Genomic DNA, 57,671 nt, shown 5'->3' with positions numbered 1-57,671 from the left:
TGGTTCCCAGCTCCACCCCCATACTTCTCGGGATATCCGTGGCACTGTCTGAAGGAATCAGATACCCCACCAGCGGAAAACGGGTGGGATCGTCAATTTCCGCACTGTCCGGTTTTTCCGGAATCCAGAAGGTCATGCGGTAGGTGCCGGAAACAAGACCCGCACAGAAGGAATACCGGAACTTGGCCTTGATCCGCATGTAGGTGGGGTTGGGGGTTCTGAACTGCATCTCAAGGGAGGCATAGGCCTCGATGATGGCATACCGCTCCCCGAAAGCTTTCACCCCGGCCTCAATGCCGATCCACACCCTTCCCTGAGCATCCACATAAAAGGGCCGGATGCTGGCCACAAAGTCCATGGCCACCCCCCCATAGAGTCTGCCGTAAAAGCAGGCCGCAGAGGCGGAAAGGTCAAAGCTCTGGCTGAAACCAAACTTCATGCCATTGCTGTCCATCATGAGATAGCCGTCTCCGGTGAAAAACCCGGCAATGGCCTTTACGGATACGGGATTTTCTTTCGTACCGATATAGATATGCCAGTCTCTGGATGTGGGGCCGAACTGTATGCTGCAATTGGCCCGTACATCGAGAATATCGAGACTCGCCTCATCGATGAGAAACTTGGCATTCCCCACAAGGGAAAAGTAGGGCTGGGACACACCGATGGTGATGGTGGCCCGCAGGTAGCGTTTTTCCGTGGCTCCCAGATTCTCTTTCAGAAAATAGGTGTCTCCGGAAAAAAGGATGGGGGCTCCGGGCTGAAGGGTGAGCATCATATCCCCGTGCCAGGTATAGCCCGTATCCCCCGATGTTCCCAGAGTGAGGCCAGCCTGACAGACAAAGGGGACACTGGCATCCGGTGTGAAGCTCACCTGTCCGCCGCTGCTCACGGCCTTCATGTGATAGGCCACCCCACCGTTAAAGGCATAGATGCTGAGCGGGATGGGGGAAAGGGGGATGGGCGCTCCCATGGAAGCGGCAAAGCCCACCCTCCACCAGGTATAGGCGGGAGAGGCCTGGGTATTACGACCCAGCTCCATCTCCGCCGCTCCGCTCATGACACCGGCAATGGAAAGATTGGCGTCCGCAGCAAAACTGCTGGCAGCCCCATCCCATTCCAGCCCGCCCCCAATGCGCACCCCATACTGGTTGTAGGTCAGGGCAATGCGGTTGATGGAAAAGCTACTGGGTGAGGCCGTGATGGTCACAGCCCCCCTGGCCAGATCCCCCAGCTCCGCACTGCCGCTGATGGTGGTGGAAATGCTTGTGGAAGAAAGGGTGAGGCCCAGATCCGTGATGGCGACCGTGAGGGGCCCCATGGGAAGCTTCATGTTGTCCGGCTGCTGCCGCAGGGTGAGGCCTGAAAAATCCACGGCATCTTTAGAGATACGCAGGGCATTGAGCCTTACGGCCTCCATATCCTTCAGCATGGTGTGGGTAAAATGCACTTCCGGATACATGGAAAGGGAAAGGCCCGCTTCCTTTGAATAGGACGCACTGAGATCCTGAATGTTGAGAATGGCCAGTTCCTGAAAACGGGTGATGGGCGGAATGCTGGCGTTGGTGGCAAGGCGGAGACTGTCCAGACCGGATGCGGACAGAATACCTTCCATGGCAAATTCCAGGTTGAAAAACCGCTCCAGATTCAGATCCAGACCAAGACTTCCCGCAGCAATCCGGTTCTGATCCAGACGCAGGCTGAAGGTATTGAGACGGCCCCCATAGCCCTGGGTGCTGAGTGTTAAGGGCGCGTTCAGGGAAAATTCTCCGGAAAGCCCCGTACTATCCACCCGCATTCCGCTTCCCCCAACCCGAACTTCCGTATCCAGCACGTTCATGGAAAGGGAAAGGGCATCGAGGGTCAGTTGTACCCCGCTGGCACCCAGAAGAATGCGACCCTGAATATCCTTAAGTCCCAGATCCGGCATACCGGGAAGGGAGGCTTCCGGCAGGGTGAAACGCAGAGCGCCTTCGGCAAAGAGCAGGGCCGGTCTCGCCGCTTCCTCCAGGGTGGCAAAGAGCCTGCCCGTATCGAGGCTGCCGGAAAGATCCGTCAAAGAAACCTTGGAAAGTCCGGGTCTGGACCAGTCAATGGAAAGGACGATGCCTGACAGCAGGATATCCACCCCGAGAGTTTCCAGAATGCCAATGCGGGCCGGGCTGTCCCAGTCTGCCCCAAGGCGGGTGACACCGGAAAATCCCTCCAGACCCATCTGAAGGTCTGCCACCTCCAGGGTGGGCAGTTCCAGCCCTCCGAAAAGGGGCGGCAGATCAACAGCACCACTCACCAGCATCCCCTGGGGAGAAAAGCCCAGCCGCCGCACGGCCATGACCATGGCCTGGGCTTCCGTAAGCGGAGCTGAAAGATCAAAGGCCGTATCCAGGGCAATGATACCGCCGGTGACCCGTTTTGCGGCCGCATCCACCACAAGATCCGCAAAATCCACGGCCACCTTCAGATAGCCCGCCTCATCCTTCAGAAGGGCGGGGAGCCTGGGCATGGGCTGATCCGACACCACCATACCGGAGCCGGTGAGTCTGCCCTCGCTGTACCGGGCATCGGTGAGCAGGCGGAAGGGGCCGATCTGAAATTCTCCGGCAAAATTCATGTCTAAAAGCCGGAAAGTGCCGTCACTGTAAAACTGGGCCGTGGCCTGGGCCTCAGTATCCGCACTCTGGGCCTGAAGGGCCATGGCCCCCTGAAAGCCTACCCAGAAACGGGAGCCCTCTGCGCCAAGGCCCCATTGTTTCAGAAGCAGCTCCACATCCTGGATCTTTGCCATGGCGGCAGGGCTTAAGGCATGCCAGCCTTCAAGACCTTTTCCAAAGGAAAGGGCATCCTTATAGATCTGAAGTCCCCGCAAGGCGATGGGACGGGCCGCAGCCGCAGCATCCTTCCCCGCCCCCTCAAGCGAATCCCGGCCTTCAGCGCCAAGGCCAGCGACGGTGGATGCGGCCGTATCCCCCAGATCCTCCCCGCTGACGGAGGTGAAGGACTGAAGCATGGGATGGGTGAGGGTAAGATCACAGTCCAGATCCACAAAAAAGCCTTTTTCGTTAAATCCTGTGGCAATGCGCTGCAAATCAATATCCGCAAAGCCTTCCAGGGAAACGCGGGGTTGCATCCGATCCAGATTCACCCTCAGGCTGTCTAAGCCAAAGCCGTTGAAATCCGCATCCACGGCAAGGGCAATGCCGCCGAATTTTTCAAGAATCAGGGAACCGGAAAGCCCCAGATCCAGCACATTGTCTGCCAGAGAAAGGGAAATGCGCTCCGGCAGCAGGGGAAAGCCTTCCAGGGGCAGCTGTTTCAGGCCTTCGCTGAGAAGAATCTCCGCCTGGGTGGAAATACCGGAACGGCTGATAACCAGAGGGGTTTCGTCGGGAATGGGAATCTCAAAGGGCTCGCTGAACCCCGGAATACGGAGCACACCGGAAAGGGTCAGACTGGGAGAAAGGCCCGGCCTCAGGGTGCCGCCGGGGTTTTCAAGGGTCACATCCGTTCCCGGTATCACAAAACGCCGGGCTTCAGCCTGAACTTGGCCCGTCCCTTCCCGTACCCGGCCCGCAGCCCCTTTAAGGGAGGCACTCCCTGAGGCTTCCGTGACCATCCCCGCAAGACTGCCCCAGCTGAAGGCCTCGTTCTGAAAGCCCAAAGGAAAGGAAAGGCCTCCATAGGCACTGCCCAGAGCCATCCCTGCGTCTAAATCGGAAAGGGAAAACTGTCCTGCTCCCGTATCCACATGAAAGGCAAAGGAGCGCAGGGTCAGAGTGATGTCCTGGGGACTGTCAAAGAGCGTCCACACCAAAGGCGTCTCCGGCGCCACATTGCCGCTGGCGCTGAAACCATTTTCTCCCAGGGAAAGCCCTTCCAGAGCAATGGCCTCCATACCGGGAAACCCCTTAAGCCGGACACGGGCATCGGCCAGGGCCGCATCCGGCGACACATGCAGGGCCTTCAGTTCAATGCTGGCAAGGGGCAGGGAAATCTCCAGTCCTTCGGGCAAAGGCAGATCAATGGCTCCGGAAAGGATTTTTCCGCCTGCGGCCTCCAGATTGGTGAACAGCACATCCAGTTGCAGACGGTCTTCGGCATTTCTCAAAAGATCGGGCAGGGAGGGAATGGGGGCTTTAGAAATCAGGGTTCCCCTGCCGCTGATGCGGCCCCCGGAAAGGGTGGCATCCGTATGCAGGATAAAAGCCCCCATTTCAAGGGAGGCGTTGGCGGCAAAGTCCATCACCTCAAAACGGCCATCCAGATAAAACTGGGCCGTAGCCTTTGCCTGGGAGGAAAAAGCGGGCTGCTGGACGGTGGCACTGCCCTTCAGTCCGGCCCAGAGCACACCCCCTGCCACACCCAGTCCCCAGGATTCCGCAGACAGGGAAAAACCATCCAGGCTGGCCTTCATGGGGGTGGAAAAACGCTGCCACCCCGCACTGGCTGTGGGAAGTTCCAGGCGATCCTTAAAAATTCTTAAATTGGAAAAGGCAAACTCCCGGCCTGCGGAAGCCAGCTGCCGTCCCTTTCCGGCCCCCTTCTGTCCCGCTTTGGCAAGACCTGTTCTGGCATCCTGCTTCAGATCTCCCCCATCCTTCCTTAGATCCGTGAGGCTCTGGCCCTGAAGCCCACCCCCAAGCCGGTCAAAATAGGCAGCCCCTTCTTTGGAAAAATCCCGGTCTGTATCCGCCACAAGCTGTTTCAGACCCGGATGGGTGACTTCCAGAAAACCATCCAGATCAATGGACACCCCATTGCGTCCACCAAGGGTCAGACGGGTTTTTTCCAGATGGAGAGTGGCAAAACCGGGAATGGGCAGCACAAAGGGGCCTGCCTGGGTCTCAAGATTGTGAAGCCCCGTATCCCGGATGTCTGCGCGGATATCGAGGCTGGCATTGCGCAGGGCCTCCAGAGTAAGACTCGCGGTGAGGGTTCCGGAAACCCGGTTGTTCCGGATGACAAGGGAAAGGCTTTTGGCCCTTGCGGCAAAGCCTCCCAGATCAAAGCCCGTATCCAGTTTGTCCAGCGAAATCCGGCCCTGGGTGGAAAGACCCGAGGCCGTAAGGCGCAGAGCCGAAGGCCCTTCCAGATTCAGCTCCAGGGCACTGTCCAGTACGGGAATCTGCATACGGCCTGAAAGCACAAGACCCTTCAGTCCTTTTTCAATGCTGCCGCCCAGATCGGAAATCTTCACAGCCGTACCGGGAAGGGTAAGGCGGCCTGCGGCCTCACCCGCCTCCTTGCCCCAGCGCCAGATCCCGTTTCCATAGACCACCTTCTGGTTCGAAAGATCGCCAAAGGCTTCGGAAAAAACCAAAGAAGCGTCCACATCGGAAAGGGCCAGGCGTTTTTTCCGGGTATCAAAGTCGAGAGCCAGGGCTTTCAGCATCAGGCTCGCCCCGTACTCTCCTGCAATAAGGGGGATCTTCTGGGGACGCCGGGCCTTGTAGGCAATGCGGCCTGCCATGCCCTGGGGGGTAAAGGCCAGATCCCGGAAAGGAAGGGTGGGGATGGAAACCCCGTCCAGACTCAAGCCCAGAGCCCCCGTCATACTGGCACCTTCCGGGGAAAACTGCATGGAACGGATACGGAAAACAGCCCCTTCCATGGGGGAGAGATCAAGATTCACCGAAGCGTCAATGCGGCCTGCCACAATGTGGCGCAGGGAAGGATCGGGCTTTAAGCCGGAAAAGCTGACCTCAAGACCCGGCTTCTCCCCGCTCCCGGAAGAAAGATCGGCATTGAAAACCCCCAGATCCAGAAAGCCCCTGCCCCGCAGCCCATCGGGGGTACTTTCTCCATTGGCCCTCAGGGTGAAAGGGCCGACGGCGATTTCAAAATCCTGCACACCTTCAAAGGACTCTTTGCCCTCCGTCGCCTTTCGCACCACCCGGATGCCGAAGGCATAGGTTCTTTCAAGCTCCGGCCGGAAGCGGAACTCCCACCGTCCCTGGCCTGTTGCCGCCTGCCAGCTTCTTCCGCCATCCAGGGTAATTTCCACACCGAGACTTTCCACAGGCGCTTTTGGGGTTTCGCTTTCCAGAAGTCCCCGGAAAATAACCTCTCCATCTCGCAAATCTTCCGGATAAAAAATGATCTCACTGCGATCCAGATCCTCAAAATGGGCATCATTGACCGTGACAGCATCAATATAGCCAAGCTCCATGCCCTCATAGGCCAGGGCGGCAAAGGGGAGGAAAAAGGCAGCAAGGAAAAGGGGAAAAAGACGGCGATACAGGGAAACCATGGTTCCTCCCTTGAAGGATAAGGAAGCGGAAAACAACGTGGCAGATTGTGAAAACACCGCTCCCGCAGGACAGGAGCGGTTCAGACCCTCAACAAAGCATCAGAAACCGAAAAGGTAGGAAAGCTTGGCCACATGCTCCCGTGTATCCTGCCCCTTCTCATTGTCATACTCCCGCCTGCCCGCAGAAATGCGAATGGCCCTGGAGCGATCCCCTCCGGGATGATAATTCCCCCGGATTTCATAGGCCCGGTATTCGTTGTCCTCGGAACGATCCCGGTAGGTGTTACGGGTGGCTGCGCTGAGATCCGCAGACCAGTGCGTTCCCGCATCATAGCCCAGATCCAGACCACCGCCGAGGGCATTCTGGTCTCCGGATTTTCTGTCAATCCGGTTGGCGTCCAGACGAATTGTGGCCCGCCAGGTATGGTCGTCTCCGATGCGCCTGTTCCAGCCAAAGGTCCCCCGCAGGGTATGAATCTGCTGATCTTCCGCACCTGCGGTCCTGTCCTCAATATCCGTAAAAATCCACCTCAGGCCATACCGCCAGCCGGAGGCCGTACGAAAATCCGCTCCCAGTTCACCGATGGACAGTTTCTGCTCCGTCCCCCGCCCCTTGCTGTCCTTCCGCTGGGTACGGAGATTCAGATCTCCCCTTTTTACCCATCGGGGTCGCCAGTTGAGATCCAGCACCCCTTCATTGGTTTCCAGGGTACCGGAAAGCTGCCTGTCCAGATTGTCATGACGGTTCTTCAGGGTGAGACGGGCCTTGAACTCCTGGGAAAGCATCCAGGTGGTGTCACTTTCCACCCGCTCCGTATCCCGTGGCGCACTGCCTGCCAGAGGGGCAAAACCGGGTTCCACCCTTTCATAAAGAAAGTTCATACGCAAAGACCGGGGCAGGGGGCTTGTCAGCAGCCGCAGCCGTACGGCCCCGGACTCACTGGGCCCGGACTCACTGCGGGTATTTTCTTCGGATCGGGTAAAGGCCCCTTCGCCACGGGTCTGAAGATAACGATTGAACCGCCAGTTCCACTGAAGCCCCGTTGTGACGGCTTCCCCAGGAGGGAGAGGATCAAAACCCGTCTGCCGGAAATCCCGGTTGACATGATCCCGGACTGCGGAAGCCGCAAAGGAGATTTCCTGGCCCGGCCCGAATTTTCCCGTGGTTTCCAGACCCGCCACATAGCGATCCACAGCCTCCCTGTCGTTGTCGCCATACAGCTCCTCCCAGCCTGCCTTCTGGATGCCGGTGATGGCACTGACATTCCAGCCCTCCTGACGGCTGCGGCCATATTCGACCTTGCTTCCCTTCAGGGCCGCAGACAGCACCATGGGGTTATAGGAGGCAGCCACATCCCCCAGCTCCGCCTGAATCTCTTCCCGTCTGAAAAAGGCATTGAGGTAGAGCAGTCGCGCATCCTGGGCATCCACCTGCCGGTCGTTGGTGCCCCGGCCCCGGAGACTCAGCCCCATGCTGCCACCTTCCAGCCTGCGGGTCGCAGACAGGGAAAGCTCCTGACGGAAGCTTGTGTCTTCGTTCAGGGTGGTGTTGGGATCATTGGATTCCTTCCACTCCAGACTGGTTTCGGACCGGCCCGATACGCGCCATAGGGAAACGGTTTCCTTTTCCGTGGCCGCCCAGAGGAGGGGAGAAAAAATCAGAATTGTCATAAAAAGTATCGTCAAAACAACCATTTTTTTACAGGACATGTACAACACTCCTCAGTCTAATAAGGCGGAATGCATGTATTGCTTTCCCAGAAGCCCCCATTCATTTCAACACAATCAAATTCGGTTGTGCAGGCAGACAAATTCGAAGGAGAGCATCCGCTATCCACAGGTTTCGGAGGAGCTGTGTTGCACTTACCATCATACCAAAACAGCTCTTTAGATCGGCATGACTCCTCCTGGGTAAGACACTGAAAGGACTCCCATACCTTTCCGTCCTGAAGACACTTCGCCTCTTCACTCACTGCATTGCATATCCCGCCATACCAATATCCAGGCCCCATGGTATTCTCGCATTGGGCCTGAGTGGTACACAGATACAGATGGTTAGCATCACAAACATCCGCTACCTGAGCCTGACTGTGACACTGGCCTTCATACCAGAATCCGTAGGCCATACAGGCTTCCGGACTCAGGCAGCCTGCAAGATTGTAAGGCGTACAGTCCTGGGGAGAATCCGGCTGCTGGGGGGATCCCGGTTCCTGCGGCGTTCCGGGCTGCGGTACCTGCACTCCGGCACGGATTTCCTCTCCGCTGATCCTCGGCACCTCCTGCTGCCATTCCCGCAGGCTGGCACCAAAAAGACTGTTGCCCGCCAGTTCCACAAGCAGATACTGACCGTTCACCTCATCAAAAAGAAAACGGGAATAGCCCTGCTGGGTCAGCACACGGCCCGAATCCAGGGATTCATAGCGTTTTTCCCAACGCACAAAGAGAAACTGACGGATATGATCCGACACCACCCGGTCAATCCAGTAATCCACCTGATGGATCTCGTAATTCCGGAAATCGCTGTACAGGGCATCGGTGAAGGTGATGTAGTCCTGACGAAAACGCTCGTCCGAAACAAGCTCCAGAAAACCATGGACATCCTCGTCTTCATAAGCCGCAAGAAGGTTCTTGAATACCGCCTCCACCTTCATGGCACGGCTCTGATCCTTCACCACAATATCCCGGTCAAACTGTGTTTCTGCGACTCCATTCACCACCATCCCCAGCCATAGGGCGCATAAAAGCACCAGCCGGATCCCCGCCCTGCCCATCATAGATGCCTCCTTAAAAAAGTCAGATCACCAGACCCGCATACAGCCCGGCCCAAAAACCCCGCCATCAGAAAACAAACGCCGTTCCAACAGCCATCATGAAAACCATTAAAAAGATGTACCTATCAAATATTCTTCCCAAAAGCATCCCCTAAAACGCGCATTCCCGGGAAGGCCGCCAGGTTCCAACAAAGCAAACTGCCCGGACAGCGCCGGAAAAAAATTCCAAACCGTCTGGGCAGTAAACCGCATATCGGGATCAACAATAAAAAATCAGTGTTTAAAACTTCGCTGGCCCGTAAAGACCATGGCCGCGTTGCATTCGTTGCAGGCTTCAATGGACTGGTAATCGTTCATGGAACCACCGGGTTGAATCACAGCAGCCACCCCTTCCTTCAGGCCCACGTCAATGCCGTCCCGGAAAGGGAAAAAGGCATCACTTACCATGGAAGAACCAATCAGACCGCCCTTTTCCGCAGCCACACGGGCATCAATTTCCGCCCGCTTGTCCGCATCCTCCATGAGGTTGTAGGCTTTGCCGTAGGTTTCAAAGCAGTAGCGGTCGGCAAGCTTTTTATACGCCTTGTCCCGCGCGATTTCCGCGACCCCCACGCGATCCTGCTCGCCGGTTCCGATGCCCACCGTGACCCCGTCCTTCACATAAATAACGGAGTTGGAGGTAATACCGGACTCCACCAGCCAGCCAAAAAGCAGATCCGCGTATTCCGCTTCCGTGGGTTCCCGCTTCACCCTGTAGGTCTGACCCTTGTAATCACAGACCGCAGGCAGGAGATCCTCCTTTTTTAGGGTGGTGGGCACAAAGCTCCACTGGGCGATGAGGCCTCCGTCCATGAGGCTTTTGAAATCCACCACAGGCTGCCCCACAAACTCATGAAGTCTTGCCATGTTGCCGATACGGATGACCCGGAGATTTTTCTTGGCTCCCAGGATCTCCATGACCCCTTCCTCAAAGTCCGGAGCCACCACCACTTCGGCATACTGGCTGGCCACCGCCTCTGCCGTGGCCCTGTCCATGGCCCGGTTCATGGCGATACAGCCCCCGAAGGCGGCAATCCGGTCGGCCATGTAGGCCTTGTGATAGGCTTTTTCCAGGCTCATATCCTTTGCCACACCACAGGGATTGTTGTGCTTCACAATCACCACCGTAGGCGTGTCCGCAAAATAGCGGAGGATGTTCAGGGCATTGTCCGCATCCGTGAGGTTGGTTTTGCCGGGGTGCTTGCCGCTCTGGAGCAGCTCGATGTCCGATACCAGGTATTTTCCCGGCTGAAGGGTCTGGGTATTTCCCAGAATAAGGTTGCCGTTCACAAGACGGTAGAGGGCCGCCTCCTGACCGGGATTTTCTCCATACCGCAGTCCCTTGCGCAGATCCTCGATAATCCAGGAGACCTTTTCATAAAAAAGGGTCTGGCGGGAGTTCCCGTCCACAAAGGAAATTTCCATGGCAGGTGTGAAGGCATCATCCATCACGGTCTTGTACATTGCTTTTAAGTCCTGGGCCATTGTTCACATGCTCCGGTAACAGGGGTTGACGTGGGTGCCAAAATCAAGGCCACCGAGATAGGCGGCGATGGCCGCATCATAGGCCGCCGTATGGCTGAAGGCCTTGGTGGCAAGGCGATAGCGCAGGGCAAGGGAGGTACAGCCCTTCTGCGTCTTCAGTTCTTCCAGCAGGGCTGCGTAGTCATCGGGATCCACCACAGGAGCCACACGGATGAAATTCTTGGCCGAGGCCCGGATCATGCAGGGGCCGCCGATATCAATGTTGGCCCGGGCATCTTCTGCCCTTACGCCCTCCTTTGCGACGGTCTCCCGGAAGGGATAGAGGTTCACCACCGTCATGTCAAAAGAAACGGCTCCGGTACGGGCCAGATCCGCCCTGTGGCTCTCATTGTAGGTTTCCGTGAGCAGGCCAAGATAAATTTTAAAGTCCAGGGTCTTTACCAGCCCGCCCTGGGTTTCGGGCTGCCCCGTATACTCCGAGACCTGCACCAGGGATTTTGCCGCCCTGTCCCCAAGAATCCCTGCAATATAATTGAAGGTGCCCCCCGTGGAATAGAACACCACGTCGGGATTGATTTCCAGAAGCCCCGGAACCAGCACATCCAGATTCCGCTTGTCCGACACACTGATCAGCACCCGTTTCACCTTGACCTGACCATCAATCTGATCCACTCTGTTCACTGTCATATACGATATACGCTCCCGGGCTCTTGTGGCCCTTTTTCAGATGAAACAAAAAAAATCTGACCTCAAAAAAATCCGATCTCTCCCATCCGGATACGCCAGGAGAAAATACCCTTCCGGACAACAGAAAACGGCCTTCGCAGCAGTATAGCATAAACTATCCGCAGAAAATCCTCTCCATAAAGCCAGAAAGCGTTTCCAGGGTAAAGGGTTTTTGGATAAAACCCACACAGCCCTTTGCCAGCATGGCCTCCACCTGGGCATTCTGACTGTACCCACTGGAAATCAACACCGGCACATCGGCACGTATTCTTTTCAGGGCTTCAAAGGTTTCCACCCCTCCCATGTCCGGCATCACCATGTCCAGAATCACAAGATCAAGGGTATCCCTTTCCCGCTCAAAACAGGCCAGCGCCTCCCGTCCCGAAGCCGCAGACAGAACCTCACACCCCATGGTTTCCAGCATGGCGGCGCTCACCTCAAGAACCATGGCCTCATCATCCACCAGAAGAATCCGCATGGAGCGTCCCAGACACGCCTCTCCCGCCGCAATTTCCCCGTCTTCCTTCCGATGAACACCTGAGGCGGGAAAAAAAAGACGGAAGGTACTGCCCGCACCGGGGCGGCTCTCGACATCAATATGGCCTCCATGCCCCTTGAGAATGCCAAAAGCCGAAGCCAGCCCCAGCCCCGTCCCCCGCCCCATCTCCTTGGTGGTGAAAAAGGGTTCGAAAATCCGGGAGCGGATACTCTCCTCCATCCCCTCACCCGTATCCTGAACGGAAATCATGACAAAGGCACCGGGCTTCATATCCCTGGCCAAAGCAGCATCCCCGTCCATATATCCGTTCACCGAGCGGATGGTCAGGGTTCCCCCATCGGGCATGGCCTGCCAGGCATTGACAAAAAGGTTCAGCAGCACCTGCTCGATCTGGGCAGCATCCCCTGTGACAGGATACAGCTTTTCCTCAAGATCGACCTTCCACTGGATCTCCCGGCGTGTACGGCCAAACATGCTGATGGTTGCATGGATCACCGGATTCAGATCCAGGGTTTCCAGCCGGTACTTCCCTCCCCTGGCAAAGCCAAGGAGCTGCTGAGTCAGGTTGGCACCGGAAGCCACACAATGCTCAATGCTCCTCAAGTGCTCATCCAGGCCCTTTCCAGCCGGATTCCGTGCCCGTATCAGGGAAACATTGCCCTGGATACCCATCAGAAGATTGTTAAAATCATGGGCAATTCCACCCGCAAGGGTGCCTATGGCCTCCAGACGCTGGGACTGCTGCAACTGCACCATCAGCTGGTTACGCTCCTCCATGGCCCGGACTTTTTCCGTCACATCCCGAAGCAGCCCCCGGAATCCTACGGCCTTCCCCAGTTCATTGCGTACCAGGGTCGCAGAAATTTCCAGCACCTTCTTCCGTCCATCCCGGAGAATCACCTCATAGTCCCGGATACGCACCGCCTTACCCGTATGGTAAAGACGGTTAAAAACCTGGTACATGCTGGCGGCGGTTTCCGGGCTGGTATATTCCCTGTTGTTCATGCCGAGAAGCTCTTCCCGGGAACACTCCGAAATGCGGCAGATGGCATCATTGAACATGAGGAGATTCCCCCCCAGATCAATCTCAAAAAACCCTTCCTCCATGCCTTCCAGAATGCTCTGGTATTTTTCTCCACGGGACTGCATACGTAAAAAAGCCGTCCGCCGATCCATATACTGGGAATAGAGCTGCCTCACCTTCCCCTGCATGGCATGAAAGCCAGGACGCGATTCTCCGTGTTCAAAGGCAAACATGAGAAAACCGCTGACAGCACCATGGACAAACTCTCCCCCGCTGAGGGCAAGCAGCAGAAAAGAATCCCCCCTCTTCCCTGCGGCCTCCCAGAAAGAAGACGGGAGCTCTCCGCAACTGCAAAGCCTTCCCTCCACCCCTTCCAGATAAGCAGCATCCAGATGAAGAGGAAAGGGAAAACGGATATCTTCCACAGAACCCCAGGACGCCACCAGCCCCTGTATCCAGATCCCGGATTCAAGGCTGTCCTTCACCTCCCAGAGACTCACCCCTTCGGCGCCGGAAAACCGTTTCAGACACTGAAGACTTTCGGCAAGATCCTTCTCCCTGCCGGACAAAAGGTGCAACCCGCAGACGCCAAAAACCTCCCAGGGACTCCCCTCCCCTTCCTGCATCACCTTTCCCCCTCCCCAATTCTGTCCATCATGCGCCCCCCCAAAGCCTCAGTAAACCTCCATAAGACTGTGCCAGCGTTTCAGGGGCGTTTCCACGGAAAGTCCCCGGCGGGCCAGCAGCGCGGTCATCACAGGGTCATTGTAACGCAGATACGGATTCACCCGGACTTCCTGCGCCAGGGTAGAAAAACCACAGGCAGGATTCCAGGCCTCCAGATAGGGCTGGATATGGGGATTTTCCGGCTCAATGCTACGGGCAAAGGCCATGGCTTCCCGAACATAATCATGGCCTGCATAAACCTTTGTCTCTTTCGGAAGGGTCAGAAGGTTTTCCACGCTCCTGAAAAAAGCATCCAGATCTCCGGAAAAACAGTTCCCCACGGTGCCGTTAAAAAGGGTATCACCGGAAAGCAAAAACCCTTCTCCGATAAAACATACGGAATCCAGGGTATGACCCGGCGTTCTCCATATCCGCAGCATTTCCCCGCCAAGCTGAAAACGCCCCTTCTCCGAAAGCTCCCCATGTCCCAGAACCGGTGCACCGGAACGGGTACTGAGGGCGGCATTGCCCTGCACATGATCCGGATGATCGTGGGTATGGGTCACCCCCAGAAGACGCAGCCCCTTCTCCGATACCTTTTTCAGAAGGGCATCCACAGCACCGCCATCCACGGCAAGTGCCTCTCCGCCGGCTTCCAGCAGATAGGCAAAATTATCCCCATTATACCGAAACTGATGCACCTGCATATGATCTCCTCCATCCCCATGCGTACACGCCGTAAAGCAAGACTGACCGCCCCCCTGCTTTTTAGATTTTCATCAACATACAGATTTTTCACCTTTATGGGAAGATTCTCTCCCCCCGTTCCAGAACCTTCATCTGAGTGCTGCCCTGACCGAGCCATGCAGTCTCAGGGGCTGTCTTTACCTCAGCCCCCGTGAGCGGTCAGAATTCTTACGCCTTTTTCAGCCCTTCCCTCCTGATCGGCCCCTGCATGGCCTTGCCACGTAAAAAGCAAAAGGTTCCCTTGACCTTTTTGTGGTTTATTGTACTCTAATGGCCCAAAGTGGCGGAAAGTGGGAGTTCGGAGAGGAAGAACAATGTTCCGTGGCAGTTCCACCCATAAGCTTGATCCCAAGGGACGTGTTTCCATCCCCGCCCGTTTCCGCTCCGTCATGGACAGTCAGGGATGTAAGGGTCTCATGCTTTCCCGTATGGACAATACCCTTGTGGCCTATACCTATGGCGGATGGGAAAAAATTGAGCAGCGCGTTCTGAGTCTTGCGGAAACCAATGACGCCATGCGCCGCTTCCGCAGGGTCTTCATCGGAGGTGCCCATGACTGCCCTCTGGACAGCCAGGGCCGCATTCTCATTCCGCCCTCCCTGCGGCAATATGCCGGACTGGATAAGGATATTGTTCTTGCAGGGGTTCTCGATCACTTTGAAGTTCTCTCCCAGATCCAGTGGGAAAAAGAAAATGCACAACTGGAAGAGGATATGCAGAACGAAGCAACACTGCGGGCGGAAATCGCCAGACTGGGACTGTAATCCATGAACTTCCAGCACATCTCCTGTATGCCGACCGAAGTTCTTTCCTTTCTTCTCGAAGGAAAGGGCGGCGTTTATGTGGACGCCACCCTGGGAGGCAGCGGCCACAGCCGCCGCATTCTGGAAGCCACGGATGCCGCCACCCGGATCATTGGCATTGATCAGGATCCCGACGCCATTGCCTGGGGCCAGAACATCCTTGCTCCCTTTGGTGACAGGGTCACCCTTGTCCGGGGCAATTTTTCCAGCATCGGTTCCATTCTGGAGGGACTGGGGCTGGACGCCGTGGATGGTATTCTTGCGGATCTGGGCCTTTCCCAGCACCAGCTGGAGGGCAGCGGCAGAGGGTTTTCCTTCAAGGGCGAAGAAGCCCTGGACATGCGCATGGATCCGGAAACGGTCACCCATGCCGGAAATATTGTCAATACGGAAAGCGAGGAAACCCTCAGGGAAATTTTCCGGAATTACGGGGAAGAACGTTTTGCAGGGGCCATTGCCCGCCGCATCGTGGCCGAAAGACAGAAAAAACCCATCACAAGCACCCTGGAACTGGCGGATATGGTGAGCCGGAGCATTCCCAGAAAGCACAGTGCCAAGCAGAAAATTCACCCGGCAACACGGGTATTCATGGCCCTGCGCATTGCCGTGAATCAGGAACTGACCCGTCTGGAACGCTTTCTTGAGGATGCCCCTCTGTACCTGAAACCGGGAGGCCGCATGGTAATCCTGAGCTTTCACTCCCTGGAGGATCGCAGGGTGAAGGAGCACTTCCGGGATCTTGCACATCCCTGCATCTGCCCTCCGGATTTCCCCATCTGTACCTGCGGTCGCAAGGCAGCCTTTCGCCTGCTGACATCCAAAGCAGTCAAACCGGGAGCAGCAGAAATTTCAACCAATCCCATGTCCCGCAGCACCCGTCTCCGGGCACTGCAACGTCTGCCATGAACCCTGAACGTCCAGATTTTCCAGGCTCCCTTGCCTGGATCCTGCTGTTCTGTGTTTTTTTCAGCATCCTGTTCACTGCCACCTGGATCCGAACCCAATGCACGGGGCTTCATTTCCGCATCAGCCGGATTCAGGAAGAAAAAAACAGGCTGATCTCCCAGAAGCAGCACCTTGAAATCGAACAGGCCCGGCTCAGGTCACCGGAACGCATCCGCAACCTGGGAGCAAACCGTCTGAAACTTGAAATGCCCAAGGCCGAAAACACCATTGATCTTACAGGATTCCTGTATGAAAAAACCCCCTGAATCCATACGGATCAAAAAACGCTTCTGGTTTCTCGCCTGCGTTTTTTCCTGCTTTTTTCTGGTAGTGGCCCTCCGCGCCTTCCAGATTCAGGTGCTGCAAAGGGATACCCTTGTGCAAAAGGCGGAACGTCATTACCGAAAATCCATGGTGTTTCATGGCAAGCGGGGCAGCATACTGGACATCAACGGTGCTCCGCTGGCCATCAGCATGGAAGCCGCCAGCGTGGCCATAAGGCCCGATCTCTTCCCCGATAAGGATGCCGCAGCCTTAAGCCTTTCCCGTATACTGGGAAAACCTTTTGAGGATATACGGCCTGTCTTTTCCGGCAAGGGCTTCACCTGGGTCGCCCGGAACATCCGTCCGGAAACCGCCGGAGAAATCCGGGCCTATGCAGAGACCCTGCCCCTTTCCCCCAGCCAGAAACTGCTGGCCGTACAAATTGTTCAGGAAAGCAGCCGGGCCTATCCCAACCGGGAAATGGCGGCCCAGGTACTCGGCTTTACAGGACGGGACGGAGAGGGACTGGAAGGACTGGAAAACCGTTTCAATGCCCTGCTCAAGGGAGAAGCCAGGGATCTGACCATTATCCGTGACGCGCGGGGGCGCTGGTTCAATACGGAAAGTTCCGGACTCAAGGCTGCTCCGGGAAAGGATCTTGTCCTGACCCTGGACAAAACCCTGCAGTTCATCACGGAATCCGCCCTGAATGAAGCCGCAGGGCGCACCGATGCCGCAGCAGGCATGGCTGTGGTACTCTGCCCCAAAACCGGTGCCCTTCGGGCCATCGCTCACTACCCCTCCTTTAACCCCAATGATTTTGGGAACTATCCTGCGGATTTCCGAAAAAACCGTGCCGTCAGTGAACCCTTTGAACCCGGATCCACCATGAAGGCTTTTCTCATCGCAGGCGCCCTGGATCGGGGATACATCCGGCCGGACAGTATCTATGACTGTGCCAACGGCGCCTACCGTATCGGGCCTGTCACCATCCGGGACACCAAGCCCCACGACTGGCTTTCCGTCACCCAGATACTGAAATATTCCAGCAATATCGGATCCGTTAAAATTTCGGAAGTCATGGGGGAAAAGGCGCTGTACGATACCCTCAGAGATTTTGGCTTTGGGGAAAAAACAGGAATTGAAACGCCCGGGGAAACCCGTGGTGCCCTGCGGGACTGGCGGCAATGGACCGCTGTGGATACGGGCAATATCGCCTTCGGTCAGGGGCTTTCCGCCTCCGCCGTGCAGCTGGTGGCGGCAACGGCTGCCATTGCCAATGGGGGCCTTCTCATGCAGCCCCATATCATCCGGGAAATCCGTGACCCTGTGTCAGGAAAGGTGGACAGCTTTCAGCCCTCAAGCCTGCGCCGGGTCATTTCCCCTGAAACCGCTGCCACTGTCAGGGAAATGATGGCTGCGGTCACGGAAACGGGTGGAACGGGGGTGGACGCTGCACCTGCGGGATACCGGGTGGCGGGCAAGACCGGCACCTCCCAGAAAACAGAACCGGACGGCACCTATTCCAAAACCCGCTTCATTGCTTCCTTTCTGGGATTCGCGCCCCTGGAAGATCCTGCCCTGGTGGTGCTTATCATGCTGGATGAACCCAGGAAAAATTACTATGGCGGTGCCGCAGCAGGCCCTGCCTTCCGCACCATTGTCGCAGAAGGTCTTGCCTACATGAATGTGCCTCCCCAATCCACAACCTACATCACAAAGGCCATGGGGCATGGAGAACACTATGAAAATTTCTGATCTTTTTTCTCCCGCTAATAGCCTGGAAGAACTGATTTCAGAAGGGACGGCCCTGTCACAGGGTTCTCTTGAAATCCGGGATATCCACTACCGTTCCGATGCCGTACAGCCAGGTGATCTCTTTGTGGCCATCCCCGGCCTTGCCACGGACGGGCACCTGTTTGCAAAGGATGCCGCCTCACGGGGGGCCGCCTTTCTTGTGGCCGAACGCCCCGTGCCCGAAGCCGGTCTCCCCACAGTGCTTGTCAAAGACAGCCGAAAAGCCCTTGCCGCCCTTGCCGCCGTTTTTTATGGCTTTCCCGCAAGGGATCTGACCCTCATCGGCATCACCGGCACCAATGGTAAAAGCACCACCACCCATCTGCTGGAATCCATCCTCCAGAAAGCAGGCCACAACACAGGGGTCATGGGCACCATCGACTGGCATTATCCCGGCTACCGGGAAAAATCCTCTGTCACCACACCCGAATCCAGGGATCTTCAGGCAAGGCTTGCCCAGATGCGGGATGCGGGTGTCAGCCATGTGGTGATGGAAGTTTCCTCCCATGCCGCCTGCCTGAACCGTATTGCCTACGCCCCCTTTGATCTGGCAGTCTTCACCAACCTCAGCCAGGATCACCTGGACTACCACGGCAGCATGGAGGCCTACTGGCAGTGCAAGCGGGGCTTTCTGGAAGACGTGCTGGACGGCGTCCATGGCAAAAAAAATGCCCAGCTGGTACTGAACATTGATGACCCCGCAGGAGAAACCCTCCTCAATCACTGCCTGCCCCGAACCGGAGGCAGGCGCCTCATTTCCACAGGCAGACATCCGGATGCCGTTATCCGGCCCGGTCATACCCGCTTTTCCCTGTCCGGTATCCGCTGTACCCTGGCAACACCCGAAGAAAGTTTTGCCATTTCCTCTCCCATGGCAGGGGCCTTCAACCTGGAGAACATCCTTTCCGCCACAGGGGCCGCCGTGGCCCTGGGGATCCCCGGTGACAGGATCAAGGAAGCTCTGGAAAGCCCTCTCTCCGTACCCGGACGTCTGGAACGCATTCCGGACACCAGGGGTCGCTTTGTCTTTGTGGACTACGCCCACACTCCCGACGCCCTGCAAAAGGCCCTGCAAACCCTTAAAGATGCCGCAGAAGGCCGCCTCATCGTGGTCTTTGGCTGTGGTGGCAACCGGGATCGGAGCAAACGCCCCCTCATGGGAGGCCTTGCCGCCAGTCTGGCGGATATCTGTATCCTCACCTCAGATAATCCCCGCAAAGAAGATCCGGACGTCATCCTTCAGGATATTCTGGAAGGAATACCTTCCCGCCGGGATGTTTTTGTGGAAAAGGACAGAAGAACCGCCATTTTCATGGCCATCCACCTTGCCCACCCCGGAGACACCATACTCATTGCGGGCAAGGGACACGAGGATTATCAGATCATCGGTGACCGGGTTCTGCGCTTTGATGACCGTATCGTGGCAAGGGAGGCACTGGCATCCCATGACTGACGCCCCCGTCTGGTTCCTGTCCCATATTCTGGAGGCCACCGGAGCCACCCTCCTGGCAGGAGATCCCCGCACCGTTTTTCCCGGTATCGGAACGGATTCCAGAAAACCCGAAGGCACTGCCCTTTTTGTGGCCCTGAAGGGGGAACACTTTGACGGTCATGATTTTATTCCCCAGGCTCTGAAGGCGGGGTACGGGGGCGTTCTCATGGATAAAAGCCGTTTTGCTTCCATGCCCTCCCTGCGGTTCGACAGCAAAACGGTTTTTATCGGAGTGGACAATACCCTGAAGGCTCTCGGTGACCTTGCCCGTCACCGCCTGAAAAACCTTGGAACAAGGGTACTGGCCGTTACGGGATCCAACGGAAAAACCAGTACCAAGGAAATGCTGGGCTGCATTTTCCGGAAAACCGCTGCCTGCCTGGTCACTCAGGGGAATTTCAACAATGAAGTGGGACTGCCCCTTACCCTCTTCCGTCTGAAACCTGAAGACCGCTGGGCCATTTTAGAGCTGGGCATGAACCATCCCGGAGAAATGACCCGCCTGTCCGCCATCTGCCAGCCCGATATGGCCCTCATCACCCGCATTGCTCCAGCCCACCTTGAAGGTCTCGGATCCGTGGAAGGTGTGGCCCGGGCCAAGGGAGAACTTCTTTCCGGCATGACATCGGGAAAAACCCTCCTCATCAACGGCTCAGATCCCAACTCCGTCCACATTCCCCTGAAATCCGGCATTCAGGTACTGCGTTTCGGCAGGGATCAGGGCTGCGATGTCTTCATGGACAAACTTGTTTCCGATGCCACGGGTTCCCGTTTTCAGCTCCACCACCCGGATCATCCCCCCTTTGATCTTGAACTCGCGGTTCCCGGAACCATGATGGCGGAAAATGCCCTGGCAGCCGCCGCAGCAGCCCTTCATGCAGGCCTGCCCCCCAAAACGATTCAGGAAGGCCTTATGGATTTCAGGGGATTTCCCGGTCGGTTTCAGCTCCTTCACGGTCCGGCGGGTGCCACCCTGATCAACGATACCTACAACGCCAACCCGGACTCCATGCGCGCTGCCCTGGAACAACTGGCCTCTCTTGGAAAATCCGGACGCCGCTTTGCCATTTTAGGCTCCATGGGAGAACTGGGAAAAGAAGCTCCGGCCCTGCACCGGGAAGTGGGCGCCCTTGCGGCCCGTACCGGGGTGACAGCCCTTTACGGCTGCGGAACCCATGGCCCGGATCTTGTGGAAGGTGCCCGCAAAGCAGGCCTGACACACAGTATTCACGAAAATAAAGAAACCCTTGCGGCACGGATTCTTCCCGAACTGCGTGCCGGAGACTGGGTTCTGATCAAGGGCTCCCGCTCCATGACCATGGAAACCCTTGTGGACTCCCTGATGCGGCATGCCGCCCCTTCTTCAAGGAACTGAGGCTTCATGTTTTATCACCTGCTCTATCCGCTTCATACCTGGCTTTCAGCCTTCAATGTCTTCCGCTACATCAGCTTCCGCACCATCTATGCGGCCATGCTGGCCCTCCTCGTCTGTATCCTGCTCGGAAACTGGGCCATCCGCAGGCTAAAAGCCCTGCAGGTGGGGCAATATATCCGTGAAGAAGGCCCCAAATCCCATCACAGCAAAGCGGGAACCCCCACCATGGGGGGGCTGCTCATCCTCTTTGCCATCACCCTTTCCACCCTGCTCTGGGCCAACCTCACCAATGCATGGCTCTGGATCGCCCTGCTCACCACCCTGGGCTTTGGACTCATCGGATTTGTGGATGACTGGCTCATGCAGGTCAAAAAACACAATACAGGGCTTTCCTCAGCCAACAAATTTCTGCTTCAGGTGCTTTTCGCCCTTGTTGCCTCCATTGTCATCTACCTGATGCCCGATTTTGACACCCGTATCACCTTTCCCTTTTTCAAAAACTTTGCCCCGGATCTTGGCATAGGCTACATTTTTTTCTCCACCTTCATCATTGTGGGAGCCTCCAATGCCGTGAACCTCACCGACGGTCTCGACGGCCTGGCCATCGGCCCCGTCACCATTGCAGCCGTAACCTTCATGATCTTTGCCTATATCGCCGGACACTGGGGACTGGCCACCTACCTGCAGGTACCTTTTGTCTCCGGTGCAGGTGAACTGGCCATCCTCTGCGGAGCTGTGGCGGGTGCAGGCCTGGGCTTTTTGTGGTTCAACGGTCATCCTGCCCAGGTCTTCATGGGGGATGTGGGATCTCTGCCCCTGGGAGCCTTTCTGGGAGTGGTTGCCGTCATCACCCAGCAGGAAATCCTTCTCATCATTGTGGGCGGTATTTTTGTGGTGGAAGCCCTTTCCGTGATTCTCCAGGTGGGCTATTTCAAAATCAGCGGAGGCAAACGTATTTTCCGCATGGCCCCCCTGCATCACCACTTTGAACTCAAGGGATGGAAGGAGTCCAAAATCACCATCCGTTTCTGGATCATTGCCATTGTTCTGGCCCTTATTGCCATCAGCACCCTCAAAATCCGGTAGGTATCCCATGACTTCCCGCACCCACTGTACCCATGCCATTGTCGCAGGACTCGGAGTTTCCGGGATGGCCGCAGCACGCCTTCTGAAAAATCAGGGATGGCGGGTCACGGGCATGGATGAAAAGGCAGGAACTCTCCCCCCGTCCCCCGAAACCCTGGATCTCCTTCTGGATCATCTCGCCCCTGACATCCTCTCTCAGGCGGATCTCATTGTGGTCAGTCCCGGAATCGATCCCTTCCGTCCTGAACTGAATGCCGCACGCAAAAAGGGTATCCCCATCATCGGGGAACTCGCCCTGGGGCTGCGCCATCTGACCCTTCCTGTGGTGGCCATCACCGGTACCAACGGTAAAAGCACGGTGACCGAACTCGTCAGTGCCATGCTGAAGGCTTCGGGGAAAAAGGTTTTTGCCGGTGGTAATCTGGGTACCCCGCTCTGTGACTTTGTGCAGGATCCCGGAGATACGGATATCGCTGTGCTGGAAGTCTCCAGTTTCCAGCTGGATACCCTGGAAACCTTTACCCCGGATGTGGCCGTTCTGCTCAACATCACAGAAGATCATCTGGATCGTTATGGAAACATGGACGCCTATGCCCGTTCCAAAGCACGGCTCTTCACGGATATGCGGGTGGGTGTGGCCGTACTGAATTACCAGGATCCCTGCGTACGGATCATAGGAGAGAAACTTGAGATTCCTGTCCTGTGGTACGACAGGCACGAAAAAGGCCTGACCCTTTCCTCAGACAGCCTGCGCATGGAAGACGGGACGGTTTTCCAACTCCAAAATTTCGTCCTGCCCGGTCGCCACAACAGGGAAAATCTGGCCGCAGCCCTGCTGGCGGCAACAGCCGCAGGCGCATCGGCAACAGCGATCCAGGACACCATCAACACCTTCCGGGGGCTGGAACACCGCATGACGCCCTGCGGCAGCATCCACGGAGTTGCCTGCTACGATGATTCCAAGGCCACCAACATGGATGCCGTATGCAGGGCGCTGATGGCCTTTGACCGGCCCGTGGTGCTTATCATGGGCGGCAGGGACAAGGGCGGCGACTATGGCCGGATGCTGGACACCCTGAGCCGCTATGCCAGGGCCATCATCCTCATCGGTGAAGCCGCAGCGGATATTCAGGCCGCTGTGGGTACCGTTATTCCCTGTGAAAAAGCGGTGGATCTGGAAGACGCCGTTAAAAAAGCCGTAGGGGCGGCGGACAGCCATACCCCTGTCCTGCTTTCCCCTGCCTGCTCCAGCTTTGACATGTTCCGTAATTACAAGGACAGGGGGATGCAGTTCCGCAATGTGGTTGCCCGCCTTAGCGCTCAGGGGAGGCCCGAATGAACCGAAAAACACAGATCGCGGAAGATCCCTGGCTCTGGGTTCCCCTGCTCATCCTCCTCGGCATGGGACTGATCATGGTCTACAGTGCCAGTGCCTCCCGAGCCGCCCTTGCCTTTGGAAACGAGTATCATTTTCTTTTCCGGCAGCTGAGCTATGCAGCTCTCGGACTGGCCGCCCTGATCGCCTGCCGCCTCTTTCCCTACCGTCTTCTGGCGGGACTCGCCTATCCCATTCTGTTTTTTGCCTTTTTTCTGCTGGGTACCGTTCTCATCACCAACTACGGGCACAGTGCCGGAGGTGCTCAAAGGTGGCTGCGGCTGGGCTCCCTCAACTTCCAGCCCGCAGAATTTGCCAAATACGCCCTCATCATCTACATGGCCTACTCCCTGAACAAAAAACAGGATCAGCTCCAGCATTTTTCCATCGGCTTTCTGCCCCATCTCATCGTGCTGGCCTTCTTCGCTTTTTTTCTCATGCAGCAGCCGGATTTTGGTTCCCTGATCATCCTCATCCTCATTGCCTGGACACTGATGTTCCTTGCAGGGGTTCCTCTCCTGCACCTTCTGTGGCCCCTCATTCCCCTTGTGATGGCCTTAGGCTGGATTGTCTATACGGCCCCCTACCGTATGCGCCGTATTCTGAGTTTTCTGGATCCCTGGGCCCACGCCCAGGATGAGGGCTTTCAGGTTTCAAGGGCTCTCATGGCCTTTGGCAATGGGGGACCTCTGGGACAGGGACTGGGCAATGGCCGTATGAAGATGGACTATATCCCCGAATCCCATACGGATTTCATTCTGGCCGTTATCGGGGAAGAAACGGGACTCTGGGGAATCTGTCTGGTGCTTGTTCTCTTTGCCATTCTCTTCTGGCGGGGCATGCTGACATCCATGGCCGCCCCCGACCGTTTCGGAGCCTATCTGGGTACGGGTATCGCCCTGGCGCTGGCCATGCAGGTTCTCATCAATGCAGGAGTCACCCTGGCTCTGCTGCCTCCCAAGGGACTCACCCTTCCCTTTCTCAGCTACGGAGGCACGTCCCTTGTGGTTAACCTGGCCGCCATGGGCATTCTCATGAACGTTGCCGCTTCAGGGAGAAAAGCATGAAGTCAGAACCGCAGAAACAACGTCTGCTCATCGCAGGAGGCGGAACAGGCGGCCACATCTTTCCGGCTGTGGCTGTGGCCGAAACCTTTCTGGCACGCTCTGAAAACCATGAGGTACTCTTTGTCAATACCGGGAGACCGCTGGATCGAAAAATCCTTGGGGACAGGGATTTGCCCTTTGCCTGCATCACCGTGGCTTCCATCAAAGGCAAAGGTCTCTGGCAGACCCTCAAAGCCCTCAGTACCTTTCCCCTTTCCCTGTGGAAAGCCTTTGTCATTACAGGAAAATACAGACCCCATGCCCTTCTTGCCGTGGGGGGACATGCCGCAGCGCCCGCAGCCCTGGCCGCAAAAATGCGGGGTATTCCCCTTCTGCTCCATGAGCAGAACAAGCTTCCCGGCCTGACCACCCGGCTCCTTTCCCGGCTGGCTGCGGAGGTGCATGTCTCCTTTCCAGGAACACGGCTGCCCGTGAAGGCAAAAAAAATTTTCGTATCGGGCAACCCCGTACGGAGAGAACTTGTGGCCTGCCGTACCCGTAAGCGCAAAAAAACGGAAACTTTCCGCCTCCTTGTTCTGGGCGGCAGCCAGGGGGCCAGGGGCCTCAACCGGGCCGTCTGCCAGACCCTGCCCCTTCTCAACAACCTTCCCCTTGAAGTTGTCCACCAAACGGGGGAGGCAGACAGAATCTGGGTCAGGGAGGCCTATGAAAAGGCCGGTATAAAAGGTTGCATTCAGGCCTTTATCCAGGACATGCATTCCTGCTATAGAGAAACGGATTTTGTACTGTGCCGGGCCGGTGCCACAACCGTGGCCGAACTGGCCGCAGTCGGTCTCGGGGCGGTTTTCATCCCCTTTCCCCATGCGGCGGACAACCACCAGTACCACAATGCCAGGGCCATGGCCGATATCGGTGCAGCCCGGATTCTTGAAGAAAAAACACTTGATCCTGAAATCCTGGCACAGATCCTTACGGAATATGCCCGGAATCCGGAAGCAACCGAGTCCATGGCCACAGCGGCTCTTACCCTTTCACGCCCCGATGCGGCAACAACCCTTACGGATGCCCTCATGCGCCGTATGCTGAAGGTCTGAACCCCATGTACCAGAAAAACTATCATATTCATTTTGTCGGCATCGGTGGTATCGGCATGAGCGGCATTGCCGAACTCCTCATCAATCTTGGCTACAGGGTCTCGGGATCGGATCTGGTTTCCTCGGACATCACCCGGAGGCTTACGGCCCTCGGAGGAGAAATTTTCAAAGGCCATGCCGCCTCCCATGCAGCACATGCCGATGTTCTGGTCATCTCTTCTGCCGTGAAAGCGGACAATCCTGAAATTCTCACAGCCCAGCAACGGGGAATCCCCGTCATTCCCAGGGCAGAAATGCTGGCTGAACTGATGCGCCTCAAGTACGGGGTGGCCATTGCCGGAGCCCACGGTAAAACCACCACCACCAACCTCATGTCCGCCGTGCTGGCCGAAGGGGGGCTGGATCCCACCATTGTCATCGGCGGTAAGCTGCACAGCCTGGGAACCAACGCCCGGCTGGGTGCAGGCGATTTTCTCGTCGCCGAAGCCGATGAATCCGACGGCTCCTTTCTCCGCATGAGTCCGGCCATTGCCGTGGTCACCAACATTGATCTTGAGCATCTGGATCACTACACCGGCATTGAAGACATCAAAGAGGCCTTTGTGGAATTCATCAACAAGGTTCCCTTTTACGGCATGGGAGTCCTCTGTCTGGACAATGAACATGTCCAGAATCTTCTTCCCCGCATCCGTAAGCGTTTTGTCACCTACGGCCTTTCCCGTCAGGCGGATTACCGGGCCAAAGACATCCGCAAAGACGGCATGAAACACCATTTCACCGTTCTGCATCAGGGTAGGGTACTGGGAGACATTACCCTGAACCTGCCCGGTCTCCACAATGTCACCAATGCCCTGGCCGCCATTGCCACGGGCTGTGAGCTTTCCATTGATTTTGAACAGATCCGCAAAGCCCTGGCCCAGGTGACGGGGGTCGCCCGCCGCATGGAAATCAAGGCCGAAATTGCTGGTATCACCATCATGGACGATTATGGGCACCACCCCACGGAAATCCGGGCCACCCTGGATGCCATGCGGGAATGCTATGGAGACAGACGGCTGGTGGTGCTTTTCCAGCCCCACCGCTACACCCGTACCGCAGCTCTCTTTGATGATTTCACCCGCGCTTTCTATGAATCCGACGCCCTTTTCATGCTGCCCGTCTATGCTGCGGGGGAAGCCCCCATAAAAGGCATCACTGGCATGGCGCTCTGCGAAGGGGTAAAGGCCCATGGTCACCGTCAGGTGGTCTGTGTGGGAGAAGGAAGCGATCCTCTGCCCCTTTTGCAGGATTTCATTGAAAAGGGGGATGTGGTGCTGACCCTGGGAGCAGGCAATGTCTATCAGGTCGGTGAAACCCTGGCGGAGGTACTTTCCCGTGCAACGGCCGCCTGATTACCAGAAATTTCTCCGGTCTTTTCCCGATCTCTTTCTGGAGAATGAACCCCTTGCCTCCCATGTCCGTTTCCGGGTAGGCGGCAGGGCGGATCTTTTCTGCCGTCCCGATAATGCGGAAAGCCTGGGAGCTGTGGTGAGGATGGCCAGGGAAGAGGGGCTCCCCCTCTTTGTGATGGGAGATGGTACCAACCTTCTCGTGCAGGATGGGGGAATGCGGGGCCTTGTGCTGCGTCTTGGGGCTGGATTCAAGAGTATCCGTACGGAAGGAAACCTTCTCATTGCCGGATGTGCTGCCAAACTGCCTCGGGTCTGTCTCCATGCGGCGGTCAAGGGACTGGCCGGTCTTGAGGGGCTGGCCGGTATACCCGGAACCGTTGGGGGAGCCATTGCCATGAATGCGGGAACACGGGAAGCGGCAAGCTGCGTGCATCTGGAAAGCCTCACCGTCTGTGAAAAGGATGGCCGTATCCGCACCCTGAATTCCCGGGATTTTTCTTTCGCATACCGGAGCTTCCGCTGGAAGGATGATACCCCGGCAGAAGATCGCATCCTTCTGGAAGCCCGCTGGCAGCTCATGCCGGGAAATGCCCGGGAGCTCCGGCAGAAAATCCGGAACGCCCTGCACCACCGCAAGGCCACCCAGCCCGTGGCAGCAGCGTCCGCAGGCTGTATTTTCAAAAATCCCGACAGCACCCTGTCCGCAGGACATCTCATTGATGCCGCAGGATTTAAAGGGATGCAGCAGGGAGACGCCATGGTATCTCCCAGACATGCCAACTTCATTGTGAACCAGGGCAAGGCCCGTGCATCGGACATCCTTTCCCTCATGGACTGGATCCAAAAAGAAATTCTTGAAAACTGCGGTATTCTGCTGGAAAGGGAGGTACGCATTGTCGGCGAAGCCTCTTTCTGCTGAACCCGCATCCCGGAAGACCCGGCACAAGGGTTCCAGACCCAACCGGAAAAAAAAGGAGCCCCGATCCTTTGCGGTGAACAGGGGCATCAAAATCTGGGGAAGCCGGATATGCGGCCTTGTACTGCTGGCTCTGGGACTGATTTTTATCCACGATCTCATCACCCAGTCCGCATATTTTCAGATCCGCAGCATCCGTATTCTCGGTGCCGACCATCTGGACGAAGAAAGCATTGTGCGTCAGACGGCCATTCCGGAAAAGGCCAATCTCCTGGCTCTGAACCTGCACCTCACACGGCTCAGGCTGGAAAGCCACCCCTGGATCCACAAAGCGGCCCTGAAGCGCAGACTGCCCGATACCCTGGAGATCCGCATCACAGAAGAGAAGGCTTACGCCATTCTCCTGCCGGCCTTCATACCGGAAACCGCCTTCTGGGCAGACCGGGAGGGCCGGATTTTCAAAGAGGTGGAAGCGGAAGACCCCGAGGCCAGGGTGCGCATAGAAGGGCTGCCCATGGCGGATGCAGAAGATACAAAACTCTGGTTTGCAAAGGCCTGCACCCTTCTCGATCTTCTGGAAGCGGAACCGGATCTGCTGGGCGCCCCCCCCTTCACCCTCTGGGTGGATCCGGACATTGGCCTGGGGCTTGTCGGAACGGATATTGCCGGGCGTATTCTTTTCGGATTTTCAGATTACAGGACAAAAACCACAAAGCTCCGTGCCCTGCTGCAGTACCGCAGAACACGGAAGCAGACAGAACCCATGGATACCATCGATCTCGTCCGGCCGGACCGGGTGGTCGTGATACCGGCTGCGGCGTGAAGCCCACCGGCAGAAAAAGGAGGGATGTGTGAACGCAAACGGCGACATCATTGTAGGCCTGGATATCGGAACCACCAAAATCTGCGCTGTGGTGGGGGAAGTTTCCGGCAAGGAAGTCCACATCATCGGTATTGGTACCCATCCTTCCATCGGTTTGCGCAAGGGCGTGGTGGTCAATATTGACGCCACCGTTTCTTCCATCCGAAAAGCCGTGGAAGAAGCCGAGCTCATGGCCGGATGTGAGATCCGAAGGGTTTACGCCGGTATTGCAGGGGGCCACATCACAGGCTTCAACTCCCATGGCATCATTGCCATCAAAGGGCCGGAAGTGACGGAAGCGGACGTGGACCGGGTCATTGAGGCCGCACGGGCCGTTGCCATTCCCACGGACAGGGAAATTATCCATGTACTGCCCCAGCAGTTCATTGTGGATGACCACTTCGGCATCCAGAATCCTGTGGGCATGGCCGGGGTCCGCCTTGAGGCCAAAATTCACATCGTCACAGGGGCTGTGGCTTCGGCCCACAACATTGTCAAATGCTGCAACAAGGCCGGTCTTGAAGTTATTGACATTGTCCTTGAATCCCTGGCCTCCGGAGAATCGGTACTGTCTCCCGAAGAACGGGAGCTGGGAACCGCCCTCATCGATTTTGGCGGCGGAACCTCCGATATGGCCGTCTTTTCAGGCAACAACATCCGCCATACTTTTATCCTGCCCCTGGGCGGCAACAACCTGACCAACGACATCGCCATCGGCCTGCGTGCCCCCATTGCCGATGCCGAACGGATTAAAATCCAGCATGGCACCTGTCTTTCCGAAGAGATCCATCCGGAGGAAAATATTGAAGTCCCTGGCATGGCAGGACGGGATCCGAGAAAACTTCCCCGCCAGATCCTGGGAGAAATCATCGAACCCAGAACCGAAGAAATCCTCAGCCTGCTCAAACGTGAAATCTACCGGGCAGGTATGGAAAGCCATATTTCATCGGGCATTGTCCTCACAGGGGGAGGCGCCCTGCTCCACGGCATTACGGAGCTTGCAGAATCCATCTTCAACCTGCCCGCCAGGGTCGGACGTCCCAGAGGCGTGGGCGGTCTCAAGGATGTGATTCAGGATCCCAATTTTGCCACCGCCGTGGGCCTTGTGCTATATGGAGCCAAGCAGGGTGAAGGCACCCAGGTCAAGGCTCGGGAAACGGGGCTTTTTGCCAGTATTGTGGCCAGAATGAAGGCCTGGTTTCAAAATGCGGTATAAAAATTCAAACCGATTTCAGGCGCTGAGTCCATCCCGCTCCTGAAATCAGGCTATTTTATAAAAATTTTTGCCTATTCTGTCAGGGGTCAGAGGGGACTGCAAATAAGGAGGAGGGGACATGAGCTTTACCTATGTAGAAAATGAAAAAACCGCAAAAATCAAGGTGATCGGTGTCGGGGGGGCCGGAGGTAACGCCATCAACAACATGATTGATGCCAACCTGCAGGGCGTTAAGTTCATTGCCGCCAACACCGATGCCCAGGCCCTGGATATTTCCAAGGCTCCCATTAAAATCCAGCTGGGTTCCACCCTCACCGAAGGACTTGGTGCAGGCGCCAATCCCAGCGTGGGCAGAGAAGCCGCCACGGAGAGCGAGGCGGAAATCCGGGAAGCACTCAAGGACAGCCACATGGTCTTCATCACGGCGGGCCTCGGTGGGGGGACGGGTACGGGTGCAGCTCCTGTGGTTGCCCGCATTGCCAAGGAACTGGGGGCCCTCACCGTTGCCGTGGCCTCAAGGCCCTTCAGTTTTGAGGGGAAAAAACGGCTCAAGCAGGCGGAAGAGGGACTGGAAGAGCTGAAAAACGTAGCCGATACCGTTATCACCATCCCCAATGACAGGCTGCGCGGCATTGCCAGCAAAAATGCCCGCATGGTGGATATGTTTAAAAAAGCTGACGAAATTCTCCACCATTCCGTCAAGGGCATTACGGATCTCATCATGCTTCCCGGTCTGGTCAACCTGGACTTTGCCGACGTGCGCACCACCATGAGCAAGGCAGGCATGGCTCTGATGGGGATTGGTATTGCTTCGGGCGAGCACCGGGCTGTGGAAGCCGCAGAGCGGGCCATCAGCCATCCTCTGCTGGAGGATATTTCCATTGCCGGTGCCAAGGGCCTGCTCATGAACATCACCTCCACCAGTGAAATCACCATGGATGAGATGACGGAGGCCATGGATCGCATCCATGAGGAAGCAGGAGATGATGCGGACATCATCTGGGGCCATGCTCTGGATGAGAGCCTGGGAGATGAGCTGCACATCACCGTCATTGCTACAGGTATCGGTACCAAGGAAGAAATGCAGGCCAGGGCCAGCAATGTCCTGCTGCACCGTCCCCAGGCCACCAAAGCTCCCGCTGCTGCGGCCCGTGGAAAGATCCGGGATGTGACCCAGGAGGATCTGGAAAATCCGAATTTCCATGATTCCGGCATCATCACACGCAAAAAAGCCGCAGGGGATGATTTTACAGGCGGCGTCCAGGACATTCCCGAAATCAAAAAGGGCAGCATCGACCGGGATGATCTGGAAATCCCCACTTTTTTGCGCCGCAAGGCAGACTGAACTTTCTGGGAAAAATCCAGCTTTTCTTTCGCAGAAAAACCAGAAAAGTACCGTTTGCCGATCACGACTGAACCAAACCGAAGACCTTAGAACCCATGGCCAGAAAAACCGTCCCAGCCTCCGAGATCCCTCTGTCTGAAACCGGTGTCATCCGCAAGGACAGCAGGGATCGGATGCGGGTGGGCCTTGTCTTTCCCAATACCTATGCCGTTGCCATGGCCAATCTCGGGTTTCAGGCCGTATACCAGCTCTTCAATCAGCGGGAAGAGCTGGCCTGTGAACGTTTTGTCCTCCCGGAAAAACCCGATGGATTCCTGCGCAGCCTGGAGTCCGGAATCCCCTTGCAGCACTGCGACATCATTGCCTTTTCCCTTTCCTTTGAAAATGACTACCCCCGTATCCCGGAAATTCTGAACCGATGCTCCCTCCCCTTTTTGCGGGAGGACAGGAGTCCAGACCATCCTCTGATTCTGGCGGGTGGCGTCGCCACCTTTCTCAACCCCGAACCCCTGGCCGACTTCTTTGACTGCTTTCTCATCGGTGAAGCCGAGGCCCTGACCCACCCCTTCTTTGACCTCCTCGCCCGATACCGGGAACACCCCAGGGAAACACTTCTGCATCACATCGCCAGGGAAATGCAGGGTGCCTATGTTCCCCAGTTCTACAGCCCCCTCCGTGATGCCCAGGGCCGAATCTCCGGCCTGAGCCATGCTCCGGATCTCCCCCGCCGTATCCAGAGGGTCTTTGATGCAGACGCTTCCCGGAATGTCACATGCAGTCCCATCACCTCCCCGAACAGTGCCTTTCCCAACACCTTTCTCATCGAAGTCAGCCGGGGCTGTCCCCATGGCTGCCGTTTCTGTTCCGCAGGTTTTGTCTACCGCCCTCCCCGCTTCCGGGACAGGGATGTTCTGGAAGCCGCACTCTCCGAAGCCAGAAACCGCAACATGAAGGCCGGACTCATGGGAACCGCCGTCTCGGATCTCAAGGACATTGACCGCATCTGTGCCATCGCCAGGGAAGGCGAACTCGTTTTGAGCTTCAGCTCCCTGAGGGCCGATGCCCTCACCCCCGCCCTTCTGGAAACCCTGGTCGCAGGAGGGGTCAAAACCGCCACGATTGCTCCGGAAGCTGGCAGTCCACGCCTGCGCCGTGTCATCAACAAAGGTCTGGACACAGCAAGCATTCTTTCCGCGGCAGAACGTCTCGTTCTTGCGGGTATTCCCAACCTCAGGCTTTATTTCATGGTGGGGCTGCCCGAAGAAACCCCGGAAGACATTCTTGCCCTCAAAAATCTCGTGCTGGACATGAAGGCCCGGTTTCTGGAAGCCAGCCGCCAGAAAGGCCATATGGGCACCATCACGGTGGGAGTTTCCCCCTTTGTGCCCAAACCCTTTACGCCCTTCCAGTGGGCCGCCATGCAGACAGAAGCCCATCTCAAGGCCATTTTAAAAGACCTGCGCAAAGCCTTCGGCCCCGTACCCAATATCCGCTTCCACGATGAAAATCCGAAAAACAGCATCCTCCAGGCCCTCCTTGCCAGGGGAGACCGGGACATCTCCCGCCTCATTACAGCCCTCTGGCAGGAAGGGGGCGACCTGAAACGGGCCTGCAAAGCCGCAGACATCAATCCCCTTCCCTATCTTGCGGAACGCAGCCCCCACGCCTATCTGCCCTGGGAAATCATTGACAACGGTATCCGCCGCAGCTTTCTGGAAAAAGAAAGGGAAAAAGCCCGTCAGGCCCTGTCCAGCCCGCCCTGTCCCATGACAGACTGCGCCTCCTGCCGCATCTGCCGTGAAAAAAGGACGACAGAGAAAACTTCCCCTCTCCCCTGAAATCCCCTATACTGCACCCGCAAACCCGTACAGGAGGATGACCATGATCCGGCACGCTTTTCTCCTCATGTTTTTCAGCCTTTCCTTTTTTTACAACCTTGCGTGCAGTGACCCCCTCACCCTGGTCTGCGACATCTGGCCCCCCTACCAGATCCAGGGGCAGGAACAGATTGTCGGCTTCAGTGCAGATCTGGTACGGGCCGTAGCCAAAGAAGCGGCCATTCCCATCCATATCATCCATGCCTATCCCTGGAAACGGGCACTCCTCATGCTGGAAACGGGTCAGGCTGACGGACTTTTTTCCGCCAATTATGCGGAAAACCGCCTCGCCTTTGCCAAATATCCGCCCATCCCCCTCACGGAAAGCCCCTGGGTGATCTGGGTACGAAAGAACACGGGAATGGAATATACCTCCCTCTCCGATCTTCAGGGCAGGCGTGTGGGGGTGGTTGCGGGCTATTCCTACACCCCCGAATTCTGGAAGGTTCTGCGTAGTGTGGGGCTTCCGGAAGAGGCTTACAGTGACACACTGAACTTCCGTAAACTGGCGGCGGGCCGACTGGATATGCTTGTGGCGGAACAGCACAATGGCCACTACATTGTGAATCAGGAAGGCATTGACAATGTCCTGCCCCTTCCCCTGCATCCCATCAAGGTGGATGGTCTGTATCTGATTTTCAACCGCAAGCGGATAGAGGACAGCACCGTGGCAGACTTTTCCAAAGCCCTGGAAGACTTTAAACGCTCAGATGCCCATGCAGCCCTTCTCAAACGCTATTTTCACGATCCCCCATTTTTACCCTAATCCTGCTCAAGGGAATTCCATGTTTCCTTTTTTCTGCCGATCCAAGGCGCTTCTCTTCCTTTGTCTTGCCCTCGCAGCCCTGTTTTTTCTGGGGCATCTGGGGGATACCCGCAACGCGGCCTTTTTTCTGGAACAAAGCCGTAAGGCCTCAAAACTTCAGATGGATACCCTCATCGATACGGTAATTAAACATGAACTTTCCCACTTCCATGTTTTTCTGAACAGCCTGGCCTCCGATCCGGAACTTCTCCCCTTCTTTCAGGGAGAAGAAATGCTCACAGAGAGGGTACGTTTTTATTTCCGGCATTTCCTGCGCCTGCATCCCAGTGTGCATTATGTTTTTTACGCCAGTCATGATGGAACCCTGCTCTTTGAACCCAGAGGAGAGCTTCCCGAAGGGTATGATGCCCGGCGCAGGCCCTGGTTCCGGCACGCCCTTCAGGATCCGGGACGCACGCTGTGGACCCCCCCGTACACAGAAATGCCCACAGGCAAGGAAGTCGTCAGCCTGGTTCTCGCCATGCAGGATCCGGTATCCGGTACCCTATGGGGGGTTCTGGGCATGGAAGTTCTCACCCAAACCTTTCAGGATCTCATCTCAGACATTGCCCTTCCGGAAGGAGGCTTTATGGCCATCCTGGCACCCAACGGGCATACCATCGCCGCCTCCCATCCGGAAAAAATTGTGCAACTCATGCAGAATCCCAAAACCCTGGTTGCCATGCTCAGCGAGGAACGCCATCTGCTGCCCCCGGAAACCGGTGCTCCAGCCCTGGGGATCAGCAGCCGTCTGCTTGAAAATCCTCAGTGGCGGATTCTCCAGGGGATTCCCGATACAAACTGGCACATACCCGGCGCACCAGGACGCAATGCAGCCCTGCTTCTCATGGCAGCTCTCCTGCTTGCCTTTTTTTTTCTGCATTTCCGATGCTACCGCCAGATCCAGCGGGAATCCCAGGATCTGGAATCCCATGTTCTGGATGTCTGCCAGAAAGGTTCCGCCCCCTTACCGAAAAGCAGTGAGCTTCCCCCTCCCCTGATCACCCTCTGTATCCGGATGGCCAGAGAACGCTATCACATTGAGGAGGCCAGACGTTCTCTTGAACAAGAGCTGCACACCCTCATTCTGAAGGCACCAACGGGTATTTTCACATCCAGCCCGGAAGGCCGTTTTCTCGACGTCAACCCTGTCATGACCCAGATCCTGGAATACGATTCCCCCCAGGATCTCATCCAGCACATGGATGACATTGCACGGGACTTTTATCTGGATCGCCAGGACAGAAAAATTCTCAAAAACCACCTCCTGGAAGGCGGTATTTCAGACTTTCCCGTCCGCTTCCGGAAAAAAAACGGCAGCATCGGCCACGGCAGTATCTGCGCCTACCCTGAAAAAGCAAGTGATGGCACCCTCCTCAGTATCCGGGGATTTTTTACGGACAGAACCCGTCTGCATCAGCTGGAAAACCAGCTCCGCCATATGGCCCATACGGACAGACTCACAGGACTTCCAAACCGCCGCAGCTTCATGGATCTGCTGCAACGGGAAACCAACCGCTTCTGCCGCTATGGCAGTACCTTCACCCTGCTGGTTCTGAATGTGGATGATTTCCGGGGGATCAATGCCCGCTATGGTCATGCGGCTGCGGATAAAATCCTTTCTGATCTGGCCGGACTTCTTACCCATATCCTGAGAAACTGTGATACCCTGGCCCGTATTGATGGGGATACCTTTGCCGTACACCTCGCGGAAACGCCCTTTGAAGAAGGATGTACCGCAGCCCTGCGCATGAAAAAACGTATCCATGCCATGGAAAACCTCACCATCCCCGGACTCAGACTCACTGTAAGCATGGGGGTCAGTGCCCCCAGGGACAGCCTGCGCTGTCCGGATCTCCTGCTGCAAGAGACCGAAGCCCGGATGTACACGGTTAAAAAACGGGGGGGAAATGGCATCCATCCCCCTTCTGTCCCATCCTGAATGCCCCCTGCCACCGGAGGCGGGGGGAAAATTTTTCCCTTCTTGCGTAAGGATCGGTTCCTGCATGGATATTGGCGGCCTTCAAAAAAATTCCCTCATTGATTTCCCCGGAAAAATTGCGGCACTGATCTTCACCCAGGGCTGTAATTTCCACTGTCCCTACTGCCACAACCCCAGTCTCATTCCCATGAAAACCGGGGAGAACTTTCCGGAAAAGGAGATTCTTCTTTTTCTGGAAAAACGAAGGGGGCTGTTGGAAGGTGTTGCCATTACAGGGGGAGAGCCTACCCTCCAGGAAGATCTTCCCCTGTTCTGCCGCAAGCTGAAAGATCTGGGCTATCCCGTCAAACTGGACACCAATGGTTCCACGCCAGACATACTGGAAAGACTGATCCGGGAAAAACTTGTGGATTTCATCGCCATGGATATCAAAACCAGCCCGGCACGGTATTCCCCCCTCCTCGTCTCCTTTCCCGTAAAAAAAGAGATTGAAGCCAGCATTCAGCTGATTCTTCAAAGCGGCCTGGATCATGAATTCCGCAGCACCTGCGTCTATCCTTTTATTACGGAGGAAAACATTCTGGAGGTTCTGCCCCTTGTCAGGGGAGCAAACCGTTACAGCCTCCAGCATTTTTCCGATGTCTCCCTGCTGAACACGCACTTTTTCCAGAAAAAGGGACGGGGCCTGACTGCAGGAGAAATGGAGACCCTCCAAAATCTCCTCCGCCCCCATGTGGGCTGCTGCGAAATCCGCTGAAGCCATTGACATCCCCCCCTTCTTCTGATTAGTGTTCTTCACCCCTGTACACCGTCCACACCGAAGATCCGGGCATCCGAACCCGGTCTTCCGTTTCAGGACGGCGGGGCTTCACCATGATCATACGGCACAGCCCTTATTTATAGACCCTATTTTCCCATTTTACCCCCAATTTGGAGGACAGTTGCATGGAAGTTCAGGAAGTTGTTGTTGTCAGCGCCTGCCGCACGGCCATTGCGAAATTCATGGGTGGTCTCAAAGATGTTTCCGCACGGGATCTGGCCATGACCGCAGGCCGCCACGCCATCGAAAGGGCAGGCCTTGCTGCGGATCAGATCGATGAAATCTGCATGGGACAGGTTTTTCCCGGTATGCAGGGATCCCTGCCCGCACGGCAGGTCTCCATGCGCATCGGCCTTTCCCCGGAAAGCAGTGCCGTATCCGTGAACCAGAACTGCGCTTCCGGCATGCGGGCCATTGAGGTGGCAGCCCACAGCATCATGCTCGGAAAAACCCGGAGTGCCCTGGTAGTGGGAACGGAAAGCATGACCAATGCCCCCTATATGCTGCCCAAGGGCCGCATGGGCTATCGCATGGGGCCGGGTCAGATTGAAGACCAGATGCTCCATGACGGCCTTGTGGATGAGCTGGTTCCCGGTCACATGGGGCTGACTGCGGAAAACATTGCCGAACAGTACGGCATCACCCGTGAAGAATGTGATGCCCTGGCCCTCACCAGCCACCTCCGGGCCAAGGCCGCCATTGAAAAGGGCGTTTTCAGGGAAGAAATTGTGCCCGTTGAAATCGCCTCCCGCAAAAAAACGCTGCTCTTTGATACGGACGAACACCCCATTCTCGATGCCAGCGCGGAGTCCATGGCCAAACTGCCCCCAGCTTTCAAAAAAGGCGGTGTGGTCACGGCGGCCAATGCCTCAGGCCTCAACGACGGGGCTGCGGCCATGGTGCTCATGTCTAAAAAGGCCGCCCTGGAACTGGGCCTGAAGCCCCTCATGAAGCTTGTCAATATCTGCGACATGGGGGTCGCCCCCAAAGTCATGGGCCTCGGGCCTGCGGTCTGTATCCCCAAGTGCCTGAAGCAGGCGGGGCTTTCCTTCAATGACATCGACTACTGGGAAATCAACGAGGCCTTTGCCGCCCAGTGGCTGGGTGTGGGCCGGATGCTGGAAGCGGATTTCGGCATGACGCTTGACATGGAAAAGGTCAATGCCAACGGCTCAGGCATCGCTCTGGGACATCCTGTGGGCTGCACGGGACTGCGCATCGTGGTGTCCCTCTACCATGAAATGAAACGTCGGGGGGCACGCCTCGGTGGTGCATCACTTTGCGTGGGCGGGGGCCCTGCGGTGAGCTCCCTCTGGACCCTCGACATCTGATTTTTCCCTGATCCCATGAATCCCGGAGGCTATCCTCCGGGATTTTTTTGTACAAAGAGACTTATGACACACCGCCAAGTACCATTCCTCTCCCCTTCCCTTGACAGCCTTCCTCCAAGGCCATAAGGAGAGAAGAGTCTTCACACCCAAAGGGGTCTTTTTCTAGGGAGAGCGGCAATGGAAGAATATCTGATCTGGGCAGAAATACGGCTGGACGCCATTGCCCGCAATATCCGTGCCCTGCGCAGGGCCACATCTCCCAAAGCCTCCCTCATGGCTGTGGTCAAGGCGGACGGCTATGGTCATGGTGCTGCGGACGTGGCCAGGACAGCCCTGGCCAATGGGGCCGCCAGTCTTGGGGTGGCCCGCATGGAAGAGGGGATTCATCTGCGTACCGCAGGGTTTGCCGCCCCCATTCTGGTCTTCGGTTCCACCCTCTCCAGCCACATCAAGGACATGATCCGCTATCGCCTCACCCCTACGGTGTACAGCATGGAAGATGCCCTGCGCATATCGGAAACGGCCATAAGCCTTGGTAAGAGGCTGCCCGTACACCTTAAATTTGATACGGGAATGGGAAGGCTGGGGTTTACCGGTCAGGCCCTGATGGATCCTGTGGTCACGGTGAAAAAAATCGCCGCCCTCCCCGGACTCCGTATTCAGGGGATCTACACCCATTTTGCCACAGCGGATTCTCCGGTTCAGGACTTTGCCCTTACCCAGAGCCAGACCTTTTCCAGTCTTCTGAAAAAACTGGAAGAAACGGGCCTGCGACCTCCCATTGCCCATATGGCCAACAGTGCCGGCCTGATCCGTCTTCCGGAAAGTCATCTTGATATGGTGCGTCCCGGCATTGCCCTCTATGGCATACAGCCCGACAGCAGCATGGATAAAACCGCCTTTCCCCTGGAACCGGCCCTCAGCCTGAAAGCAAGAATCGTACAGTTGAAAACCGTACCCGCAGGTTTTTCCATCAGCTATGGCCGTACCTGGGTTGCCACCAAGCCTTCCGCCATTGCCAGCATTGCCTGCGGTTACGGAGATGGCTTTCCCCGGCTGCTTTCCGACAGAACGGACGTGCTGGTCAGGGGACGCAAAGCCCCCTTGCGGGGTCGCATCTGCATGGATCTCTGCATGGCGGATGTCAGTGGTATTCCCGGTGTCCGCGTAGGCGATGTGGTCACCTTTATTGGAAAAGACGGAGAAGAAGAGATCCTGGCCGAAACCCTCTCCGACACCCTGGGAACCATTGCCTATGAACTGGTTACTGGTCTGATGCCCAGGGTTCCCCGTGTTTACACCACCCAAACCTGATACATCATCAGGGATCACATTTTCTCTGGAACAGATTTATGACCGCCGATACAGAAGAAACCCTGCAACGGGAAAATACCTTTCTCCGCAGCCGTATCCAGAAGCTGGAAGAGCGGTATCAGACCACCCTGGCCAGTATCTCTGAAGTCTTCTTTGAGACAGACCGTCAGGGCAGGCTCTCCTTTTTCAACCAGAGCCTGATACGGCTCACGGGCTTTGAATCCGAAGAACTGCTGGGTAAAAACGCCATGGCTCTCTGTCCTGAGGAGTCGGCCCGGCGTCTCAACGGGATTTTCCGGGAAATTCTGGAAACCGGCAGGCCCCAGGAACTGAGTTCTGTGGAACTCTTTCACAAAAAAGGGCATACCCTGCCCCTGGAAGTCTCCGTTTCCGCCATACTAAGTCCGGATCAGGAAGTTCGGGGCTTCCGGGGAATCGCACGGGATGCTTCCGCCAAAATCTCTGCGGAAAAAGACCGTCTCATTTTCACAGAGCAGCTGCAACAGGCCCAGAAACTGGAGGCCATCGGTACCCTGGCAGCGGGAATCGCCCACGATTTCAACAATCTCCTCATGGGCATACAGGGCAATGTTTCCCTCATTCTGCTCCATACTGAACCCGAAAGCCCCGCATGGAAACGTCTTCTGAAAATTGAGGAACAGGTACGCCATGGCGCAAACCTCACCCGCCAGCTCCTCGGGTTTTCAGGGGACGAAGACGCCCATCCCCAAAAATGCAGCCTCAACAGCCTGGTTCAGGACAGCCTGCTCATCTTCTCCCGCAGCCGTAAAAGCATCCGGGTACACCAACGCCTCTCTCCGAATCTGAAACCTGTCGTGGTAGACCCTGCCCAGATCCGTCAGGCCATTTTAAACATCTGTATCAATGCAGCCTCCCACGCCATGCCCGATGGGGGAGATCTCTTCATTGAAACGGATGCCGTCTTTCTCGGGGATGCCTTTGTTCAGGCCCACAAACTGCCAAGCGGTACCTATACCCGCATCCAGATCCGGGACACGGGTGTGGGCATGGATGAAAAAACCCGCAAACGGGTCTTTGAACCCTTTTTCACAACCCGGGAAAAGGGCAGGGCAACGGGGATGGGGCTGGCTTCGGCCTTCAGCATCATTAAAAACCACCAGGGAATTCTTTCCGTTCACAGCCTTCCCGGTCAGGGCTGCACCTTTTTTATCCATCTGCCCTCTGCCGACCAGAAACAGGATCTCCTTTCCCGTGCAGCCCTCAATATCCTGCTGGTTGATGATGAGGACATTGTCCGGGATGTGGCCGCAGACCTTCTTGAAGAAATGGGGCACAATCCCACAACCGCCGCCAGCGGCAGGGAAGCCATAGATCTTTTTGACAGCAACCCTGAGGCCATTGATCTTCTGATTCTGGATCTGGTCATGCCGGATATGGATGGCAGGGCCGTACTGAAAGCACTGGGCAAGCGGCATATCCTCCCGCCGGTACTCATCTCCAGCGGCTATGGCAGAGACGGACTGGACGGGCAGGAAACCTATCCGGGAAAAATGGCCTTCATCCAGAAACCCTTTACACTGGAAGGATTATCCGAGGCCATCACACGACTCATGAAAGGGGACTGACTCTCCAGCTTGACACCCCCCTTGCCTTTCTCTATATTCTCCAGAATTTGTATGGAAAAAGGCCGCCTTACTTTTTGTCTTCACAAAAAGAGGAAATCCCCGTTGAAAACCCGTACAGACAGGTATGCTGCCCTTCTTCGATATGTGAAGGCAGGGATATGCGCTTGCAGATTTCCCGGTGGATGGCTCCCTGTGGTGAATCTTTCCCAATGCCCTCCGGAAAGGGACAAAAAACGCTTATGGATCCGGTCATATCCTTAAAAGGCGTAGGGGACGGACTTCGTCTTTATATCGGAACCCTCCTGCCCAGAGAACAGATGCTTGCCGAAATCACACCGCTTTTTGAACGCATGGGACGTCTGGCATCCGGAGCGCGTATTTCCGTGGATGCCTGTGGCAAAGAAGCGGATCTTCTGCCTCTGATCAAAGACTTCCTCGTTGAAAAATATCAGGTTGCGGATGTTTTTCCCGTGGAAGCCAGTCCTCCGAAAGCTCTGGAAACCCGTAAACGCCAGCGTGAGGTTGACCGCTCCTGGGAAAACAGAAAAAGCGATATGGTCATGATGTGCGGCCGGGTACGCTCCGGTCAGCGGATTCAGCAGAAAGGTCATGTGCTGCTCATGGGGGATGTCAACCCCGGCGGGGAGGTGATTGCAGGAGGTGACATCATTGTCCTGGGAAGTCTCTGTGGCAAGGCCATGGCAGGGCAGTCGGGAAAGACAGAGGCCATTATCGTGGCTCTCGATTTCCGGCCCACCCTCATTCATATTGGTGATACCTTCAGCACGGGCCCCTTTGGCACCACAAGCCGCACGCCCCGATATGCCTGCATCCGGGAAGAGGGTATTGTGGTACTGGATTATATGGACAATCCGCCCTTTGCAAAATTACCCTGGCTGGAAAACCGCTGAGACCCGAAAACTGACTTTTTCAGCTCCGACATAAAACCACAAGAGGTGAACCTTGGAAGGAAAAATCATAGTCATCACATCCGGTAAAGGAGGCGTGGGCAAAACCACAACCACAGCCGCCCTTGGTGCCGCCATCGCCCTGGAGGGCAAACGGGTGGCGGTGGTGGACATGGATATCGGTCTGCGTAACCTGGATGTGGTCATGGGCCTTGAAAACCGTATTGTTTTCAATGTTGTGGATCTGGCCAAGGGCCGGTGCAAGGTACACCAGGCTTCCATCAAGGACAGACGCATCGAAAACCTCTTTCTCATTCCCGCCTCCCAGAGTGACAACAAGACGGCCTTAAGCACTGACGATATGATACGGCTGTGCAAAAAACTCCGGCAGGAATTTGATGTGGTACTCATCGACTGCCCTGCCGGAATTGAACAGGGATTTGAGAATTCCGTCGTCGGCGCGGATGAGGCCGTTGTGGTCTGTACACCGGAGGTGTCGGCTGTACGGGATGCCGACCGTATCATCGGCCTGCTCTATGCCCGTTCCATCACCCCAAAACTCATTGTCAACCGTATTGTACCGCGCCTCGTGGCCTCAGGCGACATGCTCAGTCACAAGGATGTGGTGGATGTGCTTTCCATTGAGCTGATCGGGCTTGTCTGCATGGATGACTTTGTCATCACATCCACCAACACGGGAACCCCTGTTGTGCTGGATAAGGAATCCAGGGCAGGACAGGCCTTCCGCCGCATCGCCATGCGCCTTCTGGGGAACACGGAAGTTCCCATTGTCGATCCTCTGGAAGACAGCAAGGGCTTCTGGAACCGTCTCGGCTCCAAAATCGGACTCAAAAGAGCCTGACAATACCCGGATGTGCGGGAAACACCGGCAAGAAAGGGGTTTTTTTAAAATGCTGAACAACATTTTCTCAAAAATGTTCAAGGAAAAAGAAGCACCCCCCGGTGAGGTGGCCAAAAAACGGCTGCAATTCGCCCTGATCTACGACAAGCTTGAAGTCTCCGATGAAATGCTTCAGAACCTTCAAAATGATATCGTGGATGTGCTTTCCAAATATTTTGAAATCGATAAAGCGTCTCTCCGCCTGGACATTACCCGGCAGGAAGATCTTTCCGCTCTGGTACTCAACACCCCCATCATTGCCGCCAAGAAGCGGGGACAGGTAAAATGATCAGGAACTTCCGTAACGCTCCAGAATAGCAACATAAACACGGGCCGCAATCCCCATACCGATATCGATAAACTCCGGGCCGAAGCGACGACCACTTCGGCTCCGAAAGGTATCCCGGATACGGGCAATACCCGCAATGCCTTCAGGGTAGCGTTTCAGAAAAAGACCGGGGGGGATACGCCCCGCCTCCAGCATGGCCCAGACCGTATGGGTAAAATTGTCCGGCCCCCAGCGGAATTTATCCGCATCATAAAGGCAGGCGGAAAGAAGCTCCCCCTCTTCTCCCAAAGCCTCCGGATACACCCGGAAAGCCTCGTGCCTTCGGATGGCTTCACATACGCTTTCGGCGTCCTTCCCGAAAAACCCCTCCTCTTTCATCAGGGTTCGGGCCAGAGAGGCTCCCTTTTCCGCATGATCCCTCTCCTTGCGGCAGATATCATGGAGCAACCCGGCACACTGGGCCAGACGCAGCAGATGCACCTGTCCTTCCCTTGTGACACCCCGATCTCCCGCCTCCATCAGCACAAGGGCTCCTGCTTCCAGGGCCACCTTGCGGCTGTGCCCCATGCCATGCCCCCAGTCTTCGGCCAAAAGCAGCAGTACAGCATCCCGTATCCGGGTGACACCGGGATCCTCTTCATAAAAACGCATGGACGTTTCCAAAAAAAGCCCGCATTCCCGGTAAAAGGAAGGGACAGGAGCTGTCCGGACAATGGCCCGGGCCAGTTCCCGTATCTCATCATAAATTCCCTGCATGGAGCCTCCATGTATTTTCTGTCTTGACCGATGCATAGCATGGCAGCCCTCCGCAGCTCAAGCCTGCTTTTGAAATACAATTTTCCTTGACTTGTCTTCTTCAACGGGTTTATGAACCCAAGTATTGAGCATATGCTCATATCAGGAGGCTTTATGGTTCGTCCCAAAAAAAACCGCATCGTGGCCACCCAACCCGAAGTCAGCTACTTTAAACCCCGGGGGATTCCCTTACGGGATCTGGATGAAGTTATCCTCAGCGTGGATGAGCGCGAAGCCCTGCGCCTTGCCGATCTTGAAGATTACAGCCACGCTGAAGCCGGAGAGCGCATGGCCGTCTCCCGGGCCACCTTTGGCCGTATTCTGCAAAGTGCCCGGAAAACCGTGGCCGATGCTCTCATCCACGGCAAGGCCATCCGGGTGGAGGGCGGGGCCTATACCCTGCGCAAAGCCCGCATCTTCCTGTGCCTTGGCTGTGAAAAGGCCTTTGAGCACCATCCGGGTGAGAGCAGACCGAAACAGTGCCCCCGCTGTGCCCATCCGGAAATCCAACATTGCAGGGAGTCTTCACCATGATACTTGCCATTGCCAGTGGAAAGGGAGGAACGGGAAAAACCACCGTTGCCGTGAATCTTGCCGCTTCCGCCCCCATGCCCGTCCGCCTGCTGGACTGTGACGTGGAAGAACCCAACGCCCACCTTTTCATCAGACCGAAGGACGTACGGAGCAGACCGGAAAGCGTCTTTGTACCCCTGGTGGACAGTTCCCGCTGCACCCTCTGCGGTGCATGTGAGGCCATCTGCCGTTTTTCCGCCCTGGTGCGCATCGGAAACAGACTCCTCACCTTCCCGGAAATGTGCCACGCCTGTCTCGGCTGTCTCCGCATCTGTCCGGAAAAGGCCATCTCAGAAGGGGAACGTGTTCTGGGGGAAGTGCACACCGCCCAGTGGGGCCTTCATGAGCTGATCTGGGGAGAAATGCGGATCGGCGAAGCCATGAGTCCTCCCCTCATCGAAGCCGTGCGACGGACAGCTCTGGCGGATCGGCCCCTCATCCTTGACGCGCCGCCGGGAACCTCCTGCCCCATGATCGCGGCGGTACGGGAATGTGACTTCATTCTCCTGGTCACGGAACCCACGCCCTTCGGCCTGAATGATCTTTCCCTGGCCGTGGAAACGGCACGATCCCTCTCCATTCCCTGCGGCATTGTGGTGAACCGGGCGGAAGAAGGCAATACCCTGATAAGGGACTATGCCAGCCGGGAAGGTCTTTCCATTCTCATGGAAATTCCCTTCAGACGCAGCTATGCGGAAGCCTACTCCAGGGGGGAAAAGCTGATCGATACCGATCCCGGTCTCCGCAAGGCCTTTGAACAGCTCTGGAAAGAGCTGCAACACCGTATCCATCCGCACTCCGGGGGAGCATTATGAAAGAACTCGTCATCCTCAGCGGCAAGGGCGGCACAGGAAAGACCAGTGTGGCTGCGGCTCTGGCCCACCTCAGCACCTCCAGGGTACTGGTGGATGCGGATGTGGATGCCGCCAACCTTCACCTCGTAGTCCCCCACAGGATTCAGAAAGCAGAGGAGTTTTCCGGCGGCATCCTGCCCACCATCAACCCGGATCACTGCACGGACTGCGGTACCTGCCTTGAGGTCTGTGCTTTTTCTGCCATTACCAGCACCCATCCGCCCCATATCGATCCTGTACGCTGCGAAGGCTGCGGGATCTGTTATGATTTCTGTCCTGCGGCTGCCATAAGCCTTGCCCCCCGCATTTCCGGAACCTGGTTTCATTCCGAAACAGCGGGAGGCCCCATGCTCCATGCCCGGCTTGGCATTGCGGAAGAAAATTCCGGCAAACTTGTCACCCTGCTGCGCAAGGAAGCAAAGCACCTTGCTGAAGAAGGAGAATTTCCCCTCATTGTGGTGGATGGGCCTCCGGGCATCGGCTGCCCGGTCATCGCATCCCTCACGGGTGCAGATCTCGTGCTCATGGTCACGGAACCTACCCTCTCGGGTCGCCATGACATGCTCCGTCTGGCAGGACTCTGTAAAAAAATGCGGATTCCCGTCTGCCTGACCCTCAACAAATGGGATCTCAATCCTGACATGGCGAATGCCATGGGCGAGGAGGCCAGAGAAAGGGGAATCCCCCTGCTCACCGCCATTCCCTTTGACCCGGAAGTTTCCTCCGCCATGATCCAGGGGAAAAGTCTGACTGAAATTTCCTCAGGCAGTGCCGCCCAGGCCATACACCAGCTCTGGAAAGACGTGACAGACAGGCTGGGGACGCTTCCGGAAACCCGAACCCGGCAGCCCCTTATGCCCATGGAGCCTTAAGCCTGAAAAGCCATGCCTTTCCTTCAAAAAGATCATCATATTCAAGAAGATCCTCACAAAGGAGTCTCACCATGAAAGTACTTGTTTCCTCTCAAGGCCCCACCCTGAATGCCCCCCTGGATCCCCGCTTTGGCCGGGCCGCCATGTTTCTTCTGGTGGACACGGAAACCCTCGATTTTTCCGTTGTGGAAAATACCCAAAACCTCAACCTGCCCCAGGGAGCAGGTATCCAGGCGGGAAAAACCGCTGCATCCACGGGTGCCCAGGCTGTCCTGACAGGACATTGCGGCCCCAAGGCCTTTGATGTGCTTCAGGCTGCGGGGATTGCTGTGGTGGTGGGCGCTTCAGGAAGGGTCATTGATGCGGTACAGCACTATAAAAACGGCAGGCTTCAGGCAGCAGATATCCCAAACGTGGAAGGGCACTGGGCCTGATGGCCTGAAAATGCACATCCGATACAAAACCCCATTATCCCTAGCAACGAAACCAAGGAGTTCTGAATGAAAATCGCCATCCCCATTGCAGAAGGCAGACTGGCTGTACACTTTGGTCATGTACAGGAATTTGCCCTGGTTCATGTCAACGAAGGTAAAATCGAAAAAACAGAAAGTCTGACCCCGCCTCCCCACGAACCCGGCGTTTTACCCCGCTGGGTGGAATCTCTGGGAGCCACCGTGGTCATTGCGGGCGGTATGGGCCACAAGGCCCAGCAGCTTTTTGCGGAAAAAGGCATCCGGGTACTGACCGGTGCCCCCTGCGAAGCTCCGGAAGTTCTTGTCACCCAGTACCTGAACAGCAGCCTGCAAACCGGTGTCAACCTCTGTGATCACTGAGCGGATCATGAAACCCTGAAAACCAGGAATCCGGTCTGCGACCCATCCCCGTCGCAGAACCGGACTCCCCACCGCCGGGCAAGGGCCAGGCCCCAGGAAAAGACCCTATGATCACCCTTACACTCCTTGCGGAAAACAATACCACCATGGGCATGGGCCTCATGGGAGAACATGGACTTTCCTTTCTCATTGAAAGTCCTGAAAAGCGTATCCTCTTTGATACCGGTCAGGGCATGGTACTGGCCTCCAATGCCCGTATCCTCGGCAAAGACCTTGGGCGTGTTGATACGGTGGTGCTGAGCCATGGACATTACGACCATGCGGGTGGTCTTTCTCTCCTTCTGGAGCCCCCGACCCCCCGCACCCTCATTGCCCACCCGGAAGCCTTTGAGGCCAAATGGGCGGGAAGACAGGCGGACAATCTTGTGGGGATCGGCTGTCCCCTTGGCCCGGAAACACTGGAAAAAGCGGGTTTCCGTATTCAGTATGCACGGCAGTCCATGGCCCTTGCACCGGGTATCCGCACCACAGGTGAAATCCCCATGACAACGGACTGGGAGAGAGTAGAATCCTATTTTTTTGCGGGAGAACCCGCCCATGCGGATACCATGCCCGATGATATGGGGCTGATTCTGGACACCGCCCAGGGTACCGTCCTGCTTCTGGGATGCACCCACCGGGGACTGATCAACACCCTCACCCATGTGGCGGAACTGACGGGATCTTCCCACTTTCATGCCATTCTGGGAGGTCTGCACCTGGGGGAAGCGGATGAAAAACGGCTGGATCGTGTTGTTGCCGGACTGTCTGCCTTTTCCTTTGATCACATGATGGTCGGCCACTGTACGGGTATTCCCGCCTACTGCCATCTGCGTCAGGCCTTTGGCCCCAGAGTCACGCCCCTTTCCGTGGGCCGCACCTGGTTTTTTGAAGAACAGAAGAAATAACAGACGCTTCCCCGCTTTCAAAGGCGGGGAAAAAATTTCACTCCACTTCCGTGTACACCTCCCGAAGCCTGACCTGAACCGCCCCGCTTTTTTTCAGGGTCTTGCCCTCCCACCTGAAAGCCCGGATCTCCCCGTTCTTCTGGAAATCCAGCAGCAGGCTATCCGTATGATCCCGCAAAATCGCCTTACCGCTTCTGGAATGCAGCCCCTTACCCGTCACAATCCGCATTACCTTCACCCCCTCCATACGGGCGGTGAGAAGGGCGGAACGTATACGGATATCCGCCTGCTGGAGGGTCAGGCCATGGAGATCCAGGGTTTTGGTCGGAACCGACCACAGAACCGTGCCCTTTCCTTCCTTCTGCTCTCCCAGAATTTCTGCCTCCGGAAGATCCGGCTCCTTCACATCCCCCGCCTTCAGGGGATCCCCACCCATGAGGACAAAAAGATCCGCATCTTCTTTCAGAACAGGAATTTTTTTTCTGGTCTCCGGCTTAGGAAGAGCACTTTGCCTTCGAAACGAAAGACGCTTACGGGCAAGTTTTTGTCCTTTTGGGGAAGTTTTTTCAGATTCTTCCCTTTCAGGAGCCTGCCCATGATGGGCCGGAACCGGATCCCCTTCCCCGGAGGAAGGGAGTTCTCCTGAAGGCAGAGGGACTTCATCTGGAATCTGCGCCTGCTCTGGCTGGGGAGCAGGCACTTCGTTGCCCCCCCCCTTCCACAGTCGCGCCCGCAACCAGAGAAAAAAACGCTTCATCCAAGCTCCTTTCACATGAAAAAAATCTCATCCCAAACTCAGGGATAAGGCCCCACATCAAAAAAAACATGCAGCCATAATTTTAACGGCAAGACAAAAAAAAATCAAAAAAGCTCCCGAAGCTTCAGGCAGCACACACTGGGAAGGAAACAGGCTACTCGTTTTTTCCCTTTTTGGACTCATGGATACGGTTCTGGGGAGTTTCACATCCCGAAGTACAGCAGCCACAGCCCTTATCACACCCGGAGGCTTTTGTTTTCGACAGGGAATGACGGACAAAAAAAGCTGCTGCCAGAAGAACAATCCCCACCACCAACAAGGTTTCAAAAAACACCATACCGCCCTCCTTGTTGCTGAACGTTAAAAAAATCTGAACCACAAAGGCCGCAACAAAAAATCAGCAGGCAAAAATACCCTCTATCTCTATGGCTGCGTTTCTCGGAAGTGCAGAGACCTGAACTGCGGATCTCGCTGGAAAAACCTCTTCAAAATACTGGGCATACACGGCATTCACCGCTGCAAAATCCCCCATATCCGTCAAAAAAACCGTAAACTTCACCGCCCGATCCATACCCGTTCCCGCAGCCTCCACAATGGCTGCAAGATTTTTCATGCATTGATGGGCCTGAGCGGCAATATCCCCCGCCACCAGCGTTCCGCTTTCCGGATCCAGGGGAATCTGGCCGGAAACAAAAAGCAATCCTGCCCAGGCAACAGCCTGGGAATAAGGCCCTATGGCTGCCGGAGCTTTGTCTGTGGCAAAGGACTGGGGCCTTCCCTTTTTCGGATACATCCTCTTTCTCCTTTCAAAACCATGCAGATATTCCTGCTTTTCCGACCATGAAACAGCTGAGCACTGTAAACCGTTTCATGGGCAGCATAAGCCAAAAAGAGGGATCTTGAAATCCAAAAAAACGGACACTCTCCGGAAAAAGGGGAGAGGCGTTTTGGCTTCTCCACAAGAATATGCTATGAGGCCCATAAATCCCCTGAGGGGATTTTTCCCCTACTTCAGACCCGGAATCCACCATGCACCGTTTTATCCCTGTTCTGAGCTGCCTCTTTCCCGGACTCCTTACGGCTGCCATACTGGGCTTTGTACAGATCCGCCACAGTATGGCACCCGTTCTCCTGCATGCCGAAGGTCTTCAGGCCCAGGGCATCCTCAGCGTTCCCCATGGTGCTGCTATCCCAATCATGGCAGGGCTGAAAATGGGCCTTTTCCCCGCCCTGTTCTTTCTCCTTTCCATTGGAGCCGGACTGGCCACAGCCAGCTTTGCCCTGGCCTGGAGCAGCCGAAATCTTGTGGGGGACAGCCGCTGGATTTCCCTTCCTGCGTCAGGCCTGTGGCTGGGTCTTTTCATCTTTATCAATCACAGGGGAGCTGTCCTTTTCCCTTCACTCTGGGTTTTGCTGGTTCCTGCCATCACATGGAAGGCAAGCCTTGCCCTCATGCCGAAGACCACGCTACAGGACGCTCCCTGGCACAAACCCGCTCACCTGGTTCCCCTCGTCCTCCTGGCCCTGGCAGCAGCCCCCCTTCTCGGGAAGAGTGTCTTCATGGATATCCGGGACAGCCTCCTGCTCTCCAGCCGTCTCGGGCTTGCCATCAGCGATGCTTACTACCTTTATACCCTGCCTGCTGCGGAAGCCATCAAGCCCGTAGCGGCCCGTCAGATGAAACTCTATGCAACAGATCTCTCCCTGGATACCAAGACCGAAGAAAACCTGCGCCTCTGGGGATGGCACAGGGCAGAACCGGGAACCCCCCACCATGTCCGGCTGCACGCCCCTGGAGCTTCCCTCGTTCTGTCCGGAGAAGCCATGGGAAAAAGCCCCCTGACCTGGTCAGACTTCACCCAGGCTCCGGGCCAGATTCTGGATGAGATCAGCCTGAAAGCGGACCGCATGGGGCCCTTCCGCAGCCTCATTCTGCTCTGCCTTGTCACGGGATTTCCCCTCCTCCTCTATACCCTGATCTTTTCCCCCCTGCGCCGCATCCTGGCCTGGATCTTTGACAGACCAACAGCGTCCTGCATGGCCTCCATCCTCTGTCTGACACTGGGACTCGGAGGACTTCTGCCCCTTTATTTTCTGGGAGAAGCCCGCAGAGGCTTCCAGGATCCGGAAAGCCTGAGCCGCTACCTCGTTTCGGAAAAACGCAGCGAACGCCTCCATGCCCTCCGCACCGCAGCCAAGGGCCGAAAGATCATGGTACCGGAAACGCTTCTTTCACAGATCCTCGAAAAAGGGGATACGGCGGAGCGCTACTGGACTGTGACATTGCTTGGCGCAAAACCATCGGAAAATCACTGGAATCTTTTGCTTCATGCCCTTACAGATCCCCATCCCAATGTTCTCTGCAAGACTCTGGAAGCCCTTTCCCGTTCTGCTCCCAAACTGCATAAAAACGAGGAAGCCCGAAGGGTTATCCTGCATACCCTGCAAAACAGCGCCCACCCCTATGTGCAATGGTATGCCTTTGAGGCACTGAAACGCCTAGGGCCCCTGCCCTCCCTCTCCTTTCAGGAAAAAGAGGGGAGACCGTCATGAGCATCTCCCCCCCTTCCCCCCCCCAGTCTCCGGATGGCATCACCCTGATCCTTGCCTGTTTTCTGATCTTAGGGCTTGAAATCAGTGCCTGCCTTTTTCCCGATTCCGGATCTCCCCTGATCCGACTTGTCTTTCTCAGACTGCTACAGTGCAGTGCACTGATCGGTCTGCTCCACTTCCGAAGACTTTCCCCCATGAACGTGGGCCTGCACCGTCAGCGACTGATTTCTGGCCTTCTTACTGGCCTTGCGGGATGTGCCATCATGGGGCTTCTTGCCCTTGGCAGCGGCCTTGCTCTCTGGTACTGCGGCATCCCTCCCCTGAATCTTGTCCGGGTACCGCTACCAGAGAACTCCATGGATCTTATCCTCTTTTTTGTAGCAGGCGGACTCATCGCTCCTCTGGCGGAAGAACTCTTTTTCCGGGGATTTCTCTTCGGCTATTTCAAACGCCACGGGTGGATCCCCGCCCTTTGCATCAGCACAGCCCTCTTTGCCCTGATGCATCCCGGTGCCCAGCTCACCCAGTGGGTCGGAGGATTGGCCTTTGGTCTGGCCTACGGGCTTTCCGGAAGCCTCGCAGCCCCCTTTCTCATCCATGCCTGTGGCAATCTTGTGCTTTTCAGCCTTTCGCTCTTCGTACGCCTTACCATGCCCTGAAACAAATAAAGGGCTGCGGCTTTTCCACCGCACCCCCTTGTCCCTTCCAAACCCATCCGCTTACTTTCCCCAGATCCCCCCAAGAATCAAGAAAAAAACCCCAAAAAGAATACAGCCAAGGTACAAGGGTACCGTGACGGCCTGTTCCGCAGCAACCCGGCTCCACTCCCAGGAAAGGGTTTCCATCCAGTCCAGGGAATCAGGATGCAGCACCTTCTCCAGGGTAAGGTCTGCCAAATCAAATTCCCGCTTCATAAAACTCGCGACAGCCTTGAAAATAAAAAGAAAAAAACCTGTTACAAGAAAAATGCCTCCCCAGAACGTCAGCTTCACTGTATCTCCTCCCATACCTGTATATCTATATGTCACTCTTCTGCCCAAAGAGGTCTTCCCACGCCACTGTGCAAAGCCCCTCTTTTGATTCTTATAAAAAAGTGTAAATCTTTCCCAAAAGAAACTCAAATCAAAAAACAGCCCCTCCTTCTGGCCGAAATTTTATGGAAAATCATATTCCTTACATCTTGATATCCATAAATATCCGGATAGCTTCCGGCTGGCAGGCAGAAAATATCAGACAAGGTCTTTCACCTCTCTTCCTCTCCATAAAAATCAGGATTACTCCTCTGGCCCAGCCTTGCAGTCCCTGATTTTATCCCTGATCCTACAAAATCTTTTCATGGCAAAAAAACTTACGCATGCCCAGATGCCGGACACACCCCATGTTTTGGTCTGTACCGTCTCGGCAGCTCAGCAATGCAGAACTTCCCGGGACGGAATTCCTGAGGATGACCGGGGGCGGCCACAAAAATCCCCGGTACTGCGTCCCCACAACGGGAGCAGAAGGATAGCGAAAATAAACTGGACACACCCTGTGGTTCCCAGCATCTTCACAGCCTGCCCCCTGCCCACTACGGATACCGGAACCTGTAGCCTGGTCGCTAAAAAAAACTCACTGGCAACAGCTTCTGTCATCCATTCTGCACTGCATTCCATCCCCCATAAACAGCAACCTGAAATGCCTGAAAAGCAGGACACAGAAATTTTTCTGAAAACAGCTTCTATTTTTATACAGCCGCCATGAAAGCATTGCATCCTTTTCCACCATCTGCTACCGTTCATGCATTGTTCCGTTGTGTCAGCGTTCACGGGCCGTCTCCGCACAAAAGACGCATTTCCATGAAATCGTTCATATTCCTGCCCCCTTCAGAGGTTTTCATGAAAGCTGAACATGTCAATCCCTTTATCAGTGCAACCATCAACGTCATCTCCACCATGGCTTACATCAAGCCTGTACCGGGAAAGCCTTTCCTGAAAAAAGACAATAAAGCCATAGGGGATGTCAGCGCCATTGTCGGTATGACCGGCCCATCCCATGCCACCCTTTCCATCAGTTTTCAAAAAAAAGCCATACTCGCAATTGTTTCCAGCATGTTCGGAGAAACAATGGAAAGCCTGAATGATGAGGTATCAGAAGCTGCCGGAGAACTGGCCAATATGATCTCAGGACAGGCCCGCAGGGAACTTGAAACCGTGGGACTGGTCTATGAGGGAGCCATCCCCAGTGTCGCCTCGGGTGAAGGCCATGAGCTAAAACACATTACAGACGGCCCTAAAATAGCCGTCCCTTTCACCATTGCAGAAAGTACTTTTACCATGGAGCTCAGCTTTGAAGCTTCATAAAAACCTGTACGCTCCAAAAAACAATACTATTCTTTTCTGCTGCGAAAGGTCTTTCCATGCTGCATCTCTACAGTGCGACCTGGTGTCCCCACTGCCAAAAAGCCATTCAGTGGCTCACGGCTCACAACATTCCCTTTACGGTCATCGATATTGAAACTGCGGATCCGGATCTTGTTTCTAAGGTCGTTCAGGTAAATGGTGGCGAAGACTGGGTGGTTCCCACCCTGGAGTACAAGGGCCTTTGGCGGGAAGGCAAAATTTTTAATCCGGACGCCTTCCGGCAAGATCTTATCCGCATGGGCGTCATCCCCCCTGCCCCATAGACGGAGTTTTCATGTCTTTCAAACATACCCTTGTCCCCTCATCCAAGGGGAAACTACACCTGCTGGAGAGTGTACAGGAACAGAAAAATACCATTTTTTTTCTCCACGGTAACAGTCTTTGTGCCACAGCCTACCGGCCACTTCTGGAAAAAATGCAGGCATTGGGGTATGGAGTGACGGCACCAGACATACGCGGACATGGCAGCTCCACCCACGAGGGAACCCTGCCCCTTAAAAACTGGAACTCCTTCATTGAGGATATTGCGCATATCCTGAAAAGAAAAGCTCAGGGGCCTGTAACAGGTGTTGGTCACTCTATGGGAGGCTTCTTCCTATATGCTGCTGCAGCCTGCTATCCCGAACTTTTTTCCAGGCTGGTTCTTCTGGATCCCGTCATCTTTCCCCCCTCCTATATCGCCCTCTTCCGCGTGACCCAGGCCCTGGGCCTCAAAAACTGGTTCGCCATGCCCCGGAATACACGTAAAAAACGTTTCCGTTTCCCCAGTAAAGAAGAAGCACGACGGCATTACCAGGGGAAAGGTATGTTTCGCCACTGGCATCCCCAGTCCCTGGAAGGGTTTCTCGAAGGAGGCCTCCGCCCCCTTGCCCATACAAAAGACCTGGAGCTGGCCTGTAACCCCGAACTGGAGGCCCGCTTTTATGAAAGCGTCCCCCCCAACACCTGGCAACATGCCGCCGCCATTTCCTGCCCCGTACATATTGTAAGGGCTGCACACTCCCATCTTTTCAGAAAAGAGGCGGCTCTACGCCTCCAGAAAACGATTCCCCTGGCCACATTCCATGAAATTCCTGGCTGTGGCCATTTTTTCCCCCTTGAAAATCCAGATCTTTGTGCCAGCGTCCTTGTCCAATCCTGCATGTGCACGGATCCGGACTTTTCATGAAAAAAAAATCGGGTTATACAATATTTTCAGAGTTCAGAATCCTGCACTGCAGGTATGATATCCCCAACATCACTGTCACCCTTAAGGAGGTGATTTCCCATGAGTGTCATGCATTTTCTGGAAACCATCCCCAAACTTGAAATTGTTTCTTTCACCGATACGGATCGTATCCGAACCCTGAAAAAAAACCACATGCCCTTTTGCGGTACACCCAAAAAACATCTCCATGATACAGAAAAGATCCTTCTTCTTGCTGATCCCCAAGGCTGCGACCCTTTTTACTATGAGTTTCATCTCAAAGACATAGCCTTTGTGGAAGAACTGCCAAAGATAGTCGCCATAGACGGACGCACGGTAACCCGCATCCGCCTATGGATCCGGCGGGGAAGTATCGCTACCCGCTGCACACCTTTCCTGGTGGAGGTTTTTTGATTCCATTTTTCTCAGAAACGTACATTCTCAAACGGCATTCCGAAAAAACGGAATGCCGTTTGATGTCTTGATGGCCCAAGATCCCAAGGAGGCCCCATGTCCCCCCATCCCAGAAAATTTTTTGTCTTGGATACCAACGTTATTCTCCATGACAGCTCCTGTGTCTACCAGTTCAAAGACAACGACATCATCATTCCCATCAGTGTCATTGAAGAGCTGGATCAGTTTAAAAGAGGAAGTGGTATCCTCAACTACCACGCCAGAGAATTCCTCCGGGCTATTGATGGCATGAGCGGCAGCCAGCTCTTCAATGGCGGAGTTCCCATCGGGGAAGAAAAGGGCCGCCTCTCCATTTATCTGCAACAGGTTTTTCATGAAGATGTTGCCCGTAACTTTGACACAAAAAAAACAGATCACCATATCTTAAACACCGCCTACCGACTCCGAAATGAAAATCCCGGCAGGGAAGTGGTACTGGTCACAAAAGACGTAAACCTTCGGATGAAGGCCAAAGCTCTGGGGCTGAAATCCGAAGACTATACCACGGATCATGTCCGGGACATCCGGGAACTCTATTCCGGATACCGTACAGAAGAAAATGTGGATCCTGCCTTTATCGACCGCATACATCAGACGCCCTTCGAGGTAAATCCGGAAGAACTTTCCCTGCCCCAACCCTTGAGACCCAATGAATACGCCATTCTCCGCTGCGACAAAAAATCCGTTCTCATCACTCTGGATGCGGGACGCCGCAAAATCCGCAAGGTTGAAAAACCCACCGCCTATGGCATTGTCCCCAGAAATGCGGAACAAACCTTTGCGCTGGATGCCCTCCTGAATGATGAGATCCCCCTTGTCACCATCACTGGTAAAGCGGGGACAGGCAAAACCCTGCTGGCCTTAGCCGCATCCTTGGAGCGAAAGGCCAATTACCGCCAGATTTTCATCGCAAGACCCAATGTACCCTTGAGCAACCGGGATCTCGGTTATCTTCCAGGAGACGTCAAGTCCAAGCTGGATCCCTACATGCAGCCTCTTTTTGACAACCTGACCGTCATTCAAAATCAATTTTCTTCACATGATAAAAAAAATCAGCGCGTTAAGGAGCTTATGGAAGATGAAAAAATTGTCATCTCTCCCCTCCCTTATATTCGTGGACGCAGTCTGGTACGTATTTATTTCATTATTGATGAAGCCCAGAACCTGACCCCTCATGAAGTCAAAACCATCTTGACACGCGCAGGAGAAAACACAAAAATCGTCTTCACCGGAGATATTTTTCAGATTGACCACCCCTATCTGGATGGTCAATCCAATGGACTCAGTTATCTTATTGAAAAGATGGAGGGTCAGGAAAAACATGCCCACATCGATCTCATAAAGGGTGAACGATCGGCTCTTTCTGAACTGGCTATCCAGCTACTCTGATACCAAGAGAAAAGCATTGACAGTCTCCACAACTTATCTTATAAAACTTTCGTTTATGGGGTTGTAGCTCAGCTGGGAGAGCGCATGGCTGGCAGCCATGAGGTCAGGGGTTCGATCCCCCTCAGCTCCACCATATAAAAAAAAGCCTATCCGGATCGGTATCTGGATAGGCTTTTGTATTTGCCCTACAGACAGGCTGAAGATATTTTCGTAAAGAGGCTATTGGAACTGACATTAAACACTCTTTTGATGCCTCCTTATTGATTTTTTTGACTTGGCGGAGGCAAAAAATCGGCAATTTTGATATCAAGAGCGGTAAGTGTCAAGACAGATGAGGTAAGTTGAAAATATCGGACACCAAAGTTACCATCCAACCAGTTTGGGTCGCACTGAGGTGACAACTACCCTGACACAGGGGGCTGTCGAGAGTAAGGTTCTACTGTTCCGTATCACCAATTACGGCTATGGTCATGGAAGCTGACCAACAAGGCCATCAAGGACTGACCCAAGTTCCTGGCGGGAAATAAGGTCATGGCAACGGCCGCTTTGGATCGGCTGCTGCACATCAAGGGACGGCTCTATCGGCTGAAAAATCTTGAAAAATGCTGGCCTGACACCATCCAAACGACGGCGAATCAAATCCATCAAAGGATAGAGTGATGACCGTCTGGAGCAAAAAAATATTCCACCCTTGATGCACTCGCAAAAAAGCCAAAATGGCATAAGTGTTTAAAATAGATATATTTTTTGATTTTTCATATTGATCCAAGATACTGTTTTTGGTATGTATATGCTGTAATTTAAACATATTGTAAGGATTTTACATGATCCACATCAAAGACCACAAACAGTACGACATGTTCAGTCCGTTTGAACATCTTGGCTCAAAGAGGCTGGCTCTTCTGAAATCATCATGGGCGCATCTGTTTCGTGAAGAAATCCTCCACAGACTTCCGGTTGAGAAGCTGTTTCCTCTCTTTGACGACGGGAAGGGTCGGCCAACCAAGGAACTCTATGCCATGCTCGGACTTGTTTTG

General features: G+C 55.5%; 52 protein-coding genes and 1 tRNA gene (1 of these 53 running past the window's edge). 41 read left to right on the top strand and 12 right to left on the bottom strand.

The window, feature by feature from the left end:
- From BR04_RS13645 to BR04_RS13615, 7 genes are all read right to left on the bottom strand, one after another.
- A protein-coding gene (locus BR04_RS13645; protein WP_496356576.1) for a translocation/assembly module TamB domain-containing protein crosses the window boundary here: on the bottom strand, nucleotides 1-6,244 show its 5' portion. 1,982 nt of this gene lie to the left of the window's left edge; 6,244 of the gene's 8,226 nt are visible here — the first part of the coding sequence; the start codon lies at nucleotides 6,242-6,244; its stop codon lies off the left edge, out of view.
- 99 nt (nucleotides 6,245-6,343) lie between these two features.
- A complete protein-coding gene (locus BR04_RS13640; RefSeq protein WP_496356575.1) occupies nucleotides 6,344-7,915 on the bottom strand; it encodes a hypothetical protein in 1,572 nt (523 codons plus the stop codon).
- A 56-nt stretch (nucleotides 7,916-7,971) separates the two neighbouring features.
- The gene (locus BR04_RS13635; RefSeq protein ID WP_496356574.1) at nucleotides 7,972-9,015 is read right to left on the bottom strand and encodes a hypothetical protein; all 1,044 of its coding nucleotides are present in this window, start codon (nucleotides 9,013-9,015) and stop codon (nucleotides 7,972-7,974) included.
- 273 nt (nucleotides 9,016-9,288) lie between these two features.
- Complete coding sequence (locus BR04_RS13630; RefSeq protein WP_496356573.1) at nucleotides 9,289-10,539, bottom strand: IMP cyclohydrolase; 1,251 nt, start codon at nucleotides 10,537-10,539, stop codon at nucleotides 9,289-9,291.
- A 3-nt stretch (nucleotides 10,540-10,542) separates the two neighbouring features.
- The gene (locus tag BR04_RS13625; RefSeq protein ID WP_496356572.1) at nucleotides 10,543-11,226 is read right to left on the bottom strand and encodes a hypothetical protein; all 684 of its coding nucleotides are present in this window, start codon (nucleotides 11,224-11,226) and stop codon (nucleotides 10,543-10,545) included.
- A gap of 154 nt (nucleotides 11,227-11,380) precedes the next feature.
- Nucleotides 11,381-13,414 carry a hybrid sensor histidine kinase/response regulator gene (locus BR04_RS13620; protein ID WP_496356578.1) on the bottom strand — a complete coding sequence of 678 codons (2,034 nt, stop codon included), beginning with the start codon at nucleotides 13,412-13,414 and terminating at the stop codon, nucleotides 11,381-11,383.
- 48 nt (nucleotides 13,415-13,462) lie between these two features.
- Complete coding sequence (locus BR04_RS13615; protein WP_496356571.1) at nucleotides 13,463-14,161, bottom strand: hydroxyacylglutathione hydrolase family protein; 699 nt, start codon at nucleotides 14,159-14,161, stop codon at nucleotides 13,463-13,465.
- A gap of 354 nt (nucleotides 14,162-14,515) precedes the next feature.
- Between BR04_RS13615 and mraZ the strand changes: the two genes are divergently transcribed.
- The 25 genes from mraZ (at nucleotide 14,516) to minE (ending at nucleotide 43,023) form a co-directional block, all read left to right on the top strand.
- Nucleotides 14,516-14,965: a division/cell wall cluster transcriptional repressor MraZ gene (mraZ, locus tag BR04_RS13610; protein WP_496356570.1), complete on the top strand. Its 450-nt coding sequence runs from the start codon at nucleotides 14,516-14,518 to the stop codon at nucleotides 14,963-14,965.
- 3 nt (nucleotides 14,966-14,968) lie between these two features.
- Entirely contained in the window at nucleotides 14,969-15,910 is a 942-nt protein-coding gene (gene rsmH, locus BR04_RS13605) for a 16S rRNA (cytosine(1402)-N(4))-methyltransferase RsmH (protein WP_496356569.1), read from the top strand.
- Nucleotides 15,907-16,215: a hypothetical protein gene (locus tag BR04_RS13600; protein WP_496356568.1), complete on the top strand. Its 309-nt coding sequence runs from the start codon at nucleotides 15,907-15,909 to the stop codon at nucleotides 16,213-16,215. Before rsmH ends, BR04_RS13600 begins: the two co-directional genes overlap by 4 nt.
- Nucleotides 16,199-17,971 (top strand): peptidoglycan D,D-transpeptidase FtsI family protein, encoded by a 1,773-nt coding sequence (locus BR04_RS13595; protein ID WP_496356567.1) that lies wholly within the window; start codon nucleotides 16,199-16,201, stop codon nucleotides 17,969-17,971. Before BR04_RS13600 ends, BR04_RS13595 begins: the two co-directional genes overlap by 17 nt.
- Nucleotides 17,958-19,463 (top strand): UDP-N-acetylmuramoyl-L-alanyl-D-glutamate--2,6-diaminopimelate ligase, encoded by a 1,506-nt coding sequence (locus BR04_RS13590; RefSeq protein WP_496356566.1) that lies wholly within the window; start codon nucleotides 17,958-17,960, stop codon nucleotides 19,461-19,463. The genes BR04_RS13595 and BR04_RS13590 overlap by 14 nt, the downstream gene beginning before the upstream one ends.
- Nucleotides 19,456-20,877: a UDP-N-acetylmuramoyl-tripeptide--D-alanyl-D-alanine ligase gene (locus tag BR04_RS13585; protein ID WP_496356565.1), complete on the top strand. Its 1,422-nt coding sequence runs from the start codon at nucleotides 19,456-19,458 to the stop codon at nucleotides 20,875-20,877. Before BR04_RS13590 ends, BR04_RS13585 begins: the two co-directional genes overlap by 8 nt.
- A 6-nt stretch (nucleotides 20,878-20,883) precedes the next feature.
- Complete coding sequence (mraY, locus tag BR04_RS13580; protein WP_496356564.1) at nucleotides 20,884-21,963, top strand: phospho-N-acetylmuramoyl-pentapeptide-transferase; 1,080 nt, start codon at nucleotides 20,884-20,886, stop codon at nucleotides 21,961-21,963.
- A 7-nt stretch (nucleotides 21,964-21,970) separates the two neighbouring features.
- Nucleotides 21,971-23,302 carry a UDP-N-acetylmuramoyl-L-alanine--D-glutamate ligase gene (gene murD / locus BR04_RS13575; RefSeq protein ID WP_496356563.1) on the top strand — a complete coding sequence of 444 codons (1,332 nt, stop codon included), beginning with the start codon at nucleotides 21,971-21,973 and terminating at the stop codon, nucleotides 23,300-23,302.
- Nucleotides 23,299-24,405 carry a putative lipid II flippase FtsW gene (gene ftsW, locus BR04_RS13570; protein WP_496356562.1) on the top strand — a complete coding sequence of 369 codons (1,107 nt, stop codon included), beginning with the start codon at nucleotides 23,299-23,301 and terminating at the stop codon, nucleotides 24,403-24,405. Before murD ends, ftsW begins: the two co-directional genes overlap by 4 nt.
- Entirely contained in the window at nucleotides 24,402-25,499 is a 1,098-nt protein-coding gene (gene murG / locus BR04_RS13565; RefSeq protein WP_496356561.1) for an undecaprenyldiphospho-muramoylpentapeptide beta-N-acetylglucosaminyltransferase, read from the top strand. Before ftsW ends, murG begins: the two co-directional genes overlap by 4 nt.
- A 5-nt stretch (nucleotides 25,500-25,504) precedes the next feature.
- Nucleotides 25,505-26,890 (top strand): UDP-N-acetylmuramate--L-alanine ligase, encoded by a 1,386-nt coding sequence (gene murC, locus BR04_RS13560; RefSeq protein ID WP_496356560.1) that lies wholly within the window; start codon nucleotides 25,505-25,507, stop codon nucleotides 26,888-26,890.
- Entirely contained in the window at nucleotides 26,874-27,809 is a 936-nt protein-coding gene (gene murB / locus BR04_RS13555) for a UDP-N-acetylmuramate dehydrogenase (RefSeq protein WP_496356559.1), read from the top strand. Before murC ends, murB begins: the two co-directional genes overlap by 17 nt.
- Complete coding sequence (locus BR04_RS13550) at nucleotides 27,784-28,629, top strand: cell division protein FtsQ/DivIB (RefSeq protein WP_496356558.1); 846 nt, start codon at nucleotides 27,784-27,786, stop codon at nucleotides 28,627-28,629. The genes murB and BR04_RS13550 overlap by 26 nt, the downstream gene beginning before the upstream one ends.
- A 28-nt stretch (nucleotides 28,630-28,657) precedes the next feature.
- Nucleotides 28,658-29,884 (top strand): cell division protein FtsA, encoded by a 1,227-nt coding sequence (gene ftsA, locus BR04_RS13545; protein WP_496356557.1) that lies wholly within the window; start codon nucleotides 28,658-28,660, stop codon nucleotides 29,882-29,884.
- A gap of 118 nt (nucleotides 29,885-30,002) precedes the next feature.
- Nucleotides 30,003-31,229, top strand: coding sequence for a cell division protein FtsZ (gene ftsZ / locus BR04_RS13540; RefSeq protein ID WP_496356556.1), 1,227 nt, complete (start codon nucleotides 30,003-30,005; stop codon nucleotides 31,227-31,229).
- Nucleotides 31,230-31,324: 95 nt separating this feature from the next.
- Complete coding sequence (locus BR04_RS13535; protein WP_496356555.1) at nucleotides 31,325-33,067, top strand: radical SAM protein; 1,743 nt, start codon at nucleotides 31,325-31,327, stop codon at nucleotides 33,065-33,067.
- A gap of 43 nt (nucleotides 33,068-33,110) precedes the next feature.
- Nucleotides 33,111-33,872, top strand: coding sequence for a substrate-binding periplasmic protein (locus BR04_RS13530; RefSeq protein WP_496356554.1), 762 nt, complete (start codon nucleotides 33,111-33,113; stop codon nucleotides 33,870-33,872).
- Nucleotides 33,873-33,891: 19 nt separating this feature from the next.
- Nucleotides 33,892-35,853, top strand: coding sequence for a sensor domain-containing diguanylate cyclase (locus BR04_RS13525; RefSeq protein WP_496356553.1), 1,962 nt, complete (start codon nucleotides 33,892-33,894; stop codon nucleotides 35,851-35,853).
- Nucleotides 35,854-35,917: 64 nt separating this feature from the next.
- The gene (locus BR04_RS13520) at nucleotides 35,918-36,610 is read left to right on the top strand and encodes an anaerobic ribonucleoside-triphosphate reductase activating protein (protein ID WP_496356552.1); all 693 of its coding nucleotides are present in this window, start codon (nucleotides 35,918-35,920) and stop codon (nucleotides 36,608-36,610) included.
- Nucleotides 36,611-36,798: 188 nt separating this feature from the next.
- Nucleotides 36,799-38,004 carry a thiolase family protein gene (locus BR04_RS13515; protein ID WP_496356551.1) on the top strand — a complete coding sequence of 402 codons (1,206 nt, stop codon included), beginning with the start codon at nucleotides 36,799-36,801 and terminating at the stop codon, nucleotides 38,002-38,004.
- Between the two features lie 177 nt (nucleotides 38,005-38,181).
- The gene (alr, locus tag BR04_RS13510) at nucleotides 38,182-39,318 is read left to right on the top strand and encodes an alanine racemase (RefSeq protein ID WP_496356550.1); all 1,137 of its coding nucleotides are present in this window, start codon (nucleotides 38,182-38,184) and stop codon (nucleotides 39,316-39,318) included.
- 38 nt (nucleotides 39,319-39,356) lie between these two features.
- The gene (locus tag BR04_RS13505; protein WP_496356549.1) at nucleotides 39,357-40,925 is read left to right on the top strand and encodes a hybrid sensor histidine kinase/response regulator; all 1,569 of its coding nucleotides are present in this window, start codon (nucleotides 39,357-39,359) and stop codon (nucleotides 40,923-40,925) included.
- A 239-nt stretch (nucleotides 40,926-41,164) separates the two neighbouring features.
- Nucleotides 41,165-41,836, top strand: coding sequence for a septum site-determining protein MinC (locus tag BR04_RS13500; protein ID WP_496356548.1), 672 nt, complete (start codon nucleotides 41,165-41,167; stop codon nucleotides 41,834-41,836).
- Nucleotides 41,837-41,888: 52 nt separating this feature from the next.
- The gene (gene minD, locus BR04_RS13495; RefSeq protein ID WP_496356547.1) at nucleotides 41,889-42,695 is read left to right on the top strand and encodes a septum site-determining protein MinD; all 807 of its coding nucleotides are present in this window, start codon (nucleotides 41,889-41,891) and stop codon (nucleotides 42,693-42,695) included.
- A gap of 49 nt (nucleotides 42,696-42,744) precedes the next feature.
- Nucleotides 42,745-43,023 (top strand): cell division topological specificity factor MinE, encoded by a 279-nt coding sequence (gene minE, locus BR04_RS13490; protein WP_496356546.1) that lies wholly within the window; start codon nucleotides 42,745-42,747, stop codon nucleotides 43,021-43,023.
- Here the strand turns inward: minE and BR04_RS13485 are convergent, their stop codons facing one another.
- The gene (locus tag BR04_RS13485) at nucleotides 43,024-43,779 is read right to left on the bottom strand and encodes an HD domain-containing protein (protein WP_496356545.1); all 756 of its coding nucleotides are present in this window, start codon (nucleotides 43,777-43,779) and stop codon (nucleotides 43,024-43,026) included.
- A gap of 153 nt (nucleotides 43,780-43,932) precedes the next feature.
- On the opposite strand from BR04_RS13485, the gene BR04_RS13480 reads away from it, so the two are divergent.
- From BR04_RS13480 to BR04_RS13455, 6 genes are all read left to right on the top strand, one after another.
- Complete coding sequence (locus BR04_RS13480; RefSeq protein ID WP_496356544.1) at nucleotides 43,933-44,352, top strand: DUF134 domain-containing protein; 420 nt, start codon at nucleotides 43,933-43,935, stop codon at nucleotides 44,350-44,352.
- Nucleotides 44,349-45,206, top strand: a complete 858-nt coding sequence (locus tag BR04_RS13475; protein ID WP_496356543.1) for a nucleotide-binding protein — start codon at nucleotides 44,349-44,351, stop codon at nucleotides 45,204-45,206. Before BR04_RS13480 ends, BR04_RS13475 begins: the two co-directional genes overlap by 4 nt.
- Entirely contained in the window at nucleotides 45,203-46,117 is a 915-nt protein-coding gene (locus BR04_RS13470; RefSeq protein WP_496356542.1) for an ATP-binding protein, read from the top strand. Before BR04_RS13475 ends, BR04_RS13470 begins: the two co-directional genes overlap by 4 nt.
- Nucleotides 46,118-46,188: 71 nt before the next feature.
- A complete protein-coding gene (locus BR04_RS13465; protein WP_496356541.1) occupies nucleotides 46,189-46,551 on the top strand; it encodes a NifB/NifX family molybdenum-iron cluster-binding protein in 363 nt (120 codons plus the stop codon).
- 66 nt (nucleotides 46,552-46,617) lie between these two features.
- Entirely contained in the window at nucleotides 46,618-46,950 is a 333-nt protein-coding gene (locus BR04_RS13460) for a NifB/NifX family molybdenum-iron cluster-binding protein (RefSeq protein ID WP_496356540.1), read from the top strand.
- Nucleotides 46,951-47,057: 107 nt separating this feature from the next.
- On the top strand, nucleotides 47,058-47,897 hold the full coding sequence (locus BR04_RS13455) for an MBL fold metallo-hydrolase (protein WP_496356539.1): 840 nt from the start codon (nucleotides 47,058-47,060) through the stop codon (nucleotides 47,895-47,897).
- A gap of 37 nt (nucleotides 47,898-47,934) precedes the next feature.
- Here BR04_RS13455 and BR04_RS13450 read toward each other — a convergent pair whose 3' ends face one another.
- From BR04_RS13450 to BR04_RS13440, 3 genes are all read right to left on the bottom strand, one after another.
- Nucleotides 47,935-48,654: a Smr/MutS family protein gene (locus tag BR04_RS13450; protein WP_496356538.1), complete on the bottom strand. Its 720-nt coding sequence runs from the start codon at nucleotides 48,652-48,654 to the stop codon at nucleotides 47,935-47,937.
- Nucleotides 48,655-48,808: 154 nt separating this feature from the next.
- Nucleotides 48,809-48,991, bottom strand: coding sequence for a FeoB-associated Cys-rich membrane protein (locus tag BR04_RS13445; RefSeq protein WP_496356537.1), 183 nt, complete (start codon nucleotides 48,989-48,991; stop codon nucleotides 48,809-48,811).
- 60 nt (nucleotides 48,992-49,051) lie between these two features.
- Complete coding sequence (locus BR04_RS13440) at nucleotides 49,052-49,447, bottom strand: RidA family protein (RefSeq protein WP_496356536.1); 396 nt, start codon at nucleotides 49,445-49,447, stop codon at nucleotides 49,052-49,054.
- Between the two features lie 236 nt (nucleotides 49,448-49,683).
- Between BR04_RS13440 and BR04_RS13435 the strand changes: the two genes are divergently transcribed.
- Complete coding sequence (locus BR04_RS13435; RefSeq protein ID WP_496356535.1) at nucleotides 49,684-51,207, top strand: HEAT repeat domain-containing protein; 1,524 nt, start codon at nucleotides 49,684-49,686, stop codon at nucleotides 51,205-51,207.
- Nucleotides 51,204-51,866: a CPBP family intramembrane glutamic endopeptidase gene (locus BR04_RS13430; RefSeq protein WP_496356534.1), complete on the top strand. Its 663-nt coding sequence runs from the start codon at nucleotides 51,204-51,206 to the stop codon at nucleotides 51,864-51,866. The genes BR04_RS13435 and BR04_RS13430 overlap by 4 nt, the downstream gene beginning before the upstream one ends.
- A gap of 60 nt (nucleotides 51,867-51,926) precedes the next feature.
- Here the strand turns inward: BR04_RS13430 and BR04_RS13425 are convergent, their stop codons facing one another.
- The gene (locus BR04_RS13425; RefSeq protein ID WP_496356533.1) at nucleotides 51,927-52,199 is read right to left on the bottom strand and encodes a hypothetical protein; all 273 of its coding nucleotides are present in this window, start codon (nucleotides 52,197-52,199) and stop codon (nucleotides 51,927-51,929) included.
- 882 nt (nucleotides 52,200-53,081) lie between these two features.
- Between BR04_RS13425 and BR04_RS13420 the strand changes: the two genes are divergently transcribed.
- The 8 genes from BR04_RS13420 to BR04_RS13385 all read left to right on the top strand — a co-directional run.
- A complete protein-coding gene (locus BR04_RS13420) occupies nucleotides 53,082-53,546 on the top strand; it encodes a chemotaxis protein CheX (protein ID WP_496356532.1) in 465 nt (154 codons plus the stop codon).
- Between the two features lie 56 nt (nucleotides 53,547-53,602).
- Nucleotides 53,603-53,869, top strand: coding sequence for a glutaredoxin family protein (locus BR04_RS13415; RefSeq protein WP_496356531.1), 267 nt, complete (start codon nucleotides 53,603-53,605; stop codon nucleotides 53,867-53,869).
- 11 nt (nucleotides 53,870-53,880) lie between these two features.
- Entirely contained in the window at nucleotides 53,881-54,774 is an 894-nt protein-coding gene (locus BR04_RS13410; protein WP_496356530.1) for an alpha/beta fold hydrolase, read from the top strand.
- A gap of 99 nt (nucleotides 54,775-54,873) precedes the next feature.
- A complete protein-coding gene (locus BR04_RS13405; protein WP_496356529.1) occupies nucleotides 54,874-55,206 on the top strand; it encodes an inorganic pyrophosphatase Ppa in 333 nt (110 codons plus the stop codon).
- Between the two features lie 96 nt (nucleotides 55,207-55,302).
- Entirely contained in the window at nucleotides 55,303-56,634 is a 1,332-nt protein-coding gene (locus BR04_RS13400; protein ID WP_496356528.1) for a PhoH family protein, read from the top strand.
- Nucleotides 56,635-56,691: 57 nt separating this feature from the next.
- Nucleotides 56,692-56,767, top strand: a tRNA-Ala gene (locus tag BR04_RS13395).
- Nucleotides 56,768-57,165: 398 nt separating this feature from the next.
- Nucleotides 57,166-57,294 carry a hypothetical protein gene (locus tag BR04_RS13390; protein WP_496356527.1) on the top strand — a complete coding sequence of 43 codons (129 nt, stop codon included), beginning with the start codon at nucleotides 57,166-57,168 and terminating at the stop codon, nucleotides 57,292-57,294.
- A gap of 164 nt (nucleotides 57,295-57,458) precedes the next feature.
- On the top strand, nucleotides 57,459-57,671 hold a 213-nt coding region (locus BR04_RS13385; RefSeq protein WP_496356526.1), incomplete at its 3' end, for a hypothetical protein.

Source organism: Desulfobotulus sapovorans DSM 2055 (genome assembly GCF_059569355.1).
The sequence above is the reverse complement of the archived record's forward strand: the minus strand, read 5'-3'. Positions and strand labels throughout refer to the sequence as shown.

Bases quoted from the DNA above. Each gene is read 5' to 3' on its own strand.
- minE (WP_496356546.1), top strand. From the start codon at position 42,745: ATGCTGAACAACATTTTCTCAAAAATGTTCAAGGAAAAAGAAGCACCC.
- BR04_RS13520 (WP_496356552.1), top strand. From the start codon at position 35,918: ATGGATATTGGCGGCCTTCAAAAAAATTCCCTCATTGATTTCCCCGGA.
- mraZ (WP_496356570.1), top strand. From the start codon at position 14,516: ATGTTCCGTGGCAGTTCCACCCATAAGCTTGATCCCAAGGGACGTGTT.
- BR04_RS13600 (WP_496356568.1), top strand. From the start codon at position 15,907: ATGAACCCTGAACGTCCAGATTTTCCAGGCTCCCTTGCCTGGATCCTG.
- BR04_RS13390 (WP_496356527.1), top strand. From the start codon at position 57,166: ATGGCAACGGCCGCTTTGGATCGGCTGCTGCACATCAAGGGACGGCTC.
- alr (WP_496356550.1), top strand. From the start codon at position 38,182: ATGGAAGAATATCTGATCTGGGCAGAAATACGGCTGGACGCCATTGCC.
- rsmH (WP_496356569.1), top strand. From the start codon at position 14,969: ATGAACTTCCAGCACATCTCCTGTATGCCGACCGAAGTTCTTTCCTTT.
- BR04_RS13430 (WP_496356534.1), top strand. From the start codon at position 51,204: ATGAGCATCTCCCCCCCTTCCCCCCCCCAGTCTCCGGATGGCATCACC.
- BR04_RS13535 (WP_496356555.1), top strand. From the start codon at position 31,325: ATGGCCAGAAAAACCGTCCCAGCCTCCGAGATCCCTCTGTCTGAAACC.
- BR04_RS13640 (WP_496356575.1), bottom strand. From the start codon at position 7,915: ATGACAATTCTGATTTTTTCTCCCCTCCTCTGGGCGGCCACGGAAAAG.
- BR04_RS13405 (WP_496356529.1), top strand. From the start codon at position 54,874: ATGAGTGTCATGCATTTTCTGGAAACCATCCCCAAACTTGAAATTGTT.
- BR04_RS13620 (WP_496356578.1), bottom strand. From the start codon at position 13,414: ATGCAGGAAGGGGAGGGGAGTCCCTGGGAGGTTTTTGGCGTCTGCGGG.
- BR04_RS13420 (WP_496356532.1), top strand. From the start codon at position 53,082: ATGAAAGCTGAACATGTCAATCCCTTTATCAGTGCAACCATCAACGTC.
- BR04_RS13595 (WP_496356567.1), top strand. From the start codon at position 16,199: ATGAAAAAACCCCCTGAATCCATACGGATCAAAAAACGCTTCTGGTTT.
- murD (WP_496356563.1), top strand. From the start codon at position 21,971: ATGACTTCCCGCACCCACTGTACCCATGCCATTGTCGCAGGACTCGGA.
- BR04_RS13590 (WP_496356566.1), top strand. From the start codon at position 17,958: ATGAAAATTTCTGATCTTTTTTCTCCCGCTAATAGCCTGGAAGAACTG.
- BR04_RS13410 (WP_496356530.1), top strand. From the start codon at position 53,881: ATGTCTTTCAAACATACCCTTGTCCCCTCATCCAAGGGGAAACTACAC.
- BR04_RS13470 (WP_496356542.1), top strand. From the start codon at position 45,203: ATGAAAGAACTCGTCATCCTCAGCGGCAAGGGCGGCACAGGAAAGACC.
- BR04_RS13475 (WP_496356543.1), top strand. From the start codon at position 44,349: ATGATACTTGCCATTGCCAGTGGAAAGGGAGGAACGGGAAAAACCACC.
- BR04_RS13435 (WP_496356535.1), top strand. From the start codon at position 49,684: ATGCACCGTTTTATCCCTGTTCTGAGCTGCCTCTTTCCCGGACTCCTT.
- BR04_RS13480 (WP_496356544.1), top strand. From the start codon at position 43,933: ATGGTTCGTCCCAAAAAAAACCGCATCGTGGCCACCCAACCCGAAGTC.
- BR04_RS13635 (WP_496356574.1), bottom strand. From the start codon at position 9,015: ATGGGCAGGGCGGGGATCCGGCTGGTGCTTTTATGCGCCCTATGGCTG.
- BR04_RS13500 (WP_496356548.1), top strand. From the start codon at position 41,165: ATGGATCCGGTCATATCCTTAAAAGGCGTAGGGGACGGACTTCGTCTT.
- BR04_RS13615 (WP_496356571.1), bottom strand. From the start codon at position 14,161: ATGCAGGTGCATCAGTTTCGGTATAATGGGGATAATTTTGCCTATCTG.
- BR04_RS13440 (WP_496356536.1), bottom strand. From the start codon at position 49,447: ATGTATCCGAAAAAGGGAAGGCCCCAGTCCTTTGCCACAGACAAAGCT.
- BR04_RS13625 (WP_496356572.1), bottom strand. From the start codon at position 11,226: ATGACAGTGAACAGAGTGGATCAGATTGATGGTCAGGTCAAGGTGAAA.
- BR04_RS13415 (WP_496356531.1), top strand. From the start codon at position 53,603: ATGCTGCATCTCTACAGTGCGACCTGGTGTCCCCACTGCCAAAAAGCC.
- BR04_RS13530 (WP_496356554.1), top strand. From the start codon at position 33,111: ATGATCCGGCACGCTTTTCTCCTCATGTTTTTCAGCCTTTCCTTTTTT.
- BR04_RS13460 (WP_496356540.1), top strand. From the start codon at position 46,618: ATGAAAATCGCCATCCCCATTGCAGAAGGCAGACTGGCTGTACACTTT.
- BR04_RS13450 (WP_496356538.1), bottom strand. From the start codon at position 48,654: ATGAAGCGTTTTTTTCTCTGGTTGCGGGCGCGACTGTGGAAGGGGGGG.
- BR04_RS13445 (WP_496356537.1), bottom strand. From the start codon at position 48,991: ATGGTGTTTTTTGAAACCTTGTTGGTGGTGGGGATTGTTCTTCTGGCA.
- BR04_RS13525 (WP_496356553.1), top strand. From the start codon at position 33,892: ATGTTTCCTTTTTTCTGCCGATCCAAGGCGCTTCTCTTCCTTTGTCTT.
- ftsZ (WP_496356556.1), top strand. From the start codon at position 30,003: ATGAGCTTTACCTATGTAGAAAATGAAAAAACCGCAAAAATCAAGGTG.
- murC (WP_496356560.1), top strand. From the start codon at position 25,505: ATGTACCAGAAAAACTATCATATTCATTTTGTCGGCATCGGTGGTATC.
- BR04_RS13400 (WP_496356528.1), top strand. From the start codon at position 55,303: ATGTCCCCCCATCCCAGAAAATTTTTTGTCTTGGATACCAACGTTATT.
- BR04_RS13515 (WP_496356551.1), top strand. From the start codon at position 36,799: ATGGAAGTTCAGGAAGTTGTTGTTGTCAGCGCCTGCCGCACGGCCATT.
- ftsW (WP_496356562.1), top strand. From the start codon at position 23,299: ATGAACCGAAAAACACAGATCGCGGAAGATCCCTGGCTCTGGGTTCCC.
- BR04_RS13505 (WP_496356549.1), top strand. From the start codon at position 39,357: ATGACCGCCGATACAGAAGAAACCCTGCAACGGGAAAATACCTTTCTC.
- BR04_RS13485 (WP_496356545.1), bottom strand. From the start codon at position 43,779: ATGCAGGGAATTTATGATGAGATACGGGAACTGGCCCGGGCCATTGTC.
- BR04_RS13630 (WP_496356573.1), bottom strand. From the start codon at position 10,539: ATGGCCCAGGACTTAAAAGCAATGTACAAGACCGTGATGGATGATGCC.
- BR04_RS13585 (WP_496356565.1), top strand. From the start codon at position 19,456: ATGACTGACGCCCCCGTCTGGTTCCTGTCCCATATTCTGGAGGCCACC.
- murG (WP_496356561.1), top strand. From the start codon at position 24,402: ATGAAGTCAGAACCGCAGAAACAACGTCTGCTCATCGCAGGAGGCGGA.
- mraY (WP_496356564.1), top strand. From the start codon at position 20,884: ATGTTTTATCACCTGCTCTATCCGCTTCATACCTGGCTTTCAGCCTTC.
- BR04_RS13455 (WP_496356539.1), top strand. From the start codon at position 47,058: ATGATCACCCTTACACTCCTTGCGGAAAACAATACCACCATGGGCATG.
- BR04_RS13465 (WP_496356541.1), top strand. From the start codon at position 46,189: ATGAAAGTACTTGTTTCCTCTCAAGGCCCCACCCTGAATGCCCCCCTG.